Source organism: Burkholderia sp. Bp9090 (assembly GCF_003857985.1).
GTDB lineage: Bacteria > Pseudomonadota > Gammaproteobacteria > Burkholderiales > Burkholderiaceae > Burkholderia.
Window position 1 is genome coordinate 56,588 of the sequence record NZ_QTPV01000002.1, and the last position, 57,289, is coordinate 113,876.

The 57,289-nt window shown below is 67.5% G+C and carries 51 protein-coding genes (2 of these 51 cut by a window edge); 30 read left to right on the forward strand and 21 right to left on the reverse strand.

What is annotated here, in order from left to right; genetic code table 11:
* Positions 1–44, forward strand: the final stretch of a protein-coding gene (locus DIE16_RS01920; protein ID WP_124666872.1) for a hypothetical protein. The gene continues 187 nt to the left of window position 1, outside the view; 44 of the gene's 231 nt are visible here — the last part of the coding sequence; its start codon lies off the left edge, out of view; its stop codon occupies positions 42–44.
* Positions 45–271: 227 nt separating this feature from the next.
* On the opposite strand, the gene DIE16_RS01925 is transcribed toward DIE16_RS01920, so the two are convergent.
* From DIE16_RS01925 to DIE16_RS01955, 7 genes are all read right to left on the reverse strand, one after another.
* On the reverse strand, positions 272–1,279 hold the full coding sequence (locus tag DIE16_RS01925; RefSeq protein ID WP_124891661.1) for an aldo/keto reductase: 1,008 nt from the start codon (positions 1,277–1,279) through the stop codon (positions 272–274).
* Between the two features lie 74 nt (positions 1,280–1,353).
* On the reverse strand, positions 1,354–1,680 hold the full coding sequence (locus DIE16_RS01930) for a carboxymuconolactone decarboxylase family protein (RefSeq protein ID WP_059466882.1): 327 nt from the start codon (positions 1,678–1,680) through the stop codon (positions 1,354–1,356).
* 96 nt (positions 1,681–1,776) lie between these two features.
* A complete protein-coding gene (locus DIE16_RS01935; RefSeq protein ID WP_124891662.1) occupies positions 1,777–2,676 on the reverse strand; it encodes a LysR family transcriptional regulator in 900 nt (299 codons plus the stop codon).
* Between the two features lie 144 nt (positions 2,677–2,820).
* The gene (locus DIE16_RS01940; RefSeq protein WP_185500329.1) at positions 2,821–3,669 is read right to left on the reverse strand and encodes an alpha/beta hydrolase family protein; all 849 of its coding nucleotides are present in this window, start codon (positions 3,667–3,669) and stop codon (positions 2,821–2,823) included.
* Positions 3,670–3,815: 146 nt separating this feature from the next.
* Positions 3,816–4,547, reverse strand: a complete 732-nt coding sequence (locus DIE16_RS01945) for an alpha/beta fold hydrolase (RefSeq protein ID WP_124891663.1) — start codon at positions 4,545–4,547, stop codon at positions 3,816–3,818.
* The gene (locus tag DIE16_RS01950) at positions 4,544–5,350 is read right to left on the reverse strand and encodes a DinB family protein (protein ID WP_124891664.1); all 807 of its coding nucleotides are present in this window, start codon (positions 5,348–5,350) and stop codon (positions 4,544–4,546) included. The genes DIE16_RS01945 and DIE16_RS01950 overlap by 4 nt, the downstream gene beginning before the upstream one ends.
* Positions 5,351–5,442: 92 nt before the next feature.
* A complete protein-coding gene (locus DIE16_RS01955) occupies positions 5,443–6,213 on the reverse strand; it encodes an alpha/beta hydrolase (RefSeq protein ID WP_124521451.1) in 771 nt (256 codons plus the stop codon).
* 168 nt (positions 6,214–6,381) lie between these two features.
* Here DIE16_RS01955 and DIE16_RS01960 point away from each other — a divergent pair, with 168 nt between their 5' ends.
* Positions 6,382–6,990 carry a TetR/AcrR family transcriptional regulator gene (locus DIE16_RS01960; RefSeq protein ID WP_260434317.1) on the forward strand — a complete coding sequence of 203 codons (609 nt, stop codon included), beginning with the start codon at positions 6,382–6,384 and terminating at the stop codon, positions 6,988–6,990.
* A 68-nt stretch (positions 6,991–7,058) separates the two neighbouring features.
* Here the strand turns inward: DIE16_RS01960 and DIE16_RS01965 are convergent, their stop codons facing one another.
* Both DIE16_RS01965 and DIE16_RS01970 read right to left on the reverse strand, forming a co-directional pair.
* A complete protein-coding gene (locus DIE16_RS01965) occupies positions 7,059–7,490 on the reverse strand; it encodes a YciI family protein (protein ID WP_124891665.1) in 432 nt (143 codons plus the stop codon).
* A 240-nt stretch (positions 7,491–7,730) separates the two neighbouring features.
* Positions 7,731–8,177, reverse strand: coding sequence for a YciI family protein (locus DIE16_RS01970; protein ID WP_124485127.1), 447 nt, complete (start codon positions 8,175–8,177; stop codon positions 7,731–7,733).
* A gap of 255 nt (positions 8,178–8,432) precedes the next feature.
* On the opposite strand from DIE16_RS01970, the gene DIE16_RS01975 reads away from it, so the two are divergent.
* Positions 8,433–8,663 (forward strand): hypothetical protein, encoded by a 231-nt coding sequence (locus DIE16_RS01975; protein ID WP_044844388.1) that lies wholly within the window; start codon positions 8,433–8,435, stop codon positions 8,661–8,663.
* A 49-nt stretch (positions 8,664–8,712) separates the two neighbouring features.
* Here DIE16_RS01975 and DIE16_RS01980 read toward each other — a convergent pair whose 3' ends face one another.
* From DIE16_RS01980 to DIE16_RS01990, 3 genes are all read right to left on the reverse strand, one after another.
* Positions 8,713–9,414, reverse strand: coding sequence for an MBL fold metallo-hydrolase (locus DIE16_RS01980; protein ID WP_124891666.1), 702 nt, complete (start codon positions 9,412–9,414; stop codon positions 8,713–8,715).
* Between the two features lie 145 nt (positions 9,415–9,559).
* The gene (locus DIE16_RS01985) at positions 9,560–10,330 is read right to left on the reverse strand and encodes an ABC transporter permease (RefSeq protein ID WP_124485129.1); all 771 of its coding nucleotides are present in this window, start codon (positions 10,328–10,330) and stop codon (positions 9,560–9,562) included.
* A 5-nt stretch (positions 10,331–10,335) separates the two neighbouring features.
* Positions 10,336–11,280 (reverse strand): ABC transporter ATP-binding protein, encoded by a 945-nt coding sequence (locus tag DIE16_RS01990; protein WP_124485130.1) that lies wholly within the window; start codon positions 11,278–11,280, stop codon positions 10,336–10,338.
* 417 nt (positions 11,281–11,697) lie between these two features.
* Between DIE16_RS01990 and DIE16_RS02000 the strand changes: the two genes are divergently transcribed.
* The 6 genes from DIE16_RS02000 (at position 11,698) to DIE16_RS02025 (ending at position 18,419) form a co-directional block, all read left to right on the forward strand.
* A complete protein-coding gene (locus DIE16_RS02000; protein WP_044844384.1) occupies positions 11,698–11,994 on the forward strand; it encodes a cupin domain-containing protein in 297 nt (98 codons plus the stop codon).
* Between the two features lie 622 nt (positions 11,995–12,616).
* Entirely contained in the window at positions 12,617–14,230 is a 1,614-nt protein-coding gene (locus DIE16_RS02005) for a DUF2957 domain-containing protein (RefSeq protein WP_124891667.1), read from the forward strand.
* A gap of 72 nt (positions 14,231–14,302) precedes the next feature.
* A complete protein-coding gene (locus tag DIE16_RS02010) occupies positions 14,303–15,556 on the forward strand; it encodes a DUF2957 domain-containing protein (protein WP_124891668.1) in 1,254 nt (417 codons plus the stop codon).
* 72 nt (positions 15,557–15,628) lie between these two features.
* On the forward strand, positions 15,629–16,453 hold the full coding sequence (locus DIE16_RS02015) for an OmpW family protein (protein WP_124485133.1): 825 nt from the start codon (positions 15,629–15,631) through the stop codon (positions 16,451–16,453).
* Between the two features lie 123 nt (positions 16,454–16,576).
* Positions 16,577–17,080 (forward strand): hypothetical protein, encoded by a 504-nt coding sequence (locus DIE16_RS02020; protein ID WP_044844380.1) that lies wholly within the window; start codon positions 16,577–16,579, stop codon positions 17,078–17,080.
* Positions 17,081–17,303: 223 nt separating this feature from the next.
* Complete coding sequence (locus DIE16_RS02025) at positions 17,304–18,419, forward strand: hypothetical protein (RefSeq protein ID WP_124891669.1); 1,116 nt, start codon at positions 17,304–17,306, stop codon at positions 18,417–18,419.
* A gap of 79 nt (positions 18,420–18,498) precedes the next feature.
* Here the strand turns inward: DIE16_RS02025 and betA are convergent, their stop codons facing one another.
* The 3 genes from betA to betI are packed head-to-tail and all read right to left on the reverse strand — an operon-like array spanning position 18,499 to position 22,308.
* Positions 18,499–20,199 carry a choline dehydrogenase gene (gene betA / locus DIE16_RS02030; protein WP_044844378.1) on the reverse strand — a complete coding sequence of 567 codons (1,701 nt, stop codon included), beginning with the start codon at positions 20,197–20,199 and terminating at the stop codon, positions 18,499–18,501.
* Positions 20,200–20,221: 22 nt separating this feature from the next.
* On the reverse strand, positions 20,222–21,691 hold the full coding sequence (gene betB, locus DIE16_RS02035) for a betaine-aldehyde dehydrogenase (protein WP_044844377.1): 1,470 nt from the start codon (positions 21,689–21,691) through the stop codon (positions 20,222–20,224).
* A 32-nt stretch (positions 21,692–21,723) separates the two neighbouring features.
* On the reverse strand, positions 21,724–22,308 hold the full coding sequence (betI, locus tag DIE16_RS02040) for a transcriptional regulator BetI (protein ID WP_044844376.1): 585 nt from the start codon (positions 22,306–22,308) through the stop codon (positions 21,724–21,726).
* A gap of 719 nt (positions 22,309–23,027) precedes the next feature.
* Here betI and DIE16_RS02045 point away from each other — a divergent pair.
* The 8 genes from DIE16_RS02045 to fdhA all read left to right on the forward strand — a co-directional run bounded on the left by DIE16_RS02045 (position 23,028) and on the right by fdhA (position 33,100).
* Positions 23,028–23,930: an alpha/beta fold hydrolase gene (locus tag DIE16_RS02045; RefSeq protein ID WP_124485137.1), complete on the forward strand. Its 903-nt coding sequence runs from the start codon at positions 23,028–23,030 to the stop codon at positions 23,928–23,930.
* 67 nt (positions 23,931–23,997) lie between these two features.
* Entirely contained in the window at positions 23,998–24,567 is a 570-nt protein-coding gene (locus tag DIE16_RS02050; protein ID WP_124485138.1) for an isoprenylcysteine carboxylmethyltransferase family protein, read from the forward strand.
* A 17-nt stretch (positions 24,568–24,584) separates the two neighbouring features.
* A complete protein-coding gene (locus tag DIE16_RS02055) occupies positions 24,585–25,868 on the forward strand; it encodes a glycosyltransferase (RefSeq protein WP_124485139.1) in 1,284 nt (427 codons plus the stop codon).
* Positions 25,865–27,451 (forward strand): DHA2 family efflux MFS transporter permease subunit, encoded by a 1,587-nt coding sequence (locus DIE16_RS02060; protein ID WP_124891670.1) that lies wholly within the window; start codon positions 25,865–25,867, stop codon positions 27,449–27,451. The genes DIE16_RS02055 and DIE16_RS02060 overlap by 4 nt, the downstream gene beginning before the upstream one ends.
* Positions 27,452–27,461: 10 nt before the next feature.
* Positions 27,462–28,400, forward strand: coding sequence for a glycosyltransferase family 2 protein (locus DIE16_RS02065; RefSeq protein WP_124485141.1), 939 nt, complete (start codon positions 27,462–27,464; stop codon positions 28,398–28,400).
* A gap of 20 nt (positions 28,401–28,420) precedes the next feature.
* Complete coding sequence (locus DIE16_RS02070; protein WP_260434318.1) at positions 28,421–30,292, forward strand: efflux transporter outer membrane subunit; 1,872 nt, start codon at positions 28,421–28,423, stop codon at positions 30,290–30,292.
* Positions 30,292–31,482, forward strand: coding sequence for an HlyD family efflux transporter periplasmic adaptor subunit (locus tag DIE16_RS02075; protein ID WP_124891672.1), 1,191 nt, complete (start codon positions 30,292–30,294; stop codon positions 31,480–31,482). Before DIE16_RS02070 ends, DIE16_RS02075 begins: the two co-directional genes overlap by 1 nt.
* A gap of 421 nt (positions 31,483–31,903) precedes the next feature.
* Entirely contained in the window at positions 31,904–33,100 is a 1,197-nt protein-coding gene (gene fdhA / locus DIE16_RS02080) for a formaldehyde dehydrogenase, glutathione-independent (RefSeq protein ID WP_044844368.1), read from the forward strand.
* Between the two features lie 278 nt (positions 33,101–33,378).
* Here fdhA and DIE16_RS02090 read toward each other — a convergent pair whose 3' ends face one another.
* Both DIE16_RS02090 and DIE16_RS02095 read right to left on the reverse strand, forming a co-directional pair.
* Positions 33,379–34,215 (reverse strand): ATP-dependent serine protease, encoded by an 837-nt coding sequence (locus tag DIE16_RS02090; RefSeq protein ID WP_124485144.1) that lies wholly within the window; start codon positions 34,213–34,215, stop codon positions 33,379–33,381.
* 8 nt (positions 34,216–34,223) lie between these two features.
* Positions 34,224–35,645: a PLP-dependent aminotransferase family protein gene (locus tag DIE16_RS02095; protein WP_124891673.1), complete on the reverse strand. Its 1,422-nt coding sequence runs from the start codon at positions 35,643–35,645 to the stop codon at positions 34,224–34,226.
* Positions 35,646–35,928: 283 nt separating this feature from the next.
* Here DIE16_RS02095 and DIE16_RS02100 point away from each other — a divergent pair, with 283 nt between their 5' ends.
* Positions 35,929–37,341 carry a discoidin domain-containing protein gene (locus DIE16_RS02100; RefSeq protein ID WP_044844365.1) on the forward strand — a complete coding sequence of 471 codons (1,413 nt, stop codon included), beginning with the start codon at positions 35,929–35,931 and terminating at the stop codon, positions 37,339–37,341.
* A gap of 55 nt (positions 37,342–37,396) precedes the next feature.
* Here DIE16_RS02100 and DIE16_RS02105 read toward each other — a convergent pair whose 3' ends face one another.
* Both DIE16_RS02105 and DIE16_RS02110 read right to left on the reverse strand, forming a co-directional pair.
* On the reverse strand, positions 37,397–38,422 hold the full coding sequence (locus tag DIE16_RS02105) for a GlxA family transcriptional regulator (protein ID WP_124521481.1): 1,026 nt from the start codon (positions 38,420–38,422) through the stop codon (positions 37,397–37,399).
* Between the two features lie 224 nt (positions 38,423–38,646).
* Positions 38,647–38,871, reverse strand: a complete 225-nt coding sequence (locus tag DIE16_RS02110; protein WP_124891674.1) for a hypothetical protein — start codon at positions 38,869–38,871, stop codon at positions 38,647–38,649.
* A gap of 9 nt (positions 38,872–38,880) precedes the next feature.
* Here DIE16_RS02110 and DIE16_RS02115 point away from each other — a divergent pair, with 9 nt between their 5' ends.
* The 11 genes from DIE16_RS02115 to DIE16_RS02165 all read left to right on the forward strand — a co-directional run bounded on the left by DIE16_RS02115 (position 38,881) and on the right by DIE16_RS02165 (position 53,175).
* Entirely contained in the window at positions 38,881–40,155 is a 1,275-nt protein-coding gene (locus DIE16_RS02115) for a serine hydroxymethyltransferase (protein WP_044844363.1), read from the forward strand.
* A gap of 43 nt (positions 40,156–40,198) precedes the next feature.
* Positions 40,199–41,170, forward strand: coding sequence for a dipeptidase (locus DIE16_RS02120; RefSeq protein ID WP_044844362.1), 972 nt, complete (start codon positions 40,199–40,201; stop codon positions 41,168–41,170).
* Between the two features lie 139 nt (positions 41,171–41,309).
* Positions 41,310–41,843, forward strand: a complete 534-nt coding sequence (locus tag DIE16_RS02125; RefSeq protein WP_006488993.1) for a DUF5943 domain-containing protein — start codon at positions 41,310–41,312, stop codon at positions 41,841–41,843.
* 73 nt (positions 41,844–41,916) lie between these two features.
* A complete protein-coding gene (locus DIE16_RS02130; protein ID WP_044844361.1) occupies positions 41,917–43,980 on the forward strand; it encodes an NADH:flavin oxidoreductase in 2,064 nt (687 codons plus the stop codon).
* Positions 43,981–43,983: 3 nt separating this feature from the next.
* Positions 43,984–45,909 carry a (Fe-S)-binding protein gene (locus tag DIE16_RS02135; protein WP_124891675.1) on the forward strand — a complete coding sequence of 642 codons (1,926 nt, stop codon included), beginning with the start codon at positions 43,984–43,986 and terminating at the stop codon, positions 45,907–45,909.
* Between the two features lie 4 nt (positions 45,910–45,913).
* Positions 45,914–47,083, forward strand: a complete 1,170-nt coding sequence (locus DIE16_RS02140) for an electron transfer flavoprotein subunit alpha/FixB family protein (RefSeq protein ID WP_124521487.1) — start codon at positions 45,914–45,916, stop codon at positions 47,081–47,083.
* On the forward strand, positions 47,080–47,865 hold the full coding sequence (locus DIE16_RS02145) for an electron transfer flavoprotein subunit beta/FixA family protein (protein WP_044844358.1): 786 nt from the start codon (positions 47,080–47,082) through the stop codon (positions 47,863–47,865). The genes DIE16_RS02140 and DIE16_RS02145 overlap by 4 nt, the downstream gene beginning before the upstream one ends.
* Positions 47,866–47,917: 52 nt before the next feature.
* Positions 47,918–49,159: an aromatic ring-hydroxylating dioxygenase subunit alpha gene (locus DIE16_RS02150; protein ID WP_044844357.1), complete on the forward strand. Its 1,242-nt coding sequence runs from the start codon at positions 47,918–47,920 to the stop codon at positions 49,157–49,159.
* Between the two features lie 27 nt (positions 49,160–49,186).
* On the forward strand, positions 49,187–50,335 hold the full coding sequence (locus tag DIE16_RS02155) for a hybrid-cluster NAD(P)-dependent oxidoreductase (RefSeq protein WP_124521490.1): 1,149 nt from the start codon (positions 49,187–49,189) through the stop codon (positions 50,333–50,335).
* Positions 50,336–50,479: 144 nt separating this feature from the next.
* Complete coding sequence (locus DIE16_RS02160) at positions 50,480–51,343, forward strand: glycine betaine ABC transporter substrate-binding protein (protein WP_044844355.1); 864 nt, start codon at positions 50,480–50,482, stop codon at positions 51,341–51,343.
* 176 nt (positions 51,344–51,519) lie between these two features.
* Entirely contained in the window at positions 51,520–53,175 is a 1,656-nt protein-coding gene (locus DIE16_RS02165) for an APC family permease (RefSeq protein WP_124521492.1), read from the forward strand.
* Between the two features lie 150 nt (positions 53,176–53,325).
* Here DIE16_RS02165 and purU read toward each other — a convergent pair whose 3' ends face one another.
* Positions 53,326–54,213: a formyltetrahydrofolate deformylase gene (purU, locus tag DIE16_RS02170; RefSeq protein ID WP_124485154.1), complete on the reverse strand. Its 888-nt coding sequence runs from the start codon at positions 54,211–54,213 to the stop codon at positions 53,326–53,328.
* A 460-nt stretch (positions 54,214–54,673) separates the two neighbouring features.
* Positions 54,674–55,600, reverse strand: coding sequence for a choline sulfate utilization transcriptional regulator (locus DIE16_RS02175; RefSeq protein WP_124521494.1), 927 nt, complete (start codon positions 55,598–55,600; stop codon positions 54,674–54,676).
* 202 nt (positions 55,601–55,802) lie between these two features.
* On the opposite strand from DIE16_RS02175, the gene betC reads away from it, so the two are divergent.
* Positions 55,803–57,289, forward strand: the 5' portion of a protein-coding gene (betC, locus tag DIE16_RS02185) for a choline-sulfatase (protein WP_124485156.1). The gene runs 49 nt beyond the window's last position; only the first 1,487 of its 1,536 coding nucleotides appear in the window; it begins with the start codon at positions 55,803–55,805; the stop codon falls past the right edge of the window.

The following is a 57,289-nucleotide window of genomic DNA, read 5'->3' on the forward strand; positions in this document are numbered from 1 at the left end:
TCTTCGATCGCGTGGTGGGCGCCGACGCCGCGCACGGCAACTGAACAACTGAACTGAATTCGCGGCCTCTGCTTTTGCTTCGGCCGCGGTTGTCTGCCGTTTTTCGTTCTGATCGTTTCGCCGCGTCATGCGACGTTCGTCGGCGTGCCGACGTACCAGCATGCCGGACGACAACGTCCGGCATGTCAGTCGCTCATCCTCCGCCAACCGGCCATTACACCCGTCGCATCGTGCAGTCGGGCGGCGCGCACCCGGTTTCAGCAGACGAACATCAAACCTTCCGCCCTTCGACCGGATAACCGGGATCCGTGTACCCGTGTGTCGACGCATGTCCGGGCGGCACCAGCGAATCGACGAAGCGTTCGTCGTCGGGGCCGAGTTCGAGCGTCAACGCATCGATGTAGCTGTCCCAGTGCGCTTCGGTGCGCGGCCCGGCGATCGTCGAGCTGACGATCCGGTTCTTCATCACCCAGGCGAGCGCGAACGCAACCGACGTCGTGCCGCGCGCGGCCGCGTGCTCGGCCACCTGCCGCGCGATGTGCAGCGACTCGGGCCGCCATTCCGTCTGCTGGATGCGCCGGTCGCCACGGCCCGCGCGCGAATCGGCGGGCGGCTGCGCGCCGGGCGCGTATTTGCCGGTCAGCACGCCGCGCGCGAGCGGGCTGTACGGCACGACGCCGATGCCGTAATGCGCGGCCGCCGGCAACTGTTCGACCTCGGCCGTGCGATCGACGAGGTTGTACAACGGTTCGCTCGCCACCGGGCGATCGATGCCGAGCTGGTCGGCGAGGCGCACGATCTCGGCGATGCGCCAGCCCTTGAAGTTCGACAGCCCGACGTAGCGCACCTTGCCTTGCCGGATCAGGTCTGCCACCGCGCGCATCCCTTCTTCGAGCGGCGCATCGGTCAGCGCGCGGTGGAAATAGAGGATGTCGATGTAATCGGTGCCGAGCCGCTTCAGGCTCGCGTCGACCGATTCGTAGATCCATTTGCGCGACTGGCCTTGACGGTTCGGCCCCGCGTCCGGACCGGCCGGAAAGCCGAACTTCGTCGCGACGACCCAGCTGTCGCGATGCCGCGCGATCGCACGGCCGACGATTTGTTCCGAGCGTCCGGCGTGATAGACGTCGGCCGTGTCGATGAAGTTGATGCCCTGATCGAACGCCTTGTCGATGATGCGCGTCGACGTCGCTTCGTCGGTCTCGCCGCCGAACATCATCGCGCCGAGACACAGCGGCGACACTTTCAGCGCGCTGCGCCCGAGATAGCGGTAATCCATGGTGAGGCTCCATGCGGGCGAGCGCCCGCGTCGATTGAAGTCGGTTGAATGAGCGTGCGGTCCGGATGTGGCGCTCACACGCCTGCTTCGTCGAACACGCGCTTCGCGATCGGTAGCGCCGAACTGGCGGTCGGCCAGCCCGAATAGAACGCGAGATGCGTGATCGCCTCGATCAGCTCGTCGCGCGTGATGCCGTTGTCGAGCGCCTTCTTCAGATGGAACGGCAGTTCGTTCACGCGATACAGCGCGACGAGGCTCGCGACCGTGATCAGGCTGCGATCGCGCGGCGACAGGCCGGGGCGCTGCCACACGTCGCCGAACAGCACGTTGTCGGTGTAGTCGGCGAGAGCCGGCGCGATTGCGCCGAAGGCCTGGCGCGCGGCGGAAGTCGGTTCGGACATCGGGGGCTCCGGAGGACGTGGAAGACATCGACGATGGTAGCCACCGACGCGCCTATCGATAATCCCCAGGAATGCGCATGCACTTATCGAACCGGTTCATGAATGGCCGGGATGGCGCAGCGCGTCGACGATCAGCGCGAAAGCCCGCGACGATTGCCGCCGGCTCGCGTAGTACAGGTGGCGGCCGGGAAAGGTGGGACACCAGTCGTCGAGCACGCTGACGAGCCTGCCGGTACCGACGTGCGGCGCGGCGAGTTCGGCCGGCACGTACGCAAGGCCGTAGCCTGCGAGCGCCGCGTCGAGCATTTCATAGGTGCCGTTGAACGTGACCTGGCCGTCGACGCGCACCTGCAGCGTGTCGTCGCCGCGCGCGAGTTCCCACGCGTACAGCGCGCCGTGCGTCGGCAGTCGCAGGTTGATGCAGTCGTGCGCGACGAGATCCTGCGGCGTCGCGGGGTGCTCGCGTTGCGCGAAATACGCGGGCGCGCCGACGATCGCCATTTTCAGGTCGGGCGAGATGCGCACCGCGATCATGTCCTTCGCGACCTGGTCTCCCAGTCGCACGCCGATGTCGAAGCGTTCCGCGACGATATCGGACAGCCCGTAGTCGGTTACGAACTCGACCTTGAGGTCGCGGTAGTCGCGCAGGATCGGCGACAGCTTCGGCCACAGCAGCGTGCGGATCACGTAGTCGGTCGCGTTGATGCGCACGGTGCCGGCCGGTTTGTCGCGCAGTTCCGCGAGCGCCGACAGTTCGGCCTCGATTTCGTCGAAGCGCGGCGCGAGGTTGAGCAGCAGGCGCTCGCCGGCTTCGGTCGGCGCCACGCTGCGCGTCGTGCGCGTGAGCAGCCGCACACCGAGACGCGTCTCGAGCGAGCGGATCGTGTGGCTGAGTGCGGATTGCGACACGCCGAGCCGGGCGGCCGCGCGCGTGAAGCTGCGCTCGCGCGCGACGGCGATGAAGGCGAGCAGGTCCGCAAAGTTGTCGCGCGGCATGGAGGAAGTCGGGTGGTCGATGCCTGCGCATCCTACCATCGGGTCCGTCGCGCGCTGCGACGACCCACGGGCGCGGCAGCGCGATGCGCGTCAGGCTGCCCGCGTCACGCCGGCCGGATGGCGCGCGACGCGGGTGGGTGGATCCTACGCGTAGCCGCCGTGCTGGAACGACGTCGCGAAGAACTGCATCTGGTAGCGGATCGCGTGCGCCCAGTAGTCCCACGTGTGACCGCCCGGACGCTCTGCATAGTCGTGCGGCACGCCGAGTGCGACGAGTCGTTGATGCAGCGTGCGGTTCGAGCTGACGAACGAGTCGTCGCGACCGCAGTCGATCGTCAGGTCGAGATGCGCACGGACGAACGCGCGCGCGCTTTCGACGATCGCGTTGCGGTTCCAGAACGACGGATGGCGGACGGGATCGCCGAACACGTGGTCGATGCCGGGCTCGTCCTCGCAGCAGCGCGGATCGACCGCGCCGCTGATGCTGCCGACCGCGCCGAACGTGTCGGGCCGGTCGAGCGCGATGCGCAGCGCGCCGAAGCCGCCCATGCTGAGCCCGGTGATCGCACGTGCGCCCTTGGTCGCGATGGTTCTGAAGTGCATGTCGACATACGACACGACTTCGTCGCCGACGAAGGTTTCGTAGCGGCTGCCCGAGTCGAACGGGCTGTCGATGTACCAGCTTTCGTGTCCGCCGTCGGGCATCACGAGGATCACGTGATGGCGATCGGCCAGCGCGGCGATCCGCGTGTTCGCGGTCCAGTCGGTGTGGTCGCCGCCGGAGCCGTGCAGCAGGTAGACGACCGGAAAGCGCTCGACGGCGCGTTCAGGCCCGTGGCGCAGGCGCGCATAGTCGTCCGGCAGCACGACGGTCGCCTTCAGCGTCTCGTTCATCGCCGCGCTCGGGATCGCGACGACCCGCGTCTGAAAGGCGAGGGCCGGGCCCGCGACGGCGAGCAGCAGCAGTAGCCAGAACGTGCGGATCAGGTTCATGGAGCCTCGCATGTGTCGTTTCCGTTCGGCAGTCGGGCATCGGGAAAACCCTGTTTGGCGACTCTAGCAACCGTGCCTTTCAGCCAAATTTCGGCGAATCCTACGAGTTGTCAGGTGGCCGGCGCCCAGTCCGGCGGCCGCGCGCGTCAGCCGAGGCAGCGCGCCAGCGCCTCCCGGAACGCGGCGGGCCGCTCGGCCGGTATCAGGTGCCCGCAGCCGGCGATCGTCTCGAAGCCGGCGCAGCGCGCGAGCGCCCAGTCCGGCACGTGCCAGCCCGCGCGCGAGCGGTCGCCGGCGACGAGCCACACCGGATGGCGCTCGAAAACTTCGGCCAGCAGCTGCAGATAGCCGGGTTCGCCCGTCGTCGCGACCACCGAGCGTCCCATCGCGCGCAGCGTCGACGCCGGCTGATGCGCGAGCCAGCGGCGCGCGTCGTCGAGCTGGCGCGGCGACGGTTCGTCGATCGCGCCGCGCAGCCAGCCGGATGGATCGCTGCGCAGGCCGTCGAGCATCGCGTCGGCTTGCGCGGGCGACATGCGGCCAACCGACGCCGACCAGAATGCGTCGTCGAGCGTGAAGTTGCCTTCGACGTTGACGATCCGGCGCACGCGCGCCGGGTGGGCATGGGCGAACAGCATCGCGATCGCGCCGCCGATCGAGTGACCGACGAGATCGACCGGCTGCGCGCCGTAGTGCGTGTCGATGGCCTGCCGCAGATGCTCGACCTGCGCGGCGAGCGTGATCGCATCGAACGGCGTGTCGCGATGGACGCCGTAGCCGAGCAGGTCGGGGGCGAGATGCGGGCCGGGCCATGCGGGCACCTCCAACGTGCCGATGAAACCGTGGATGAAGACGACGGGCGGGGTGGGCAGGCTCATTGGACGGTCGACGACGGAAGGGGCGGCAATTCGAGTTCGGCGAGCAGTTCGTCGAGTTCGAGCACGTGGGTGCGATCGTGGTCGTGCAGTTCGCGCACGAGTTCGTCGAGCGACATCCGGCGGATGCCGTCGCGCAGCCCGCAGCGCGCCAGTTCCGACGGTTGCAGCGCGGCGGCCGTCGCGCACAGCGCGGCGCGCCCGGCGCGGAACGCGGCAAGCGCGTCGTCGAGCGGCTGCGCCAGGTAGTCGCGCTGCGCGGCGAGTGCCGTCCCGTCGACGGAGGCGATCACCGGCAGCTCGTGCGTGCGCACGACTTCGATGCGTTCGGCGAACACCGCGTCGAGGTCGCGCAGGTGGCATGCGTGCTCGACGAGCGAGAAGCCCGTGCCGGCCGGGCGGCGTGTGACGAGCACGGCGGGAAAGTGCGCGGCATACGCGGCGATCCGCGCGGGCATCGCGGCCAGTTCGGCGACGACGTCGGCGAACGGCAGCACCCGCGGAAATGCGCTGAATACCGCGCCGTAGCTGAACAGCGCGCCGCCGATCCGGCCGCGCGCCTGCACGACGTCATGCCCGTGGCGGCGCATCACGTCGGCGACCATCGCGCCGCAGAACTGCCGGGCCGTCGTATCGGCTTCGATTTCGGGGAATTTGTGCGCGATTTCGTGCTGGATCGCGCCGATCGCGGCGACGCCGACACGCGACAGCGCCGCGAATTCGACATAGCGCTCAGGCCGCGCGATCAGCGCTTCGAGTTGCGTGCCGAGCGGCGTCGCGCGAAAACGGTCGAAACGGGAATGCATGATGGAAAGCGTTTGCCGGTCCAGTAACGTGTCAAAACGATACGTTACTGGACCGGCGGCGTCAACCCGGGCGCTTCGGGCAACGCGCTGCATTACTCCTTGCCGGTGCCCCGGGCTGCCTGTTCGATCAGCTTCGCGACTTCAGCGGGATGCGAGATGTAGGCGACGTGGCTCGACTTGAGTTCGATCGTCTTGCTGCCGGCGCGTTGCGTCATGAAGCGTTCGAGCTCGGGGTTGATCGCGCGGTCAGCGGTGGCGACGACCGCCCAGCTCGGTTTCGTCCGCCATGCGGCGTGCGTGATCGGCACGCCGAACGACTGCGCGGCCGGCGTGACTTGCGAGATCGCCATGAATTTCGCTTGGGCGGCCGGCACGTCGGCCGCGAAGTCGGCATGGAACGACGCTTCGTCGAAATACAGATGGCCGTCTTCGGTGGCCTTGATCGCCTTTGTCGCGGGCGGCGTCTTCCTGGTCAGTTCGAGCGGGCTTTCGCCGGTGTCGGGCTGGAATGCTGCGACGTAGACGAGGCCCGCGACCTTGTCGTCGTTGCCGGCTTCGGTGATCACCGCGCCGCCGTAGCTATGGCCGACGAGGATGCTCGGGCCGTCCTGCGCGTCGACGACGCGCCGGGTTGCCTTCACGTCGTCGTCGAACGACGTTTCCGGCTGCTGCACGACGGAAACCTTGTAGCCGTCACGTGTCAGGATGTTCGAGACGGCTTGCCAGCCAGAGCCGTCGGCGAAGTAGCCATGAACCAGCACGACGTTCTTGACGGGGGCGGCGACGGCCGCATGCGAGCCGAGTGCGGCGGCGGTCAGGGCGAGTGCCGCGGCGATTTGGCGGACTTGGGAAAAGCGCTTCATTTTCATTCTCCAGAAGGAAGACAGGGTAGGAACCGTCGGATATCGACAGGCGTCTTGTTCCGTCGATGAAGTCATCCTACTAGTAGGTAGTATGATGTGCAAGAAGAAATCACGGCTGGAAAAGAGTATCTCAGGGAGGTAAAGTATCCGTGTTTTTCATCCGACTAGATGGTAGGCAAGATGACGATATCAGGGGACAGTACGGCGGGGCGCATACTCGAAGCCGGGCGGCAACTGATCATGCGGCGCGGCTACAGCGGGTTCAGTTATGCCGACATCGCCGACGCGATCGACATCAGGAAGGCGAGCATTCACCACCACTTTCCGACGAAGGCGGATCTGGCGGTCGCCGTGCTGCAGCAGTCGCAGGCGAAATTCGATGCCGACATGGCGTTGCTCGACGCGAGCGGTGCCGACGCGCTGGTGCAGATGCGCGCATACATCGGCTACTGGGAACGCTGCATCGCGGACGACAGCGCGCCGTTCTGCGTCGCCGGCATGCTCGGCGCGGAGTTGCCGGCGCTGCCCGACGAAGTCGCGCGGGCGGTGAAGGCGCATTTCGACGACCTTGCGGCGTGGCTGGTGCGCGTGCTCGACACCGGGGTGAAAGACGGCGTCGTGCAGCCGGGCGTGTCGGCGCAGACCGAGGCTGCGACGTTCGTGTCGCTGGTCTATGGCGCGATGCTTGCCGCGCGGGCGTACGGCAATGCCGGGATGTTCAGGGACGTGACCGCTGGGGCGGTCGAGCGGCTCGCGGTGCCGCGCAATCGCGCGTGATCCATGCACGCGTCGGCGGGTAGCGAAGGCGCCCGGCGGTCATGTGGAGTCGCCAGACGCCACACGGCTTACATGCGCTTCCCGGCCTCGGCTTGCGCGCTCAGTGTCGCTTTCAGCGCCTGCAGTTCGGCCGTGAATGCCGGGCTGAAGTCCTCGGCTTCGAACAGCGGGCGGATTTCGATGTCGGAGTCGCCGCGCATCGGATTCGGGCAGCGCTTCACCCATTCGACCGCTTCTTCCATCGATTTCACCTGCCACAGCCAGAAGCCGGCGACGAGCTCCTTCGTTTCGGCGAACGGGCCATCGATGACGGTGCGGTTCTTGCCGGCAAAGTGGACGCGCTTGCCGCGCATGCTCGGCTGCAAGCCGTCGGCGATCAGCAGGATGCCGGCCTTCGCCAGCTCCTCGTTGAAGCGGCCCATCGCAGCGAACATTTCAGGGTCGGGCATCCGGCCGGATTCGGAATCGGCGGTGGCCTTGACGATTACCAGGACGCGCATGGTCGTATCTCCTTGGGGTGGGTGGTCGAATGATCGTCCGCCGCAAGGCGAACGGGCTTACGACATCAGGACGGCCGGCAAGCAGGGAAATCGACAACGGAGGTGAAAAAAAAGCGCCGAAGGGCAGGCTGGAACGGCGGGTGGCGCGGTGCCGGGGCGCGATCGACCCGAGACTTTCCGGGCGGGCCGCCGCGCACGGCTGCGAGGCGGCCCGCCCGGCGGGCAGGTCAGTGCGCTCCGTCAGTTCCCGGCCGGCGGCGCCTTCGGGCCGTCGCCGAGTTGCGCGCGCAGCCGCGCTTCCTGCTCCTGCAGCTCGGGCGTGAATTCCGCGCCGAAATCCTCGGGCGAGAACACCTGGCGGATCTCGATGTCCGATTCGATCGGCATCGGGTTCGGACAGCGCTTGACCCATTCGACGGCTTCTTCCATCGAGTCGACCTGCCACAGCCAGTAGCCGGCGATCAGTTCCTTGGTTTCGGCGAACGGGCCGTCGATGACGGTCCGGTCCTTGCCGGAGAAGTGCACGCGCTTGCCGCGCGAACTCGGGTGCAGCCCTTCGCCGGCCAGCATCACGCCGGCCTTTACGAGTTCCTCGTTGTACTGGCCCATCGCGGCCAGCAGTTCGGTATCGGGCATCGCGCCCGATTCGGAAATGGCCGTTGCCTTGACGATTACCATGACGCGCATCGTTGTGACTCCTTGAACGGGAAAGGGAAGATCCGCGACCGGCCGGCCATGCGGACGGCAAATCGATCGGTTACGACACTACGACGCGCGACGATCGCGCGAATCGACATCGCGCGAAAAAAATCTCGATGCCCGATGACGCGGCGAGTCGCGCAAGCCGGTTGATTCCGGTACGGGGCGATCGTGCCGCGGCGCGCTGGAGCCGCCGGTCAAAACTGGTATGCTGGTCTGCATTACGTTCATGCGGAGGGCGCCATGGCAACGAAGGAAGTCTCGAAGAAAAAGTACCTGAAGATTCTGAACAAACGCCTGCGGGCAGAGCCGGATGCGCCGGCCGGCGCGTCGTTCGTGTTCTTTCCGCTCGGCGCGAAGGCCAAGCATGCGACGGGCGTCGTGGCCGGCGAGCCGCGCAGCAAGCGCGAACTCGCGGTGATGGCCGCGGTCCAGAGCAAGGCGTCCGCCGAATTCGTCGTGACCGGCGCCTGACCGGCGACGGGCGACGGGCTGCCGGCTGCCGCACGCGACAGCGCGTGCGCTATGCCGCGGCCGCGTCGCAATGCGCGATCACACCGGCGATCACGCGCGCAATGTCGTGCGTGATCGCCGGGCCGTGCATCGGCAGGATGATGTCGAGATCGAGCGCCTGGATGCGGCGCAGCGCGCTCGCCAGGTGCGCGAGCGACGGCAGGTAGTCCGAGCGCGTGATCGCGTCGAGGATCGCGGGCAGCGGATCGTCGGCATCCTCCCTGCCGAAGCGCATCAGGATGTCCGACGACAGCAGCGCCTTGTACGCCGGCAGGTACACGACGAGCGAATCCCACTGATGCACGTGTTTCGTGAAGACCGGCACGACGTCGATGCCCGACAGCGTCCTCGGTTCACCGTCCGTCAGCGGAACCGCATGCACGCCGAATACGTCGGCAAGCCCCCAGGTACACATCGGATGCCCGTACGCGACGAGCGCCGGGTTGGCCGCGAGGAAGTCGGGCAGCGCGCCCATTTCGTCGGCCTCGAAGTGCGGGACGATCACGCTGCTGACCATCGACGGCGCGATGCCGATGGTATTGAGTGCCGCGCTCAGTTGCGTGAAATTGGAACGGGTGCCTGTTTCGACGCACAGCACGTCGCCGTGCGGCGATCGTACGAAGAACTGGCTGAAGCTCAGGTTCAGCGTTTCGACGTAGGACGTGGCGCGAAACAGGCCGTCGCGGACGACGTCGATTCGGGAGGCGCTCATCGGGGATCCTCGCGCAGGGAAGGGAGCCGGGCCGTCCGCGCGTCGCGGGTTGCGGCGCGGCAGACGGCAGCAGTCGATCTTCCGATCCAGTCTAGCAGCGCGGCCCCGAATCCGCGAACCGCGGCGCCCCCTTGGCCGAGCCGCGTCAGTTCTTCAGCTTGTAGCCGGTGCGGAACATCCACGCGACGACTGCAAGCAGGATCGCGAGGAACAGCGAGGTCGCCGCGAGGCTGATCCCCACGTGCACGTCGGCCAGCCCGTAGAACGACCAGCGGAAGCCGCTGATCAGATAGACGATCGGGTTGAACAGCGTGACGATGCGCCACGCGGGCGGCAGCATGTCGACCGAATAGAAGCTGCCGCCGAGGAACGTGAGCGGCGTGATGATCAGGAGCGGCACGAGCTGCAGCTTCTCGAAGCTGTCGGCCCAGATGCCGATCACGAAGCCGAACAGGCTGAAGGTGATCGACGTCAGCACGAGGAACAGCACCATCCAGAACGGATGCAGGATGTGCAGCGGCACGAACAGGCCGGCCGTCGCGAGGATGATCAGCCCGAGCAGCAGCGACTTCGATGCGGCCGCACCCACATAGGCGATCACGATCTCCCAGTACGACACGGGCGCGGACAGGATCTCGTAGATCGTGCCCGTGAAGCGCGGGAAGTAGATGCCGAACGACGCGTTCGAGATGCTCTGCGACAGCAGCGACAGCATCACGAGGCCCGGCACGATGAACGACCCGTAGCCGATGCCGTTCACGTCGCTGATGCGCGAGCCGATCGCCGAGCCGAACACGACGAAGTACAGCGACGTCGAGATCACCGGCGCGATGATGCTCTGCATCAGCGTGCGGCGCGTGCGGGCCATTTCGGCGCGGTAGATCGCGCGGATGCCGTGGAAATTCCAGTTCGCCATGTGCGTTAGGCCCCTTGTGCGCCGTTGCGGCGGTTGTCGATCAGGCTGACGAAAATGTCCTCGAGCGAGCTCTGCGTCGTATGCAGGTCGCGAAAGCCGATGCCGGCCGAGCCGAGCGCGTTGATCAGCGTCGCGATGCTCGCGTCGTCGCGCTGCGAGTCGTAGGTGTAGACGAGCGCGTTGCCGTCGTCCGCGCGTTCGAGCCCGAACGCGGCGAGATCGGCCGGCACGGTCGCGAGCGGATGCTCGAGCTGCACGGTCAGCTGCTTCTTGCCGAGCTTGCGCATCAGCTCGCGCTTCTCTTCGACGAGCACGAGCTCGCCGCCGAGGATGATGCCGATCCGGTCGGCCATTTCCTCGGCCTCCTCGATGTAGTGCGTGGTCAGCAGGATCGTCACGCCGCTTTCGCGCAGCGAGTCGACCAGCTTCCACATGTCGCGGCGCAGCTCGACGTCGACGCCGGCCGTCGGCTCGTCGAGGAACAGGATGCGCGGCTCGTGCGACAGCGCCTTCGCGATCATCACGCGGCGCTTCATGCCGCCCGACAGCGTCATCAGCTTGTTGTCGCGCTTGTCCCACAGCGACAGCGCCTTCAGCGTCTTCTCGATGTACGCGGGATCGGGCGCCTTGCCGAACAGGCCGCGGCTGAACGATACCGTCGCCCAGACGGTTTCGAACGCGTCGGTGGTCAGCTCCTGCGGCACGAGGCCGATCATTTCGCGGGCGGCGCGGTACTGATCGCGGATGTCGTGACCGCCGACCGTCACGCGGCCTTCGGTCGGCGTGACGATGCCGCAGATCGAGCCGATCAGCGTGGTCTTGCCCGCGCCGTTCGGGCCCAGCAGCGCGAAGATCTCGCCGGGGCGGATGTCGAGGGTCACGTGCTTCAGCGCCTGGAAGCCGGACGCGTATGTCTTGGAGAGATCGGAGACGGAAAGGATCGGTTGCATGCTCACGGATGGCACGGCCGGTCGGTCCGACGCTGCGCGCCGCGCGTGCCCGGAGCCGCCGCGGCGAAGCGGCGGGGCGGGGGCGGCATGGCGAACGGGCGTCATGTCGAACGGCGTTGTGGTGCGGGATCGCAGGACCGCCATATTAGCAATCGGAAGATGGAAATGCATTTCAACGGCAAGGACATGCGATGCCGGTGCGGGATTTGCGTGAAATGCGCGCGTTTGATTCAATAAAGCGACGCTTTATTGGAATCGAGTGAACAATGCGCGCGGTTTTCGGGCAATTGGATGACGCTCGCGCGAGCGCGTGGCGGCCGGCACCACTGTGCTGCCCGGTCGACGCCGCGCCGTACCGGGACGGCGTGCGCCGCGCTCGCGATAATGCGTTCCTCTCACGTTCCAGGAGCGGTGCGCATGTCTTTGATCGATTTCAAGTCCGTCGCGGCGGCCCAGGCCGTCGCATGGCAATCCACGATCGTCGGCGAAGTCGGCCCGGCCCGGATCAAGGTGCTGCGCATGGACGCGCAGCCGTACGAAGCGGAAGTGCACGATTACAACGAGGGGCTGCTGGTGCTCGACGGCAGGCTGATGCTCGAGGTCGACGCGCAGACGGTCGTGGTCGAGGCCGGACAGATGTATCTCGCGGTCGCCGGCACGCGTCACGCGGTGCTGCCGGGCAGCCACGGCACGCTTGCGATCATCGACGTGTAAGCGTGCGCCGTCGTGCGTGCGGCCCGCCTGAGGTCCGCACGCCGGACTTCGCGTGGGTCGGGCGCCCTCGTTCGAACGCGCGTTGTACAGCCCCGGTATTTGTCTGAGCAAATAAAATGAAGGCCGTTTGAAAAATTGTCAAATGCCCTGCTCGCACTAGGCGCGCGCGGTTCGGCGCGTTTGGAACTCTGCATCCATTTACTTGTGCGTATCGTCCGATCATAGTCTCGACCAACGACGCATCACGATAACGAATCAAGCGTACGTATGGAGACCACACCATGAGACGCCTTTCCGAGGGGCCGGCCGGACGGCCGTTTTGCTGCATTTCGCCGGATGCGGGCGCGACGCGAGTCGCGTGCCTGCGTCATCACATCGCGTTGCCGCTGTAGCGACGCTCCACTTCCCGTTTCGATTGCTCCGACGGTGCCGTGCCGCATGACGGCGCCGCCGGAGAGCGCTTGCCTGCCGCGGCGGTCCTGATCACGTTTGCCCGACCGGCAACGCGGCGCGCATTGCGCGCATCGTCATGCGCCGCGCGCCGTCGCGGCGGCGCGATACCAACCGGCGGGCCACGCAGCCCGTCCGGACGAGACTTGTCGTACCTCAAAAGGAGGGGTTGATGCTTTGCATTCCTGAATGGCGGAAGGCGATCCTGTCGTGCGCCGTGCTGGCGCTGCCGTTCGTCGCCGGTTGCGGCGGCGGCGACGATCCGGGCCCGATCAACGTGCCGCAGTGCTCGGGCAGCGCATGCGGGCCGAGCGGCGCCGAGACGACGCCGCCCGTCGTGAAGAAGCTGTGTCCGGATTCGCTCGACTACACGACGACCTACACGGGCGGCGCCGGCAGCGGCGAATACGTGAAGGTGAAGTTCGACACGACGAAGCTGACCTACCAGATGCAGTTCATCGAGTCGTCGGTGCCGACGTCGGCGGGGCAGGTCAACGACACGCGTGCGGGCCTGACGATCAGCGGCGCGTTTCACCATCCGGCCAATCTGCCGACCGCCGAGCAGAACCGCTGCGCGTTCGTGCTCGACAGCGGCGCGACGAGCGACGGCGCGTATGCGGTGACGATCAATCGCGCGGACCCGCCGATGCTGTTCGTCGGCAACGGGGTGGTCGGCGGCGGGATTCCGGGCGCGACGATCGCGTTCGCCGGTCTCGAGCCGTTCCCGGGCGTCGTGCTCGGCACCGTGCCGTCGCGCACCTTCGATTTCTATCCGTTCATCGGCTTCACCGACACCGAAACTGACTTCTCGAGGGTCGCCGGCAACTACAACGAACTCGGCATCCACCTGTCGCCGGTCGGCGGCAGCGCGCAGAGCAGCACGGGCGCCGTCGGCTGGCAACCCGATGTCGTCAACTGGAACCAGACGTTCAATGCCGACGGCTCGTGCACCATCACGGCGGGCAGCGACTACTCCTGCCAGACCACCGGGACGCCGTGGGCGTTGCGCAAGAATACGGACGGTTCGTCCGACAACGTGTTCGTGAGCCACCCGGTGGCGAAGGCGGGCGGAAACCTCATCTATCCGTTCGCGGGGCAGGGCTCGGCAATCGTCATCGTCGCGCCGAGTCAGGCGAAGGGCATCATGATCGTCGGCAAGCTGAACGGCGTGCTGGTGCCGATCGTGATTCGCGTGGGCTACACGCATATCGACGCGAGCAACCTGCTGGCATCGGTGGCCGATGCCGAGGTGGGGATCTCGATGCTGTCGCGGACCACGGCCGTCGGCGCGAATTCGCTGAAAGGCGGGTTCATCGGCGCAACGAGCGCGTCCGCATGCGGCGTCGTGGCACCCAGCACCGCGACGTTCGCGATCGCGACGTCGGGGCCGAGCTTCAACAACAACGTCCCCCATCCGGATCTGCCCGGCACCTTCGACGGCACTTTCTTCCTGGCGCAGGCCGGCAACTGCAACGACGGCACCGCCGTGTCGACGATGGCCGCGAACTATACGTCGACGCTGTTCCAGGGCGCCACCGCGGCGTTCATCGATCCGCAGACGTCGTCGGTCACGTCGCAGTTCGCGCTCGACTACACGCAGGCGACGCCCGGCAAGATCAAGGTCGCGGCCTCGCAGGACTTCAACGCGAAGGGGGCGAACGGCAACGTGGCGATCTTCGGCAAGGGCGACACGGGCTGGCTCGTGACGGCCGGCAACGTGTACGCGATGGTCGTCAACAACAGCAAGGTCAATCCGTTCTTCACGGTCGGCGCGTTCGTCCAGTAACCGCGGACTGAACCCGGAACACCGGCGGCGCATTGCGTTGCCGCCGGCGAATCTAAATTCAAGAGGATTCCTATGAATGTGAAGCATTGGATGGCCGCGGCGTCGCTCGCGCCCGCGCTGGCCGCCTGCGGCGGTGATGGCGACCCGCCGCCCGCACCGGTGGTCCGGCTGTGCCCGCAGGCCATCGACTACGGCACGGTGTTCGTCGGCGGCTCCGGCTCGGGCGAACTCGTGAAGGTGCAGCTCGACACGACGAAGATGACGTACCGGATGACCTACCTCGCATCGCCGGTGCCGACCACCACCGGCACCGTGCAACCGACGCGCGACACCGCGCCGGCCAACGTCGTCGACGGCACGCTGGCCGACGAAACGGGCCTGCCGACCGTGAAGCTGAACCAGTGCACGTTCCGGATGCAGAACGCGAGCCTCGACCCGAGCCGTCCGGCGCGCCTGTTCCTCGGCGAAGGTGTGCTCGGCGGCGCGATTCCCGGCGCGACGATCCAGTTCGACGGCGTGATCGGTGTCGGCAGGATTCCGAAGACGACGTTCCCGTACTACCCGTTCATCAGCTTCTCGTCGCTCGAAACCGATCTGTCGAAGATCGCCGGCACGTACAACCAGCTCGGCTACCACCAGGTGCCGTCGCAGAACTTCCAGCCGGTGGCGCTCGACCAACAGGTGACGATCCACGCGGACGGCAGCTATGTCGAGACCGACAACTTCGGCAAGAAGAACGGCGGTCAGCCGCTCGCGTCGAGCGCGACCGTGAACCAGCCATTCACGCTGCGCGCGGACGCCCCGGCGTTCCAGTCGCTGAACTACCAGCCGCAGATTGCGCCGACGCTCGCCGCGCTCGATCCGGCGAAGGCCGGCAAGGGGATCCTGATCGTCGGCAAGCTGCGCAACCAGCTCGTGCCGGTTTTCATCCGCACGGGCGCCGCGAACGCGGACCTGACGCAGGGCCCGCCGAGCGCCGACGACGAGTCGGGCATCTCGTTCCTGAGCCCGCAGGCGGCGATCGCGCAGGGCTCGCAGAACGGCGAGTACACGGGCGTCGACAGCGCGTTCAACTATCGCGCGACCGCGCTCGTCGGTGCGCAGGCGACGCTGCTCGATCCGTTCAACGCATCGCAGGCCGCGCTCACGCGCGCGCTGAACCTCGATTACACGCAGAAGGTGCCGGGCGTCGTGACGACCGTGCACGCGGACGCGGCGTCGGGGCCGGCGACCGGCAAGTTCGTGTTCACCGGCGGCGTGTTCGGGTTCCTCGACATGGCCGATACGCGCAATCCGTACTTCACGGTCGGTGCGTTCGTGCAGTAACCGCGCATGGATGGAGACACGGCGGTGCCGCGCGCAACGGCGCGGTGCCCGGACGAAACGAGAGGAGACTTGATGAAGAAGCTGATTGTCGCGGGTGTCGTCGCAGGCGTGTCGACGCTCGCATCGGCCCAGCAGGCGGGCGACAACGTCGCGACGCTGGGCTGGTTGCACATCATGCCGCAGGATTCGACCAACGGGCTGACGACGAATCTCGCGAGCATGCCGATCAACGGGCCGCTGCGGCTGCCCGGTTCGTTCACGTCGCCGGGCACGAGCCTGACGGTCAACAACGCCGATACGGTCGGCCTCACGCTCACGCACTTCTTCACCGACCACATCGCGGTGACGTCGGTGCTCGGCGTGCCGCCCGAGTTCACGCTGACCGGGCACGGCGTGATCAGGCCGCCCGGTCCGGCCGGTTCGCTCGGCAACGTCGACATGGACAAGCCGGCGAACCAGCCGGCCGTGAAGAACGCGCGGCAATGGAGCCCGACGATCATTCTGCAGTACTACTTCAATGCACCGACCGCGAAGTTCCGCCCGTTCGTCGGGATCGGCGTGGCCTACAGCTGGTTCAGCAACATCGAACTGAACGGCAACTTCGCGAAGGACATCAACGAGAACCTCGGCAGCGTGCTCGCGGCCGGCGCCGGCAAGCCGGGGCCGACGTCGGTGGAGGGCAAGGCGTCGTCGTCGTTCACGCCGGTCTACAACGTCGGCGCGAGCTATGCGATCGACAAGCACTGGGGGCTCACGGCGACGTTGACCTACATGCCGCTGAAGACCTACTCGTCGCTCGTGATCAAGGCCGCCGACGGTTCGACGCTCGCGACCACGCGCACGCGGCTGAAGGCGGACCCGCTGATCACGTTCGTCGGTGTTTCCTACAGGTTCTGAGCCGTCCGGCGTGCATCGCGCACGCCGGCGGCTTCCTGCGACCGCGCGGCCGGGCGAATCCGGTCGGCGTGTCGCGTTCCTGGCGGCGTGCCGCCAATTGTGAAGAGAGAGGGGGCAGTTCAAATGAGCATTCGCAAACTCGTATCGCTTGTTGCTGCAGTGGCATTCACCGTGGTTTCGGCCGCGCCTGCTTTCGCCGTGACCGTTTCGCGCGTCGACGGGCACGCGATGAACCCGAACGGGGAACCGTTCTCCGCGACGGGCCTCACGGTCCTGGCCAAGGGGGCGATCAACGCGAGCTGCAACGCGACGTTCAACGGCACGATCAGCTCGACGGGCATCGTCAACATCACGTCGACGACGTTCGCGGGCGGCGCGACGTGCGGCCTGATCAGCGGCAGCGCGACCAGCGCGGCACCGTGGACGGGGCAGGCCGACAGCACGACGCAACTGACGATCAACAACGCGAAGGTGACCGTGACGCTGCTCGGTACTTGCGGGCCGAGCAAGATCGTGACGACGTGGAGCGATCCGAACTCGTCGCTGACATTCAACAACGCGGTGCTGACGCCGGACTGCACGGTCAGCGGCACGGTTGCCACGTCGCCGAAGTTCCACGTGCAGTAAGCGGCACCTGATCGAGGCCGGACGCCCGCCATGAATGAGGGCCGTGCAGGGATGTGCGGCGGGCGTTCCGGTTTCGCGATGCATCCGCGTCGTCGCGCGTAGCGGCGCGACGGCCGGCGGGCCGCCTGCCTCGCGATCCGAGGCGGGCGGCCGTGCAGGGGGCCGGTGCGGCGCATCGTGCCGCCTGCTTCGGCCGATACAAGACAACCATTCCGGACCCCCCATGCTTACTGACCCAGCGAAGTATGGCGATGCCCGCGGTGCGACGCTCGACCGGCTGCGCACGGCCGCGTGGCTGCAGTATCTGATCGAACACCTGGACGAAGCGGTTTGCGTGGCGACGGCCGACGCCGACGCACCGGATGTCCTGCCGGCGCGCGCGGCCCGCGGGCGAGCCGGCGTGAACCTGTCGCGCGAAGCGATCGCCGTCCTGCACGAACTCGCGCCGTGGATTGCAACGGACGGCGGCGGTTGCGCGTGCGACGCGAGCGATCCGCTCGGTGCCTGCCTGCACATTCCCGACACGGCACAGCTCGCGCATGCCGAGCGACGCTGCCGCGGATCGCGCGCGGTATTCGAGTCGGCGCACGGCTTCGTCGATGCATGGGCTTTCGACGATCCCGACGACGGCTGGGCCGCGCTCGAGCGGATTGCCGGCGGTGTCGAACCCGGCGGTGACGATGGCGGCGAGCACGAAGTACGGGAACCATCCGCGAACGGCGAAGCACCGCCCGCGAAGAACCTGAGAGAACGACGCGCGGCCGTCGCGGCAGCTTGCGTGGCGCCGTCGGCGCAGCCCGGGGCGATCATCGACGCGATCGTGCTGCGCGTCTGCGGGCCGCGCGACGATGCCGCGCGCGTCGACGAGATGGCCGCGCTCGCGATGTTCTGCGCGGAGCTTGCCGCCGGCAACGGGGTGTCCTTCGCTGCGTACGGCGGTCGGCACAACCTCGTTGCGCGCGCGATTCGCGAACGGCGCACCGATCTCGCGTCGATGGACGGTCTGCTCGCGGCGGTGTCCGTATGCCGGCTCGACCGGCTCGTCGGTGCGGGCAGCTTCTGGGCGTATTACCTGCTGGCGGGCATCGTGATCGCGGCGCCGGGCATCGTGCGCGAATTCGCGTGCCGCTTTCACGGCGACGCGTGGCAGACGTGGCTCGATGAAGCGCTCGCGTGGCCGGCGGTCGGCCGCTTCGGACCGACGGAGAATGTCGCGTTCGATCGCTTGCGCGGCGCGATGAGCCTGATGTCGCGAACGAATCCGATCGTGCGCGCGAAACGCGTGCGGCCGAGGGCGGCTGCGACCACGCGGTTCAATACGGGCGGCGAGCGCGCCTGATGAAATGAAAAACGGCTCGCGGCGAGAACGCCGCGAGCCGTGCAGGTTGCTGCTGCGCCCGGGGAGGGCGCTTGCGTGGTTACGCCGTTTCCGGCTGCCGCACCGCCTTCGCGACATTGCGCGCCATCGCGCCGTTCGCGACGAAGTAAGGCACGTCGACACGCGCGAGCGGCTTGCGTCCGCGGATCTTGTCGGCGATCTTCTCCGCGATCATGATCGTCGGCGCGTTCAGGTTGCCGGTCGTGATGATCGGCATGATCGACGCGTCGACCACGCGCAGCCCGTCGAGCCCGTGCACGCGGCCTTCCTCGTCGACCACGGCCATGTCGTCGTAACCCATCTTGCACGAGCACGACGGATGGAACGCGGTTTCAGCGCGGGCCCGCACGAACGCGTCGAGTTCCTTGTCGGTCTTGCAATCGGCGCCCGGGTTCAGCTCGCGGCCGCGATAGCGGTCGAGCGCGGGCTGCCGCATGATCTCGCGCGTCGCGCGGATCGCATCGCGGAACTCGCGCCAGTCGAGCGCTTCGGCCATGTAGTTGAACAGGATGCTCGGATGATCGTTCGGGTCGCGCGAGCGCAGCTTCACGCGGCCGCGGCTCGGCGAACGCATCGAACCGACGTGCGCCTGGAAACCGTGCATCTCGATCGCGTTCGAGCCGTTGTAGTTGATCGCGACGGGCAGGAAGTGATACTGGATGTTCGGCCACAGGTCGTCGTCGCGCGTGCGGATGAAGCCGCCCGCCTCGAAGTGGTTGGTCGCGCCGAGGCCGGTGCCGTTCAGCATCCATTCGAGGCCGATCTTCGGCTGGTTCCACCACTTGAGCGCCGGATACAGCGACACCGGCTCCTTGCACTCGTACTGGATGTACATCTCCAGGTGATCCTGCAGGTTCTGGCCGACGCCGGGCAGGTCGAGCACGACGGGGATGTCGAGTTCCTTCAGCCACGCGCCGGGGCCGACGCCCGAGCGCTGCAGCAGTTGCGGCGATGCGATCGCGCCGCTGCACACGAGCACTTCGCGGCGCGCATGCGCGGTCGCGCGCTCGCTGCCGCGCAGGTACGTGACGCCCGATGCGCGCTTGCCGTCGAACAGGATGCGGTCGGCGAGCGCGTGCGTGACGATCTCGAGGTTCGGCCGCGCGCGCGCCTGGTCGAGGTAGCCGCGCGCGGTGCTCGCGCGACGGCCTTTCGGCGTGACGGTGCGGTCCATCGGGCCGAACCCTTCCTGCTGATAACCGTTCAGGTCGTCGGTGCGCGGATAACCGGCCTGCACGCCCGCATCGACCATCGCCTCGAACAGCGGATTCACGCCCGGCTTGCTGGTCGTGACCGACACGGGGCCGTCGCCGCCGTGGTAATCGTTCGGGCCGACGTCGCGCGTCTCGGCCTTCTTGAAGTACGGCAGGCAGTCGAGATACGTCCAGTTCTCGAGCCCCTTGTGCGTCGACCAGTTGTCGTAGTCGAGCGCGTTGCCGCGGATGTAGCACATCCCGTTGATCAGCGACGAGCCGCCGAGCCCCTTGCCGCGGCCGCATTCCATCCGGCGGTTGTCCATGTGCGGCTCGGGGTCGGTCTCGTAGGCCCAGTTGTAGCGACGGCCCTGCAGCGGATAGGCGAGCGCCGCCGGCATCTGCGTACGGAAGTCGAAGCGGTAGTCGGGGCCGCCCGCTTCGAGCAGCAGCACCGTGACATTCGGATCTTCCGTCAGGCGCGTCGCGAGCACGTTGCCCGCGGAACCGGCGCCGCAGATGATGTAGTCGTATTCGCGTGTCGTCATGACGGGGAATCTCCTCTCGTTCTCAAAACACCGGGTTGTAACGGCCGAGCTCGACCTGTACCGACTTGATTCGAGTGTAGTGTTCGAGCGTCGTGATGCCGTTCTCGCGTCCGACACCGGATTGCTTGTATCCGCCAACCGGCATCTCGGCCGGCGATTCGCCCCACGTGTTGATCCAGCAGATGCCGGCTTCGAGGCGGTGGATCGTGCGGTGCGCGCGCGACAGGTTCTCGGTCACGACGCCGGCCGCGAGGCCGTAGTGCGTGTCGTTCGCGCGGGCGATCACTTCGTCTTCCGATGCGAATTCGAGGATGCTCATCACCGGCCCGAAAATCTCCTCGCGCACGATCTTCATGTCGTCGCGGCAGTCGCCGAACACGGTCGGCGCGACGTACTGGCCGTTGCCGAAGTGGCCGTCGGTCAGGCGCGTGCCGCCCGCAAGCAGCTTCGCGCCTTCGGCCTTGCCGCTCTCGATGAAGCCGAGCACCTTGTCGAGCTGCGCGGCCGACACGAGCGGGCCGAAGTTGGTGTCGGCATCGGTCGGCTTGCCGACGCGGATGCGCTTCACGCGTTCGAGCACCTTCTGCGTGAACGCGTCCTTCACCGAGCCGTGCACGAACACGCGCGTGCCGTTGGTGCAGACCTGGCCCGAGCTGAAGAAGTTGGCGGTGACCGCGATGTCGGCCGCGCGGTCGAGGTCGGCATCCTCGAACACGATCAGCGGCGACTTGCCGCCGAGCTCCATCGTCACTTCCTTCAGCGACGATGCGCCGGCCAGCGACATCACCTTCTTGCCGGTCTCGACGCCGCCGGTAAACGACACCTTCGCGATGTCCGGATGGCCGGTCAGCAGCGCGCCGACCGAACCGTCGCCCTGCACGACGTTGAACACGCCGGCCGGCACGCCGGCTTCCGTATAGATTTCCGCGAGCTTCAGCGCGGTGAGCGGCGTGACTTCGCTCGGCTTGAACACCATCGCGTTGCCGGCCGCGAGCGCGGGTGCGGTCTTCCAGCAGGCGATCTGGATCGGGTAGTTCCATGCGCCGATGCCCGCGCACACGCCGAGCGGCTCGCGGCGCGTATAGACGAACGACTCGGCGCGCAGCGGCACCTGCAGCCCCTCGATCGCGGTCGCGAGGCCCGCGTAGTACTCGATCACGTCCGCGCCGGTGACGATGTCGACCGCGAGCGTCTCGCCGATCGGCTTGCCGGTGTCGCGCGTCTCGATCGCCGCGAGTTCGTCGTTGCGTTCGCGCAGCAGGTCGACCGCGCGCCGGAGGATGCGCGAGCGCTGCATCGCGGTCATCGCGGCCCATTCGCGCTGGCCTTCCTGCGCCGATGCGACCGCGCGGTCGACGTCGGCCGCGCTCGCCTGCTGCACCTGCGCGAGCAGTTCGCCGGTGGCGGGATCGAAGGTGTCGAAAGTCTTGCCGCTGGTGGCGTCGACGTAACCGCCGCCGATGTAGAGGCGCTGCAAACCGTATACGGACATGAGGATCTCCTTGAGGGCGAGTGCGCGACGCGTCAGTCGGACGCGAGCAGCAGGTCGATGTAATCGTGGGTGAGCTTCAGTGCAGCCCGGGTGTCGATCGGGCCGCCGGCGAGCGCGCCGCGCAGCCACAGGCCGTCGATCAGCGCGGCGAGGCCGCTGGCGGCTTCCCGTGCTTTCGCGCGCGGCAGCGCCTTGGCGAATTCCGCGCACAGGTTCGAATGGAGGCGCCGCGTGTTCACGTGCTGCAGGCGCTTGAGCATCGCGTCGTGCATGCTCTGCGACCAGAACGCGAGCCAGGTCTTCATCACGGGCGTGCTGACCTGCGTGACGTCGAAGTTCGCGGCGGCGATCGCGCGCAGCCGGGAGCGCGGGTCCTTGCGGGCGGCGACGCGGCGGCGCGTGGTGGCCGCCCACAGATCGCGCAGCACGTGCCGCATCGTGGCTTCGAGCAGGCCGTCCTTGTCGCCGAAGTAGTGGCTGACGATCCCCGTCGAGATGTTCGCGCGCTGCGCGACCGAGGCGAGCGTCGTGCCGGGCAGGCCGGCTTCGTCGATCGAGCGCAGCGTCGCGTCGATCAACTGCGCGCGACGAATCTCCCGCATTCCGACTTTCGGCATCGCGACTCCCTCGCCCGGACGGGCCGTTCCTGGAAGTCGAGAGCTTAGCGGTTTTTTATTGACCGTTCAATCAATAAAAAATCGGGGTCCGACGGTAGATGGAAGGGTGGAGGAACCAAGCCGATGATGCCGCCGCGATTGTGCAGGTGCGGAAAAACCGATTGAAAGGTGGTTAAATAATTTGAAGTTTGTTTAAAACGGTTTCGGTAAAGACGGTGCAATGGCCGCGAATGTTTCCGTATTCGATTTATTACTGATCGAAAGAATGTCGAGCTATGTGAAATTCTCGTAAATCCGGGAATTCGAATGCCAGGCGCCGCTAACGGAAATTTCTGAAAACTCGCTTCAATCGATCGATTAAAATATTTTATCTATTTGAATTTAAAGGAAATGATTTGGTGGTGCCATTGATTGAAGGCTCGCTCGCAAACGATTGCCGCCACCTTCTGGTCGATTCCGCATACCATAAAAAATGCCAAAAATATTCGAATCTGGCGTATTTCCAGGTGGAGTAGAGGGGATCGTTGGAATGACTTGAGTAAGTAATATTGCCCGTATTAGTATGGCGCCGCACCACAAGGAATGAATCGGCGCCGCGGGTTATTCCCGCGGTGCGTCGGCAATGGGCGCGGCCAACGACCGTGACAGGGCCGGCGCCCGCCATTGCGCACCTGCAGCATGCCGCGACGCCGAGACGCCGCATCCACCGGAGAACGACGATGCCGACCGAAAAATACGTGGTCCCGCTACCGAATGGTCTGAAGGTCTACGTCGAACGGAACGTGTTCGATCCGTCGTTCGACACGGCGATGCTCGTCAACGGCGCACTCGCGACGACCGCCTCGTTCGGGCAGACCGTCCAGTATCTCGGCGAGCGGATGAACACGATCTGCTTCGACCTGCCGTACGCGGGGCAGTCGCGCCAGCACAACCCCGGCTGCTTCATCCTGACCAAGGACGACGAGGCCGCGATCCTCCAGCATCTGGTCGAGCGTTTCGCGCCCGCGTTCCTCGTGTCGGTATCATGGGGCGGCGTCGCGTCGCTGTTCGCGCTCGCGCGCGGCTGCCCGAGCGTGCGGCGCGCGGCGATCTGCTCGTTCTCGCCGTTCCTGAACGACGCGATGGTCGACTACGTGACGCGCGCCCGCGATCACATCGCGGCCGGCGAGAACCTGAAGGCCGCGCAGCTGCTGAACGATACGGTCGGCCGCTACCTGCCGCGCATCATGAAGCTGTACAACTACCGGTATCTGACGCGGCTGCCGCGCGACGAGCAGGACCAGGTCGCGTTCCACGTCGACCAGATCCTGTCGCTGCAGCCGGAACGCTACCTGAGCGAGTTCTCGAACATCGGCTGCGAGCTGCTGTTCCTGAACGGCGAGCGCGACGAATACACGACGCCGGCGGACGTTCGCCAGCTGGCCGCGCACGTGCCGCGCGCACGCTTCGCGACGATTCCCGACGCCGGCCATTTCCTCGACATCGAAGGCCGCGCGCAGCGCGAAGCCACGCGGGCGGCGCTGCTCGACTACTTCTGCGACGCGCCGCCCGTTGCCGCGGGCATCGCGCTCGGCGCCGCGCATGCGTGCGTGCCAGCGCCGATGCCGGCGCTGTCGTCGTGACGCAGCACGTCGCGCACCGGGCACGCCGGGTGCATCCGAATTCTCATCCACACGAGGCAGGCCAGCCGTGAATATCGTTCAGACCATCGCCATCGTCGCTCCGTGGGCCATCTGGCTCGCCTACTGGATCGCGACGTCGCAGGCCGTGAAGACGACCGTGCGCAAGGAGGCGTCGCGCTCGCGCACGCTGCAGTCGATTCCGCTGATCGTCGGCGGCGCGCTGATCATCCTGCCCGATCCGTCGTGGCAGGCGCTCGTGCCCGACTGGCAGCGCTTCGGCCTGCAGGCGCAATGCGGGCTCGCGGTGCTCGTCGCGGGGCTGCTGTTCTCCGTGTGGGCGCGGCTGCATCTCGGCACGAACTGGAGCGTGTCCGTCACGCTGAAGGAAAACCACGAACTCGTTCGCACCGGCCCGTACGGCCTCGTGCGTCATCCGATCTACACCGGCTGCCTGATCGCGCTGGCCGGCGCCGCGCTGATCGGCGGCGAGTGGCGCGGCGCGCTCGGCGTCGCGCTCGTGTTCGCGTCGCTCGCGTACAAGGTGCGTGTCGAGGAGAGCTGGCTGACCGGCCATTTCGGGCCGGCGTACACGCAGTATCGCCGCGAGGTCGCGGCGCTGATCCCCGGCTTCTACTGACTCCCGCGAGGCGCGCGATGGCGAAGGTGATCGTGACCGCGATCGGCTCGGCGGGCGACGTGCATCCGCTGCTCGGCGTCGCGCGCGCGCTCGCGACGCGCGGCCACGACGTCGTGTTCTGCACGCATCCGCCGTTCGAGGCGGCCGCGCGCCGCTGCGGCTTCACGTTCGTGCCGGTCGGCACCGCGGCCGAGTACGAGGCCGCGATGGCGAACCCGGCGCTGTGGGATCCGCGCACGTCGTTTCGCACGCTGTGGCAGGTGATCGCGCCCGTGCTGCGCCCGCACTACGACGCGCTGCGCGCGCTCACCGATCGCGATACCGTGCTGGTCGGCACGCTGTGGGCGTTTTCCGCGCGCTTCATGCAGGAGCTGCACGGCACGCCGTACGTGTCGGTGCAGGTGTCGCCGTCGACGTTGCTGTCCGCGCACGTTCCGCCGACGCATCCGCGCCTGACGATTCCCGCGCGCTGGCCGCTGCCGGTGAAGGCGGCGCTGATGACGCTGATCGAGCGGCAGGTGCTCGACCGCGTGTGCGGGCCGGCGCTCAACGCGGTGCGCCGCGATCTCGGGCTCGCGCCCGCGCGGCGCGTGCTCGGCCGCTGGCTGCATTCGACCGACGGCGTGCTGTGCCTGTTTCCCGACTGGTTCGCACCGGCGCAGCGCGACTGGCCGGCCGGTCATCTGCAAAGCGGTTTTCCGCTGTTCAACGACATCGCGACGCCCGACGACGATCGCGCGCTCGACGCGTTCCTCGCGGCCGGTGAGCCGCCCGTCGTGTTCACGGCCGGGTCGACACGGGTCGATCACGCCGCGTATGCGCGCGCGGTCGCGGACGCGCTGCATGCCACCGGCGCGCGCGGCATCCTGCTGAGCCCGCACGATGCGGCACCGGCCGGCGACCGGCTGCTGGTGCGCCGCTTCGTGCCGATGCGCGCGCTGCTGCCGCGTTGCCGCGCGCTCGTGCATCACGGCGGGATCGGCACCGCGGCGCTCGCGTTCGAAGCCGGGATCCCGCAGGTCGTGACGCCGTTCGCGCACGATCAGTTCGACAATGCGCAGCGCGTCGCGGCGAGCGGCGCCGGCGTGCGCATCGACGGCCCCGTCGACGGCGCGCGTCTCGGTGCGGCGCTCGCGCGCGTGCTGGATGAGCCGGAATTCGCGGTGCATGCGGAACGCACGCGTGCGCTGATCGATGCGGCGCCGGACGGCTGCGAGCGCGCCGCCGATTTCATCGAGCGCTTCGCGCCGAACCACGGACGCGCGCGGGTGCAGGCCTACCTCGCGACGGCGGGCGCATGAGCACCGCAGCGCCGCTTCAGGACGCGCCCGCCGCCGTCGATGCACGCGAACCCGCACCCGCCGCGCCGCCGGTGCGCGGCGCGCGGCTCGCGCTGCTGACGTTCGCGCTGTCGCTCGCCACCTTCATCGAAGTGCTCGACTCGACCGTGACGAACGTCGCGGTGCCGGCGATCTCCGGCAGTCTCGGCGTCTCGAACAGCCAGGGTACGTGGGTGATCAGCTCGTATTCGGTCGCGGCCGCGATCGCGGTGCCGCTGACCGGCTGGCTCGCGCGGCGCGTCGGCGAGCTGCGGCTGTTCGTCGGCGCGGTGCTGCTGTTCACGCTGACGTCGCTGCTGTGCGGGCTCGCACGCGACCTGCACGTGCTGGTGGTCTGCCGCGCGCTGCAGGGGCTGTGCTCGGGGCCGATGGTGCCGCTGTCGCAGACGATCCTGCTGCGCACGTTCCCGCCGGACAAGCGCACGGTCGCGCTCGCGCTGTGGGCGATGACGGTGCTGCTCGCGCCGATCTTCGGGCCGGTGGTCGGCGGCTGGATCGTCGACAGCTTCTCATGGCCGTGGATCTTCCTGATCAATTTGCCGATCGGGCTGTTCTCGTTCGCCGTCTGCACCGCGATGCTGCGCCCCGACGCGCAGCGCGGCGCGGCCGGCCCGATCGACGTGCCGGGCATCGTGCTGCTCGTGATCGGCGTCGGTTCGCTGCAGGCGATGCTCGATCTCGGTCACGACAAGGGCTGGTTCGATTCGCCGCTGATCGTCACGCTCGCGGTGGTCGCGGGGCTCGCGATCGTGTCGCTGCTGCTCTGGGAAGCAGGCGAGGCCCATCCGGTCGTCGACCTCAGCCTGTTTCGCGACCGCACGTTCTCGTTCTGCGTGCTGATCATCTCGCTCGGGATGATGAGCTTCTCGGTGGTGGGCGTCGTGTTCCCGCTGTGGATGCAGGCGGTGATGGGCTACAACGCGTTCCACGCGGGGCTCGCCACCGCGTCGCTCGGCGTGCTCGCGCTGGTGTTCTCGATTCTCGTCGGCCTGCACGCGCATCGCTTCGACGCGCGTGTGCTTGCGACGTTCGGATTCCTGATATTTGCGGCCGTACTCGCATGGGATGCGCATTTCACGCTGAAGATGACGTTCGTGCAGATCGCCGCGCCCGGGTTGATCCAGGGGATCGGGCTGCCGTGTTTCTTCATTCCGCTGACGGCCGCGACGCTGTCGCGCATCCCGGACGACCGGCTCGCGGCCGCGTCGAGCCTGTCGAACTTCCTGCGCACGCTGTCCGCCGCATTCGGCACCGCGATGAGCGTGACGCTGTGGGACAACCGCGCGACCTATCACTACGGCGTCGTGTCGCAATCGGTCACGCACGCGTCGGCGAACACGCAGCGCTTCGTGCACACGCTGAACGCGATGGGCGTGGACGGCGTGCGCGAGCTGTCCACGCTGCACCAGGTCGTGATGCAGCAGGCGTACATGATGGCGACGGGCGACATGTTCTGGATGGCGAGCATGACGTGCCTCATGCTCGCCGCGATGATGTGGCTCACGCGGCCGAAGCGCGGCGCGGCCGCTTCGTTCGGACATTGAGGAGAGCGGCATGACGACACTCGGCGCACTCGTGATCCTGTATCACCCGAGCGACGCGCAGCTCGCGGCGCTCGGCGCGTGGCGGCACGCGTGCGACGCGCTGCTGGTCGTCGACAACACGCCGCAGCCCGATGCGCGCGCTCGCGACGTGTGCGCGCGCGACGGCATCGCGCTGCTGCATCACGGCAATCGCGGCGGAATCGCGGGCGCCTACAACGCGGGGCTCGCGGCGCTGTTTCGCGACGACGTCGACGCGGTCGCGCTGTTCGATCAGGATTCGTCGGTGCCGGCCGGTTACTTCGCGACGATGCGCGACGCCTGCACGGGGCTCGCGGGGCGCGCGTTCCTGGCCGGCCCGCGCATCTTCGACGAGAACGCGCGCAGCTTCCTGCCCGAACTCGCGACCGACGGGATCGCGTTGCGCCGGCTGCATCTCGCGCCCGACGCGCCGCCGCAACGCTGCGCGTTCCTGATCTCGTCGGGCTGCGTCGTGTCGCGCGCCGCGTTCGACGTGCTCGGCCGCTTCGACGAGACGCTGTTCATCGATCACGTCGATACCGAGTACAGCTTCCGCGCGCTTGCGCGCAACGTGCCGCTCTACGTCGTGCCGTCGCTGGTGCTGCCGCACCGGATCGGCGCGAAGCAGCGGCACGCGTTCGGCCCTTTCGAAATGACGTCGATGAATCACTCGTGGCAACGGCGCTACTACAGCGCACGCAATGCGGTGCAGCTCGGGATGCAGTACGGGTTGCGCTTTCCGGTGGCGATCGTGCCGAACCTGCTGACCGTGTGGCAGGTCGTGCAGATCGCGCTCGTCGAGCGCGACAAGCGCGCCAAGCTCGCGGGCATCGCGTTCGGCATCGCCGACGGCCTGTTCGGGCGGCTCGGTCCGCTCGAGCGCACGCGGCCGCGTCTCGCCGCGCGCGCGCGGCGCGTCCAGCAGGGATGAGGGCGGCGATGGAACGCATCATGAAAGCGGCGCGAGCCGCTCGGCCGGCGCGGCGCGGGCAGGGCGGCTGGGCGATCGTCGCGGCCGCCGCGCTGCTGGCGCTGGGCGGCTGCGTGCCGTCGGGGTTCCTGCCGTCGCTGTCGCTGCGCGCACCGGCCGGCGACGCGCTCGCTCGCACCGCGGGGCCCGGCGCGGATGGCGCATGGCCCGCGCCCGACTGGGTGAAGCAGCTGCAGGATCCGCAGCTCGACGAACTGGTCGTGGAGGCGTCGCAGAACAATCCTGATCTGCAGGTCGCGCAGGCGCGGCTGCGGATCGCGCAGTCGCAGCTTCAGCAGTTCGATTCGCTGACGGGCCTGACCGGCACGGCCGGCGCGACGGTCAGCCGCGCGCGGATGCCGAAGCCGGGCGACATCGCCGACGTGACGGCGGGCGGTTATCGCGTGCCGGTCGAGATCTTCGGCGATCCGGTCGTGTCGCCGTCGTCGGTGTTCGTCGGGCTGAACTACCAGCTCGACCTGTGGGGCAAGAACCGCGCGGCGACGAAGAGCCTGATGTCGCTGCGCGACGCGGCCGGTGTCGAGGCCGAGCAGGTGCGGCTCACGCTCGCGGTCGCGATCGTCACCGTGTATTGCCAGCTCGATGAGGCGTACGCGGTGCGCGACCTGCTGCAGCAGAAGCTGAAGATCAGCCAGCGCGTGACGGCCGTGCTGCGCGAGCGCACCGCGCGCGGCCTCGACAATGCGTACGACGCGAGCGACGCGTCGATCAAGCGCAGCCGCCTGCTCGCACAGATCGCGCTGAACGACGAACAGATCAAGCTCGCGCAATTGCAGCTGGGCGTGCTGTCCGGCCGCGGGCCGGAGCGCGGGCTCGCGTTGCAGCGGCCGCGCGTCGGCGCATTCGCCGGCGGCGCGCTGCCCGCGCGGCTGCCGGCCGATCTGCTCGGCCGCCGGCCCGACATCGTCGCCGCGCGGCTGCGCGTCGAAGCCGCGTTCGCGAATGCCGATTCGACGCGCGCGCAGTTCTATCCGGACGTGAACCTCGTCGCGCTCGGCGGCGTGTTCGCGCTGACGCCCGCGTCGCTGTTCTCGCGCGATTCGCTCGCCGGCTCCGTCGGCCCGGCGATCTCGCTGCCGGTGTTCGATCGCGGCCGGCTGAAGGCGAAGCTCGGCGCGGACGTCGCGCAGGCCGACGTCGCGATCGGGCTGTACAACAAGACCGTCGACGACGCGCTCGGGCAGGTCGCGCAAATCGTCACGTCGCTGCAGACCGCGCAGACGCTCGTCGTGCAGCAGCAGGATGCCGTCGCCGCCGCGCAGAAGATCGTGCAGATCGCGGCTGATCGCCATCGGCGCGGCGTGTTGATGCAGAAGGATGTCGATGTCGCGGACCTCACGCTGATCGACGAACGCGCGCAGCTGATCGCGCTGCTCGGGCGGCAGCGGACGCTGCGCGTCGGGCTGGTCGGCGCGCTCGGCGGCGGGTTCGATGCGAGCGCAACGACTGCGGGTGCGGCGATGCCCGCGGCGCGTACCGCGCAAGGCGCGCGGACGAAACGCGGCGCGACGGTGAACGCCGCTGCCCGCGGTAGCTCGGCGGACACCAGCGCGCAAGTGCGGCGCGCGGCGGTGTCAGGTAGCGGCGCCGCGCCGCGTGCCGCGCGGATCGATCCGCCGGCGGTGTCGGTCGCGCCGCGTAGTCCGGCTGTCGATGCCGCGAATGTGAGTGTGAGTACCGGCGCGAGTACGAGCGCCAGCGCAAATACCAGCACGAGCACGAGCGTCGGCGTCGGCTCGCGCCGCGCGCCCCCCACCGTTGCCGCCGACACGCGCGCGTCCGCGCTCCCCCTGTTCCAGCATGACCGCCTGATCGTTACGCAAAGCGACTGATGCACCACGACAACCTTCACACCGCGGCGCAGCCGGCCACTCTGAACGACCCCGCACTCGACGCGCGCCGCGCGACGCGTCGCAAGCGCTTCATGCTGTTCTTCGCGATCGTGATGCTCGCCGCGCTCGTCTGGATCGCGTTCTGGCTGCTACGCGACCGCTATTACGAGGATACCGACGACGCGTACGTCGCCGGCAGCATCGTGCAGGTCGCTGCACAGATTCCGGGCGCCGTGACCGACGTGCTGGTCGCCGATACGCAGCCCGTGCGCGCCGGGCAGACGCTCGTGCGGCTCGACGATACGGAAGCGTCCGTCGCGTTCGCGCAGGCGAAGGCGCAGCTCGCGCAGGCCGTGCGGCAGGTCGCGAACGCGAAGATCTCGAACACGATGTACGTGGCAGCCGTGAGCGCGCGCCAGGACGACCTGTCGCTCGCGCAGCGCGCGCTTGCCGCGCGTTCGGGCGCGTCGGTCGAGATCGTCGCGCCGGAGGAGCTGGCGCGCGCCCGCGCGGCCGTCGCCGGCGCCCAGGCGAACCTCGCGGCCGCGCAGGCGCAGCTCGACGCCGCGCGGGCGCTCGGCAGCAAGCTGCCGGTGGACGAGAGCCCGGCCGTCGTGCAGGCCGCCGCGCAGTTCAAGCTCGCGTACCGGAACCTGAAGCGCACGACGATCGTCGCGCCGGTCGACGGCACGGTCGGCCAGCGTTCGGTGCAGGCGGGCCAGCAAGTCGGGCCCGGCGTGCCGCTGATGTCGATCGTGCAGTTGAACCGGCTGTGGATCGAGGCGAATTTCAAGGAAGGGCAGATCCGCCACATGCGCGTCGGCCAGCCGGTCGACGTGGTGTCGGACCTGTACGGGTCGCGCGTCGTCTATCGCGGCCGCGTGCAGGGCTTCTCGGCCGGCACCGGCAGCGCGTTCTCGATGCTGCCGTCGCAGAACGCGGCCGGCAACTGGATCAAGGTCGTGCAGCGCGTGCCGGTCGTGATCGCGCTCGATCCCCGCGATCTGGCCGCGCATCCGCTGCGGGTCGGGCTGTCGATGCGCGCGACGGTCGATACGCGCAACCGCGACGGCCATGCGCTCGACAGCGAACCGCCGACGCCGGCCGTCAGCACGCGCGTGCACGACGGTGTCGCAAGCGACGCAGAAGCGGCTGCTGCCGCGATCGTCCGCGAGAATCAGGGCGGGTGAGTTTCCGACGCCGACGCACGCAGAAAACGCACGAACCAATCCGGGTGACGGATGGCGGGGGCGGGCGACCGGTGCATCCGACCAACGCGCCCGAATAGGCCACCCGATCGGCGCCCCCGGATCAAGGCCCCGATCAAAGTACCAATCAACGCACCCGCCCAACGCACGGATTGGCGGGTCGTTCGCGCCGATCGGCGGCTCCGGCGGCCTCGCGGCCTGCATCTCCTGCAGCCCCCACCCCGCACCCCTTTTCCGGCCCGACTTTCGCATTTCCGCCACCGATGTCGGCACCGATCAAACGCGTGTCGCGTTTGAGACATCGACGCCCCCACCTCCGGGACTACTCTCGAACAGCACGTTGCGTAGCACCGCATCTGCCGGCGCACAGCAGCGCCATCCAACGAGACATGGAGACAATACGATGAGCAGCAATCGAGGTGTCGTCTATCTTGGGCCGGGCAAGGTCGAAGTTCAGAAGATCGATTATCCGAAGATGGTCGATCCGACCGGCCGCGCGATCGGCCACGGCGTGATCCTGAAAGTGGTCAGCACGAACATCTGCGGTTCCGACCAGCACATGGTGCGCGGCCGCACGACCGCGCCGATCGGCCTCGTGCTCGGTCACGAGATCACGGGCGAAGTGGTCGAGGTGGGCCGCGACGTCGAGACGCTGAAGATCGGCGATCTCGTGTCGGTGCCCTTCAACGTCGCGTGCGGCCGCTGCGCGATGTGCAAGGACACGCATACGGGCGTGTGTCTGAACGTGAACCCGTCGCGAGCCGGCGGCGCATACGGCTACGTCGACATGGGCGGCTGGATCGGCGGCCAGGCCGAGTACGTGCTCGTGCCGTACGCCGACTTCAACCTGCTGAAATTCCCGGACCGCGACCAGGCAATGGCGAAGATCCGCGACCTGACCTGCCTGTCCGACATTCTGCCGACCGGTTATCACGGTGCGGTGAGCGCGGGCGTGAAGCCGGGCTCGACGGTCTACATCGCGGGCGCGGGCCCGGTCGGGATGGCGGCGGCCGCATCGGCGCGCCTGCTCGGCGCGGCGGTCACGATCGTCGGCGACATGAACGCGGAACGCCTCGCGCACGCGCGGGCGATGGGCTTCGAGACGGTCGACCTGTCGAAGGACGCGTCGCTCGGCGAGCAGATCGAGCAGATCCTCGGCGTGCCGGAGATCGACTGCGCGGTCGACTGCGTCGGCTTCGAGGCGCACGGCCACGGTTCGTCGGGCCATTCCGAGGAAGCGCCCGCGACGGTGTTGAACTCGCTGATGGAAATCACGCGCCCGGCCGGCGCGATCGGCATTCCGGGCCTGTACGTGACGGACGATCCGGGCGCGAAGGACAAGGCCGCGCAGCACGGCAGCCTGAGCATCCGCTTCGGCCTCGGCTGGGCGAAGTCGCATTCGTTCTTCACGGGCCAGACGCCGGTGCTGAAGTACAACCGCAACCTGATGCAGGCCATCCTGTTCGACCGTCTGCCGATCGCGAAGATCGTCAACGTCGAGGTGATCTCGCTCGATCAGGCGCCGGAAGGCTACAAGAAGTTCGACGGCGGCGCGCCGCGCAAATTCGTGATCGATCCGCACGGCTTGCTGGCGGCCTGACGCACGAACGGGCGGAACATGAAACGGGCGGTACCGGAAACGGTGCCGCCCGTTTTTGCTGTGGGCGGGCGCTGCCGGCGCAGGCGAACCCCGATCGCCACGGCCCGCGATTGCTGCGATACGGCGTGCGGCACGAGACCGATCGCCGCGGCCAACCGGCCGCCGAACGCCGACACGAACGGCCGGACGCTCGCCGGCTTGCGCTTCGAGTCGTATGCGGCGATTCCGTACAACAGCATCGCGGCCGCGATCGCGCCGAATTCCGGCGCGCCCGGCGCTCAGTGCGCGCGATAGACCATGGCCACTTGGGTCGCGCTTGCCGTCGCGCGCCGACCGTGGCGCGTATGCAGGCTCACGCGGCGGATCGCGTGCGCGTGTCGCGTCGCGGTAGCGCCGCCTTTCCAGTTGACGACGCGAGTACCGCTGCGCGCGCGCACCACTGGTGCGTGCCGCGCGACCGTGGTTGCCGTGCGTCCGGTCATGTGCCGGCTCGTGCCGGCATAGCCTGCTCGATCGGTTGCGTCCAGCCGGTCGGCGGCGGCAAGCCGGTCGGGGTCGAGCGCCGGGTGGTCGGCCGGATGAAATGCATAGACGGGCGCGGGCACGACCGGCAACGTCTGCGCGTCGGCCGCATGCAGACTGGCGTCGTTTGCCGCTGGCGCCGGCGCGCCCTGGCCGCGGCAGACCGGGTCGGCCTTGCACGTCCGGTCGAACGTCACATAGCCGCCGACCAGCAGCACGAGGGTCAGGATGCTCAGCAGCGGCGCGCTCGACGCGCTCGGCCGCCGGATCGCCGCGCTGCGCACCGCGGCGCCGATGCGCGACGACCATGTCGGGACGGGGAGCGCGTCGTGCGGAGGAGCGGCCTGCGCCTCGTCGCTCTGGTTGCTCTGGTCGCTCGATTCCCTCGATTCCCTCGATTCGCTCGATTCGCTCAGCGGCGCGAACGGCCAGTCCCCGAGTCCGCAGACGGGGCATTGCTCGGTGGCGCGGAATGCCATGAAGCCGCATTGCCGGCAGCGCTGGCTGACGGCATCGCGCGGCTCGGCGCGCAGGTTCAGTGCGCCGCGCAACGTGTCGCGCGTGCGGACTTTCCGGATGGGCAGGACTTGCATGGTCGTTGCTACCTCGTCTGTCGTTGCCGCCCCGCGAGCGTCCCGAGGGTTTGCATCGCGTCCTCGACGGCAGGGGTCCACGGCCGGCCGTAGTTCAGCCGGACGTAGCGGTGAAAGGCGCCCGTCATGGAAAAAATCGGCCCGGGCGCGAGGCTGACGCCGTTTTTCATCGCGTCGCCGAACAACCGCATCGCATCCACGTGCGGCGGCAATTCGATCCACAGGAAATACCCGCCGCGCGGGGCATGCACCGCCGTGTCGGGCGGGAAGTACGCGCGGACGGCCGCCAGCATCTGTGCCTGGTGCGCCGCCAGGTTGCGGCGGAGCCTGCGCAGGAAGCGGTCGTACGCGCCGTTGAGCAGGTAGCGGGATACAGCCATCTGCGCGGGCACGTCGGCCGCCGGCGCGCTCGCGTTCTTCACCTGCCTGATCTGCTTCACGTAGCGTCCGGCCGCGACCCAGCCGATCCGGAAACCGGGGGCGAGGCACTTCGAGAACGAACCGCAATGCAGCACCAGCCCGCTTTCGTCGTACAGCTTCGCGGGCCGCGTGGGCGTCGGGCCGAAGTGCAGTTCGCCGAACACGTCGTCCTCGATCAGCGGCACGCGGTGCGACGCGAGCAGGTCGATCAGCGCGCGCTTGCGCTCGTCGGGCAGCGTCGCGCCGGTCGGGTTGTGGAACGAGGTCATGAACCAGCAGGCGCGCACCGGATGCGTGTCGAGCGCGTCGGCGAGCGCATCGAGATCGAGGCCGGTGCGCGGATCCACCGGGATTTCGATGGCCTTCAGATGCAGCCGCCGCACGGCCTGCAGTACCGCGTGGTAGGCCGGACGTTCGATCGCGACGATGTCGCCGGGGCGCGTGAGCGCCTGCAGGCTCAGCGTCAGCGCTTCGGCCGCGCCGGTCGTGATGACGATCTCTTCCATCGGCAATGACGCGCCCGCGTTCAGGTAGCGCAGTGCGATCTGGCGGCGCAGCGCTTCATGGCCGGGCGGCAGTCCGGCCAGCAGTTTCGCGCGGTCCATGTTGCGGGCCGCCGCCGCCGCATACCGCCACAGGCTGCTCATCGGAAACAGCGAATAGCTCGCGAATGCGGAACCCAGCGGCACGATGTCGTCGAATTTGAGCGAGTCGAGCAAGCGGAACAGCACATCGTTGTCGCCTGCCTGCGGCGCAGCCGGTTTGCGCGGGGTGTCGTGACCCGCGCGCACGCGCTTGTCATCCAGGTTCGCAACGAAATATCCGGAGCGCGCACGCGCGGTGATCAGGCCCTCGCTTTCGAGCTTGTAGTACGCGCGAAACACGGTGGATGGACTTACACGGTAAGCGCGGCACGCTGCGCGCACGGTCGGGATACGCGCGCCGGGCCCGAGGTCGCCACGCCGGATCGCGTCGCCAATCGTCTGAGCCAGCGCCGCATAACGCTTCATGCCTGCCCTCCGGCCGATCGCGGCCGTCGTGAAAAAAGAGTAGCACGGCCTCCGCCGCGTTCAATCCCGCCCTCAAACGCTGATGCGCCTGTCGCTGATCCGGTTGTTTTCGACTCACTTTGAGCCTTTTCTTCAGACGAGCGAGCAGGCATCCTGCGCAAGTTTCATTCCCGATGCGTGATCGATACCGAGTTCGCGCCCTCCGATGGCGGACCCGTGATCCCCGTGCACCGTGTGCGGGACCCGGGCCGCTCCGTCCCTACCTTTCCCGGAAGCAATCAGCGTGAAATCGAAGTTCCTCGCTGCGGGCCTCGTGGCCGGCATCGCTCTCAACCTGTCCAGTGGTGCCGCCGAAGCGGCCTGCATCAGCAATCCTCCGACTCAATCCAACGCGTCGTTTCCCGCGGCGCTGACCGGCAAGCTCGTCTATCACAGCTACGTCAACTACGGCGACGGCACGAGCCAGCTGTTCCTGTACGATTTTTCGGCCCATACGCTCACGCAGCTGAGCAAGAGCAGCTGGGGCATCACCGATCCGATGAACGGCGTGTTCAGCCCCGACGGCAAGTGGCTCGCGTTCATGGGCATCAGCAACGGCGCATGGAACGTGTTCATGCTGCAGCTCGGCGCCGGCACGCCGCCCGTCAACCTGACGAACAGCACCGGCGCGACGCGCAACGAAGATCCGAAATTCAGCGCCGACGGCAAGACGCTCGTGTTCAAGCAGAACGGCGACGTGAAGCAGGGCACGCTGTCGTACACGAGCGCGGGCCCGGTGTTCACGTCGGTCGTGAGCCTGACGAACGCACCGGCCGGCGCCGAATACTCGATGCCGTTCCTCGCGCCGGACGCGAGCGCCGTCTACTACGCGACGGGCACCGGCTCGAACATGGGGCTGATGAAGCGCACGATCGCGACCGGCGCGACCGCCACGTTCGATCATCCGGCCGGTCTGCAGACCTACTATCCGATCGTACGCGGCGACGGCATGGTGTTCTATGCACGCTGGAAGGATAGCGGCGGCGCGGACCAGATCTACACGAAGACCGCGGACCCGGCATCGACGCCGAACGCGCTGCCGATCAACGACTGCGTGAGCAACAACTCGGACCCGGCGCCGGTGACCGGCACGAACTACGTGTTCTTCTCGTCGACGACGGCGGGCGGCTACCAGCTCTACGTCGGCGACGTGACGACCGGCCAGCGCTGGAGCCTGTCGCAGTTCGGCGTGAACGCGGACACGACCAAGGCGAAGCTCGGCTCGAGCTACTACGGCGGCCCGGCCGCCGCGCAGCCGACGCTGCTGTCGCAAGGGCGGCCGGCTGCCGCGTCGGCGAGCTACAACACATCGCTGACGGCGGACAAGGCGTTCGACGGCAACACGACCAGCACGCGCTGGGATTCGCCGGAAGGCGCGGGCGTCGATCCGCAATGGATCTCCGTCGATCTCGGCGCGGTGAAGAAGATCAGCAGCGTCGATCTCTACTGGGACGCGGGCGCGCTCGTGTACCAGATCCAGACGTCGAACGACAACGCGAACTGGACGACGGTCTACTCGACGAACAACGGCGTGTCGTACGGTCACGTCACGTTGCCGAACCTGAATGCGCAGGGGCGCTACGTGCGGATGCTCGGTACGAAGCGGGCGACGCAGTGGGGGTATTCGCTCGACGAAATGCAGGTGTGGGGATCGTAAGCACCAGAAAAAAGCGGCCTTCGAGGCCGCTTTTTTTTATCGCGCAACTCGTGCGTCACGCATGAATCACATGCGCCGGAAATGCCGGCGCGGATGTCGCCGCGCCCTGCGCGAGCGGCGCGACCTGCTTGCGGCGTTCGCGCGTCGGCGCGACGCCGAACGCGTCGCGATAGCTCTTGCTGAAGTGGCATGCCGACTGGAAGCCGCACGCCATCGTGATGTGCATGATCGACATGTCGGTCTGCAGCAGCAGCTCGCGCGCGCGGCGCAGCCGCAGCGTCAGGTAATAGTGCGTGGGCGTCATCCCGAGGTGTTCGCGGAACAGGCGCTGCAACTGCCGCTGCGACATGTTCGCGAGCCGCGCGAGCTCCTCGCGCGACAGCGGTTCCTCGATGTTGTTCTCCATCAGCGAAATCACTTCGAACAGCGACTTGTTCGCCGAGCCGAGCCGCGCGACGAGCGGCATCCGCTGTTGCGCGCTCGTGTCGCGCACGTGTTCGACGATGAACTGCTCGGCGATCTGCGTGACGCGCGGCGTGCCTATCCGCGCGGCGATCAGGTTCAGCATCATGTCGAGCGGCGCGACGCCGCCCGTGCACGTGATGCGATCGCGGTCGACCACGAACAGTTCCTTCAGGAAGCGCGTGTCCGGAAACTCTTCCTTCAGCGCCGACATGTTTTCCCAGTGGATCGCGCACGCGTAGCCCGCGAGCAGCCCCGACTTCGCGAGCGCATAGGTGCCCGTGCACAGGCTGCCGAGCGGAATGCCCGAGCGCGCGAAGCGGCGCAGCGTCGACAGATGGGCGGGCGTGGTCGCGCGCTGCACGTCGACGCCGCCGCACACGAATACGATATCCGGCTGCCCGACGCACTCGGCCGGGCCCGTGTCGACCGTGAGGCCATTGCTCGCCGTGACCGGGCCGCCGTCCGGGCTGATGATCGACCAGCGGTAGAGCGGCTGGCCGCTCAGGTAGTTCGCCATCCGAAGCACCTCGATCGCATTGGTGAACGCGATCATCGTGAAGTTCGGTAAAGGCATGAACGCGAAGTGGGACAGCGACGCTGTGCGGTCGGGCGACATGGGGAGCGTTCCTTGAATCTCTAATAGCTTTTAGCCCGAGGCACGGATCGGGCTGCCGTATTGTGGGAGCGAGCGCAACAACCGTGCCATACGGCTAAACCCTAGCTCCATACGTTGTATGGGCGCGGGGCGGATGCTGCACTGCACCGTAAGCGGGCCGCGCTGCACCCGGGAAGCACAGCACAGGCACCGGCGAAGTGCCTGTCCATCGGTGAATCGCGAATTCACAGCACACGCCGGCTTGCCTCGTCATCCCGAAAAGCACGACCGGTCACTTGTACAAAACGGACGCGCATGGCGGAAAAGGTAAAGAACGCGTCTAAATTCATCAATCCGTCGAAAATCCGAACGACAAGAATAGAGCCGTCGGCAGCCTTGCACTGGATGCGCTGGAAACCCAGGTATGGCGGGCCTCGAGCTTCGGTTTCACGCCCTTTATTCTTCGTCACGGACGCACTATGTCGAACACCCAGCCTTTCTTCTCGCAGCCCCTCGCCGAGCGCGACGCGCCGGTGCGCAGCGCCATCCTGAAGGAACTCGAGCGCCAGCAGTCGCAGGTCGAGCTGATCGCGTCGGAAAACATCGTGTCGCGCGCGGTGCTGGAGGCCCAGGGTTCGGTGCTGACCAACAAGTATGCGGAAGGCTATCCGGGCAAGCGTTACTACGGCGGCTGCGAATTCGCGGACGAGGTGGAGGCGCTGGCGATCGAGCGCGTGAAGCAGATCTTCAACGCCGGCTATGCGAACGTGCAGCCGCACTCGGGCGCGCAGGCGAACGGTTCGGTGATGCTCGCGCTCGCGAAGCCGGGCGACACGGTGCTCGGCATGTCGCTGGACGCCGGCGGCCACCTGACGCACGGCGCGAAGCCGGCGCTGTCGGGCAAGTGGTTCAACGCCGTGCAGTACGGCGTGAACCGCGACACGATGCGGATCGACTACGACCAGGTCGAGGCACTCGCGCACGAGCACAAGCCTAGCCTGATCATCGCCGGCTTCTCGGCATACCCGCGCGCGCTGGACTTCGCCCGCTTCCGTGCGATCGCCGACAGCGTCGGCGCGAAGCTGATGGTCGACATGGCGCACATCGCGGGCGTGATCGCCGCCGGCCGCCATGCGAATCCGGTCGAGCACGCGCACGTCGTCACGTCGACCACGCACAAGACGCTGCGCGGCCCGCGCGGCGGCTTCGTGCTGACCAACGACGAAGAGATCGCGAAGAAGATCAACTCGGCCGTGTTCCCCGGCCTGCAGGGCGGCCCGCTGATGCACGTGATCGCCGGCAAGGCCGTCGCGTTCGGCGAAGTGCTGCATGCGGACTTCAAGACCTACATCGACAACGTGCTCGCGAACGCGCAGGCCCTCGGCGAAGTGCTGAAGGCGGGCGGCGTCGACCTCGTCACCGGCGGCACCGACAACCACCTGCTGCTGGTCGACCTGCGCCCGAAGGGCCTGAAGGGCGCGCCGGTCGAGCAGGCGCTCGAACGCGCGGGCATCACCTGCAACAAGAACGGCATTCCGTTCGACACCGAGAAGCCGACCGTCACGTCGGGCATCCGCCTTGGCACGCCGGCCGGCACGACGCGCGGCTTCGGCGTCGCGGAGTTCCGCGAAGTCGGCCGCCTGATTCTCGAGGTGTTCGACGCGCTGCGCGCGAACCCCGAAGGCGACCACGCGACCGAACAGCGCGTGCGCCGCGAGATTTTCGCGCTTTGCGAGCGCTTCCCGATTTACTGATCGACGACCCCACATACAGCAGAGACTGGAGCGAGAGGCAGATATGAGCACGCTGCATCAGGACAGCATCATCATCGACGGACTGAACATCTCGAAGTTCGAGAAGCCGGTGTTCGAGGACATGCGCAAGGGCGGCATCACGGCCGCGAACTGCACGGTATCGGTGTGGGAGAACTTCACCAAGACCGTCGACAACATCGGCGTGATGAAGCAGAAGATCCGCGAGAACGGCGAACTGCTGACGCTGGTGCGCACGACCGACGACATCTTCCGCGCGAAGAAGGAAGGCAAGACGGGGATCATCCTCGGCTTCCAGAACGCGCACGCGTTCGAGGACAACCTCGGCTACATCGAGGCGTTCGCCGACATGGGCGTGCGCGTCGTGCAGCTCTGCTACAACACGCAGAACCTGGTCGGCACCGGCTGCTACGAGCGCGACGGCGGCCTGTCGGACTTCGGCCGCGAAGTGATCACCGAGATGAACCGCGTCGGCATCATGGTCGACCTGTCGCATGTGGGCGGCAACACGTCGTCGGAAGCGATCGCGTTCTCGAAGAAACCGGTGTGCTACTCGCACTGCCTGCCGTCGGGCCTGAAGGAACATCCGCGCAACAAGAGCGACGCGCAGCTGAAGGAAATCGCCGACGCCGGCGGCTTCGTCGGCGTGACGATGTTCGCGCCGTTCCTGAAGCGCGGCATCGAGGCGAACATCGACGACTACATCGAGGCGATCGACTACGTCGTGAACCTGATCGGCGAAGACGCGGTCGGCATCGGCACGGACTTCACGCAGGATTTCGCGAAGGAATTCTTCGACATGCTGACGCATGACAAGGGCCGCTATCGCCAGCTGACGAACTTCGGCAAGGTGATCAACCCGGACGGCATCCGCACGATCGGCGAATTCCCGAACCTGACCGCGGCGATGGAACGCCACGGCTGGAAGGAGTCGCGCATCCGCAAGATCATGGGCGAGAACTGGGTGCGCGTGTTCAAGGACGTGTGGGGCGCGTAAGCGCCCGCCGAGCCGAACCGCCACCCGCGATTCAACACTAGAACAATCGGGACGTGCCGGCGCCTGTCGCGCGGGCACGCGGACGATGTCGTGCCTGCGCCTGAGCCGCGCGGCCAATTTTCCTCACGGAGTCACCACGATGCAACCGCAACTGCCGATCAACGTCGATCCCGATACCGGCGTCTGGACCACCGACGCGCTGCCGATGCTGTACGTGCCGCGCCACTTCTTCACGAACAACCACGTCGCCGTCGAGGAAGCGCTCGGCGTCGAGGCGTATGCCGAGATCCTCTACAAGGCCGGCTACAAGTCCGCGTACCACTGGTGCGACAAGGAAGCGAAGCTGCACGGCCTCACCGGCATGGCGGTGTTCGAGCACTACCTGAAGCGCCTGTCGCAACGCGGCTGGGGCCTGTTCTCGATCATCGAGGCCGATCCGGCCAGCGCACGCGCGAAGATCGAGCTGCGCCACTCGTCGTTCGTGCTCCAGCAGCCGGGCAAGGAAGGCAAGCTCTGCTACATGTTCGCGGGCTGGTTCGCCGGCGCGATGGACTGGGTCAACGACACGACGCCGGAAGGCAAGGGCGCGCCGCGCGCGCAGTCGAAGGAAGTGCAGTGTGCGGCCGAGCACCACGATCACTGCGTCTTCGAAGTGTCGCCGATCGCGCACTGACGCGCCGACCCGACGACACAGCAACAAACAACACCCGCAACACGAGACATTCGAACGCCAGAGGTCGCCTGCGATGCGTTATCCCCACCTGTTCAAACCCATGCAGCTGAACCAGCTGACGCTGCGCAACCGGATCGTCAGCACCGCGCACGCGGAGGTGTATGCCGAGCCGGGCGGCCTGCCGGGCGACCGCTACATCCGCTATTACGAAGAGAAGGCGAAGGGTGGCGTCGGCCTCGCGATCTGCGGCGGCTCGAGCCCCGTGTCGATCGACAGCCCGCAGGGCTGGTGGAAGTCGGTGAACCTGTCGAACGACAAGATCATCGACCCGCTCACGCGTCTCGCCGACACGATGCACAAGCACGGCGCGAAGATCATGATCCAGGCGACGCACATGGGCCGCCGCTCGTCGTTCCACGGCGAGCACTGGCCGCACCTGATGTCGCCGTCGGGCGTGCGCGAGCCGGTGCACCGCGGTAACGCGAAGATCATCGAGATCGAGGAAATCCGCCGCATCATCGGCGACTTCGCGGCCGCCGCGAAGCGCGTGAAGGCAGCCGGCATGGACGGCATCGAAATCTCCGCCGCGCACCAGCACCTGATCGACCAGTTCTGGAGCAAGCGTTCGAACCACCGCACCGACGAATGGGGCGGCAGCCTCGAGAACCGTCTGCGCTTCGGCATCGAAGTGCTGACGGCCGTGCGCGAAGCGGTCGGCAAGGACTTCTGCGTCGGCCTGCGCATGTGCGGCGACGAATTCCACGAGGACGGTCTCGATCACGAAGCGCTGAAGGAAATTGCGCAGGCGATGTCGGAGACGGGCCTGATCGACTACCTGAGCGTGGTCGGCTCGGGCGGCGACACGCACAACACGATCGCGAACTGCATGCCGCCGATGGCGCTGCCGCCGGAGCCGTTCGTGCACCTCGCGGCCGGCATCAAGTCGGTGGTGAAGATTCCCGTGATGCATGCACAGAGCATCCGCGACGCGGGCCAGGCCGAACGCCTGCTCGCGAACGGCATGATCGACCTGGTCGGCATGACGCGCGCGCAGATCGCCGATCCGCACATGGTGATCAAGATCCGCGACGGCCGCGAGGACGAAATCAAGCAGTGCGTCGGCGCGAACTACTGCATCGACCGCCAGTACAACGGCCTCGACGTGCTGTGCATCCAGAACGCCGCGACGTCGCGCGAAGCGACGATGCCGCACATCATCGAGAAGTCGCGCGGCCCGAAGCGCAAGGTGGTGGTGGTCGGCGCGGGCCCCGCGGGGCTCGAGGCCGCACGCGTCGCGAAGCTGCGCGGCCACGACGTGGTGCTGTTCGAGAAGAACGCCGAAGTCGGCGGCCAGGTGATGATCGCCGCGAAGGCGCCGCAGCGCGAACAGATGTCGGGGATCATCCGCTGGTTCGACATGGAAACCAAGCGTCTCGGCGTCGACCGGCGCCTCGGCGTCGCCGCCGACGAGAAGATGATCATGGCCGAGAAGCCGGACATCGTCGTGCTCGCGACCGGCGGTTCGAGCTTCACGTGGCAGGTGCCGGCGTGGGGCGTGGCCGAAGGTCTCGCCGTCAGCTCGTGGGACATCCTGACCGGCAAGGTCGAGCCGAAGCAGAACGTGCTGCTGTTCGACGGCGTGAGCACGCATGCGGGCGCCGGCGTGGCCGACTTCATGGCGAGCCGCGGCTCGAAGGTCGAGGTGGTGACGCCCGACGTGAAGGTGGCCGACGATTGCGGCGGCACGACGTTCCCGATCTTCTATCGCCGCCTGTACGCGCTCGGCGTGATCCCGACGCCGAACACGATGCTCGATCGCGTGTATGAGGAAGACGGCAAGATCATCGCCGTGCTGCGCAACGAATACACCGAGGAGCTGGAAGAGCGCGCGGTCGACCAGGTCGTGATCGAGAACGGTTCGTCTCCGAACGACGAGCTGTACTGGAAGCTCAAGCCGGAGTCGGTGAACCGCGGCCAGATCGATCCTCACACGCTGTTCGCGGCCGAGCCGCAGCCGTGCCTGTCGGAAGAACTGGGCAACGGCCGCTTCCTGCTGTTCCGTGTCGGCGACTGCATCTCGATGCACAACGTCCACGGTGCGATCTACGACTCGCTGCGTCTCGTCAAGGATTTCTAAAAAATGAATCCGGCTTTCCTCATTACCGCACTGCTGTGGCTGTCGGTGGCGGGGCTCGCGTTCGCGGTCGCGAAGCGCTCGTCCTACTGGCGTCTCGGGCGCGCGACGGCGCCCGGCTCGTTCGGCATCGCGAACCTGTTCGCGATCCCGAAGCGCTACTTCGTCGACCTGCATCATGTGGTCGCCCGCGATCCGTACATCGCGAAGACCCACGTCGCGACCGCCGGCGGCGCGATCGCGGCGCTCGCGCTGGTGTTCGTCAACTACGGCCTCGCGATCTACTCGCCGTGGCTCGACAAGCTGATCTTCCTCGCGGCGCTCGCGATGCTCGTCGGCGTGGTGTTCGTCTGGCGCCGCCGCGCGGCGAAGGACGTGCCGGCGCGCCTGTCGCGCGGCCCGTGGAACGCGCTGCCCTGGCTGCTCGGCTCGTTCGCGCTCGGCCTCGTGCTGTTCATGGTCGTGCCGACCGGCGCGATGTCGGGTGCGTTCGCGGTGCTCTGCGCGCTGCTGATCGGCGCCGGCGCCTTCACGATGACCGTCGGCGCCGCGAAGGGCGGCCCGATGAAGCACGCGATCGCCGGCCTGCTGCACCTTGCGTTCCACCCGCGCCAGGAGCGTTTCGCGGCCACCCGTGAATCGTTCACGGGCAATGGCACGGCCACGCCGCCGACCGCGCTGAAGCTGCCCGACATCGAGCACGAGGAGTATGGCGTCGCGAAGCCGGTCGAATTCCGCTGGAACCAGCTGCTGAGCTTCGACGCGTGTGTGCAGTGCGGCAAGTGCGAAGCCGCGTGCCCCGCGTTCGCATCGGGCCAGCCGCTGAACCCGAAGAAACTGATCCAGGATCTCGTCGTCGGGATGGCGGGCGGCACCGATGCCGCGTACGCCGGCAGCCCGACGCCGGGCCTCGCGGTCGGCCAGCATCGCGGCGAGCCGAACGGCCCGATCGTGTCGGGCCTGATCGAGGAGCAGACGCTGTGGTCGTGCACCACCTGCCGCGCATGCGTGCAGGAGTGCCCGATGCTGATCGAGCACGTCGACGCGATCGTCGACATGCGCCGCAACCGCACGCTGGTGCACGGCACGGTGCCGGGCAAGGGCCAGGAAGTGCTCGCGAACCTGCGCGAGACGGGCACGATGGGTGGCTACGACACGGCTGCGCGCTACGACTGGTCGGTCGACCTGAACGCGCCGGTCGCGCAACCGGGCAAGCCGGTCGACGTGCTGTTCGTCGCGGGTGAAGGCGCATTCGACATGCGTTACCAGCGCACGCTGCGCGCGTTCGTCAAGGTGCTGAACAAGGCGGGCGTCGACTACGCGGTGCTCGGCGGGACCGAGACCGACACCGGCGACGTCGCACGCCGCCTCGGCGACGAAGCGACGTTCCAGCAGATGGCGAAGCGCCTGATCGGCACGCTCGGCTCGCTGTCGTACAAGCAGATCGTGACGGCCGACCCGCACGTGATGCACAGCCTGCGCAACGAATACCGCGCGCTCGGGCTGCGCGTGACGGTCAAGCATCACACGACCTACCTCGCGGAGCTGGCCGACAGCGGCAGGATCGCGCCGAAGGCGGTCGAGTCGCTGCGCGAGAAGCGCACCACGTATCACGACCCGTGCTACCTCGGCCGCTACAACGGCGAGACGGAATCGCCGCGCAAGCTGCTGAAGACGATCGGCATCCAGGTCGTCGAGATGGAGCGCAACGGCATGCGCGGGCGCTGCTGCGGCGGTGGCGGCGGTGCGCCGCTGACCGACATCCCGGGCAAGCAGCGTATTCCCGACATCCGCATCGCCGACGCGCGCGCGATCGGCGCGGACGTGGTCGCGGTCGGTTGCCCGAACTGCACGGCGATGCTCGAAGGCGTCGTGGGCCCGCGCCCCGACGTGCTCGACGTGGCCGAACTCGTTGCCGCCTCGCTGGAGTGAATCGATGAACACGATCAAACGAATCGATCCGCGCCGGCCGTTCATCATCACGGCCGCGGGCCTGAAGCGCATCACGCTCGGCGAGGAAGGCAGCGCCGACGCGAGCGCCGCGCAGTGGTCCGCGCACGGCCACGGCGCCGCGGCCGCGAAGCCGCGCCGCGCGGTGCAGGACCCGAAGCACGTGATGCTGGTGGTGGCGCACGCCGAGCGCGGCGCGCTCGACGACCATGCGCGGCAGGCGATCGCCGCCGCCGCGGTGCTCGCCGACGCGCAGACCGAAGTCGCGCTGCTGGCATTCGGCGAACTGAAGGATGACGCCGCCGAACTCGGCGTCGACAAGCTGATCGAGCTGGCCGACTTCGACCGTCGCGCCTTCGCGCCCGAAAGCGAATTGCAAGCCTTGCAGGCATGCGCCGCGGCGCTCGCGCCGAAGCACGTGTTCGTGCCCGACAACGCGACCGGCGACGGCGATCTCGGCCGGCGGTACGCGGCGGCCGCCGGCGCGAGCGTCGCGACCCACGTGGTCGAGATCGACGCGAAGCATGTCGGCGCGTATGCGCAGGCCGGCCGCGCGTTCGCGACGCGCGGGCTGCCCGACGTGATCCTGCTCGCGCAGAACGCGGTCGAGGCGAAACTGCCGTTCGTCGGCGCCGGCGAGCGCCTGGCCGCCGACTTCATCCGCCCGGCCGGAGACGCGGCGCAGCCATACCGCGATCTCGGCCTCGAGGAAATCGACGCGGCGCAGGTCGCGCTGGAGGAAGCCGACTTCATCGTGTCGGCCGGCAACGGCGTGTCCGACATCGGCGCGTTCGAGCAACTGGCCGGCGCGTTCGGCGCGGCGATCGGCGCGAGCCGCGTCGCGGTCGACAACGGTCACTTCACGCGCGACAAGCAGGTGGGCGCGACCGGCAAGACGGTCGAGGCGAGCGTGTACATCGCGTTCGGCATCTCGGGCGCGGTGCAGCACTTGCAGGGGATCAAGGACTGCCGTCACGTGATCGCGGTGAACCTCGACGGCAGCGCGCCGATCGCGAAGCGCGCGAACCTGACGGTGGTGGGCGACGCGCAGGCGACGATCGCCGCGCTGATCGAACAGGTGCAGGCCGCGCGCGCGTCGCGCGGACAATCGCCGGCCGCGGTCGGCTCGCGTGAAACCGAAGGAGTCGCAGCATGAACGCCCCCCGCCAGTTGCAACGCATCGCGGTGCTCGTGTCCGTCGGCCGGCACCCCGTCAGCGGCACCGCGCGCTACAGCCGCAACGACGCGGCCGCGCTCGAGGTCGGCCGCCAGCTCGCGGAGCGGCATCGCGCGCAGCTCGACGTGATCCATGCGGGCGATCCCGCGAATGAAGCGCTTGCTGAATATCTCGCGCTCGGCGCGCGGCAGGTCGAGGTGCTGGCCTGCCACGACGGCGACGATGCCGCGCATGCGCTCGCCGCGCGCGTCGAAGGCTACGACCTCGTGCTGACCGGCACGCGCGCCGAGGGCGCGTACGACACCGGGATGCTGCCGTATCGCGTCGCCGCGGCGCTCGGCTATCCGCTCGTCGGCTCGGCCGTCGACGTGACGGTCGACGGCGGCCGCGCGGCGGTCCGGCAATTCTTGCCGAAAGGGCTGCGGCGGCGCGTCGACGCGGCGCTGCCGGCCGTCGTCGCGGTCCATCCGCTCGCCAACGTGGCGCCGCGCTACGCGTATGCGCGGCTGCGGGCCGGCGCGATCCGCCCGGCACTCACGTCGACCGGCGCGGACGCCGATGCGGCGGCCTGGAAGGTCGGCCCGATCGAGCGTAAACCCGTAAAGCTGGTCGCCGCCGAGAAGCGCTCGGGGCATGCCCGGATGCTGTCCGCGACCACGACCGAAAGCCGCGGCGGCAACGTCGTAAATGAAGGGAGTTCAGTCGAAAAAGCACAAGTGATCCTCGCGTATTTGCGCGAGCATCAGCTCATCGACTACTGATTTTGATGCCTGTCGGCAACCACACTGGGACGCAAGGAATCCGGAGCAAACGATGAAAGTATCGGCAGACATTCGTGCACTGATCGAGCGACGCAAGGAAGGTTACAGCCTCGAGGCGCCGTTCTACACGAGCGAGGACATCTTCGCCCTCGACATGGAGGCGATTTTCCGCCAGCACTGGATCCAGGTCGCGGTCGAACCGGACATTCCCGAGCCGGGCGACTACGTGACCGTGGAACTGGGCAGCGACTCGATCCTGATCGTGCGCGACGACGACATGGAAATCCGCGCGTTCCACAACGTGTGCCGCCACCGCGGCGCGCGCCTGTGCAACGAGGATAAGGGCTCGGTCGGCAACATCGTGTGCCCGTACCACAGCTGGACCTACAACCTGACCGGCCAGCTGATGTTCGCCGAGCACATGGGCGAGAAGTTCGACCGCTGCAAGCACAGCCTGAAGTCGGTGCACGTGCAGAACCTCGCGGGCCTGATCTTCATCTGCCTCGCCGAGGAGCCGCCGGTCGATTTCGCGCAGCTGCGCGCCCAGATGGAGCCGTATCTGCTGCCGCACGATCTGCCGAACACGAAGATCGCCGCGCAGATCGACATCATCGAGGAAGGCAACTGGAAGCTCACGATGGAGAACAACCGCGAGTGCTATCACTGCGTCGCGAACCATCCCGAGCTGACGATCTCGCTGTACGAATACGGCTTCGGCTACCAGCGCTCCGACGCGAACGCCGAAGGCATGGACGCGTTCGCTGAAACCTGCGTGCGCCGCGGCAAGGAGTGGGCCGAGATGGGCCTGCCGTCCGCCGAAATCGAAAAGCTGCTCGACGTGACGGGCTTCCGCACGCAGCGCCTGCCGCTCGACCGCCACGGCGAATCGCAGACGCTCGACGCGAAGGTCGCATCGAAGAAGCTGCTCGGCCAGTTCGACCAGGCCGACCTCGGTGGCCTGTCGTTCTGGACGCAGCCGAACTCGTGGCATCACTTCATGAGCGATCACATCGTGACGTTCTCGGTGATTCCGCTGTCGGCCGGCAAGACGCTCGTGCGCACCAAGTGGCTCGTCCACAAGGATGCGAAGGAAGGCATCGACTACGACGTGAAGAACCTGACGGCCGTGTGGAACGCGACCAACGACCAGGATCGCGCGCTCGTCGAATTCTCGCAGCGTGGCGCGACCAGCAGCGCATACGAGCCGGGCCCGTATTCGCCGTACACGGAAGGTCTCGTCGAAAAATTCTCGGCCTGGTACATCGGCCGGCTCGCCGAAAAAATCGGCGCGTAGTACAGCAGACAGCAAGTGGAGCTACACATGATGCGAGATTCGGCCAATTTCGAGCCGGTGGACAGCCGGGTGACGCACCCGGCGTTCTGGAGCGCGCTGCCCGAGCGCTGGACGAGCGACGTCGAGGAAACGCTGGTGTGCTGCCACGTGCGTCAGGAAACCCACGACGTGAAGAGCTTCTTCTTCCGTTCGCCGCAAGGCCGTGCGTTTTCCTTCGAGCCGGGGCAGTTCATCACGCTCGAACTCGACATCGACGGCGAGACGATCAACCGGTGCTACACGATCTCGTCGTCGCCCGCGCGGCCGCACACGATCTCGATCACGGTGAAGCGCGTGCCGGGCGGCAAGGTGTCGAACTGGCTGCACGACAACCTGCAGCCGGGCGCGTCGGTTCGCGTGCTCGGCCCGGCCGGCGAATTCACGTGCGCGCGGCATCCGGCGCGCAAGTACCTGTTCCTGTCGGCCGGTTCGGGCGTCACGCCGCTGATGTCGATGAGCCGCGCGCACCATGATCTCGCCGAGGATCGCGACATCCTGTTCGTGCACAGCGCACGTACGCCGGACGACATCATCTTCGCGCGCGAGCTCGACCTGATTGCGTCGAACCATACGAATTTCCGCACGTCGTTCGTCGTCGAGCGCGTCGGTGCACGCACCAACTGGCCGGGCGTCACGGGCTTCCTGACGCTGCCGCTGCTGAAGCTGATCGCACCGGACTTCATGGAGCGCGAGATCTTCACGTGCGGCCCCGCGCCGTACATGAAGGCCGTGCGCGACCTGCTCGACGAAGCCGGCTTCGACCGCAAGCAGTATCACGAGGAAAGCTTCTCGTTCGAGACGCTCGCGCAGACCGCGAGCGACGAGGTGATCGCCGAACTCGCGCCGGCGGCCAACGACGGCGACGTCGCGACGAAGCAGTACACGGTCAGCTTCGCGAAGAGCAATCGCGAGATTTCGTGCGGCTCCGAGCAGCACGTGCTCGACGCGGCGCGCCAGTCCGGCGTGCGGCTGCCGGCGTCGTGCACGCAGGGCATGTGCGGCACCTGCAAGGTGAAGCTCGTGTCGGGGCAGGTCGAGATGAAGCACAACGGCGGCATCCGCCAGCGCGAGATCGATCAGGGGATGGTGCTGCTGTGCTGCAGCAAGCCGCTGTCGGATCTCGTGATCGACAAGTAGTCGTATCGAGCCATCGCCGGTCCGGGCGCGTCGCGTTGCGTCGCCTCCGGACAAGCATCCGTCGGAAAACAACGATACCGCGGATTTGTGGTTGAAGAACCTAGAGAGACAACGCGCACGGTGCGCATTTCAAGGAGATCGACCATGAAGTTGTTCGGAAAACTGCTGTGGACCGGCGCACTGTCGGCGATGGTGGCATTGAGCGCGTCGGCGCTCGCGGATACGAAGCCCACGCTGAAGATCGGTTACGTCGAAGGCTGGGACGACAGTGTGGCGACGTCGAACGTCGCGGCACGCGTGATCGAGAAGAAGCTCGGTTACCAGGTCCAGCTCGTGCCGGTGGCTGCCGGGATCATGTGGCAGGGCGTGGCGCGCGGCGACCTCGATGCGACGCTGTCCGCATGGCTGCCCGTCACGCACGGCTCCTACTGGGGCGAATACAAGTCGAAGGTCGTCGATCTCGGCGCGAACTTCCCTGACGCGAAGATCGGCCTGATCGTCCCCGACTACGTGAAGGCGAAGAGCATCGAAGATCTGAATGCCGAGAAAAGCAGCTTCGGCGGCCGGATCGTCGGCATCGATGCGGGTGCGGGCGTGATGCGCAAGACCGACGAAGCGATCAAGAGCTACGGCCTCAGCTACACGCTGATGCCGAGTTCGGGCAGCGCGATGACGGCCGAGCTGTCGCGCTCCGTCGGCGCGAACAAGCCGGTGATCGTGACCGGCTGGGCGCCGCACTGGATGTTCGCGAAGTGGAAGCTGCGCTTCCTCGAGGATCCGAAGAAGGTGTTCGGCGGCGCGGAGCACGTCGACAGCGTCGCGAACCCGCAGCTCGAAACGAAGGCCAAGCCGGTCGTCGCGTTCCTGAAGAAATTCCAGTGGAAGCCGGGCGAGATCGACAGCGTGATGCTCGCGATCCAGAACGGTTCGAAGCCGGAAGCGGCCGCCGATGCATGGATTGCCGCGCATGCGGACCGCGTGAATTCGTGGACTGAAGGCGCCCAGTAAGACCGCGGCGATTTGTCGCGCGAATCATAAAAAAATAGACCGGGAATGTTTGCAGGAATCCGAAGTAATAGGAATTTCATGCAAGCATATCCCGGTTTTCTTTTACTGATTCTGCAAAAAAGCGCGTAACTTGTTACACTAGCGCCCTTGTGCGGAGTCATCACAGGAGGAATTGGATGAGTCAGGCAGGACTGCGTGCTAATCGCACCAGTGACGTTGAGGCAACCATCTCACATGATTCGACGGGCCACACGCTGCATCGTGGCCTGACTTGGAAAGACGCATTCTGGGTGACGAGCGGCGTGCCGGCAGGCGTGCTGTTCACGATCGGCGGCGTATGCGCGACGATCGGCCAGCCCGCGTGGGCGATCTGGATCGCCGCGATCACGATGGGGCTGATTCAAAGCGCGACTTATGCGGAAATATCGGGACTATTTCCCCATAAATCGGGCGGCGCGTCGGTATACGGCGCGATCGGCTGGGTCCGTTACAGCAAGCTGATTGCCCCGGTTTCCGTGTGGTGCAACTGGCTCGCGTGGTCGCCGATGCTTGCGCTCGGCTGCGGCCTCGCGGCGAGCTATGCGCTCACGAGTCTCTTTCCCGCCGACGCGGCGGTGCTGCACTGGCAGTTCAAGGTTGCGGATCTCGGGTTCATCAAGCCGGGTCTTTCCCTGCGGATCAACGCGACGTTCATCATCGCGACGATTCTGCTTCTCATCACGTTCAAGCTTCAGCACAGCGGTGCATCGAAGGCCGCGCGCACGCAGCGCATTCTCGGCATCGCGTCGCTCACGCCGCTGCTGATCGTCGGCATCGTGCCGTTCGTCACCGGCGACGTGCCGATGTCGAACCTGCTTCCGCTGCTGCCGCTCGGTCATGACGCTCAAGGCAACCTCACGACCGCGACCTTCGGTTCGTGGAACGGGCAGGGCGTGACGATGGCGCTCGGCGCGATGTTCATGGCCGGCTGGGCGTCGTACGGCTTCGAAACGGCGGTCTGCTACACGCGGGAATTCCGCGATCCGCGTCGCGACACCGCGAAGGCGATCTTCTGGTCGGGCGCGCTGTGCCTCGTCGTGATGACGCTCGTGCCGATGGCGTTCCAGGGCGCGCTCGGCACGCAGGCGATGCTCGACCCGGCGATCGGCGACGGCACCGGCGTCGCGGCCGCGATGGCGAAGATCGTCGGTGGCGGTGCGTGGGTCGCGAACGCGGTCGTCGTGATGCTGATGCTGTCGATCCTGCTGATCGTGATGACGTCGATGATGGGCTCGTCGCGCACGCTGTACCAGGCATCGGTCGACGGCTGGCTGCCGAAGTACCTGTCGCACGTGAACGAGCACGGCTCGCCCACGCGCGCGATGTGGACCGACCTCGGCTTCAACCTCGTGTTGCTGATGATGTCGGACTACATGACGGTGCTGGCGATCTCGAACGTCTGCTACATGCTGTTCGTATTCCTGAATCTCCAGTCGGGCTGGATCCACCGGATGGACCGCGGCAACTGGGATCGGCCGTTCCGCTGCCCGACCTGGCTGCTCGTCGCCGGCTCGGTCTGCGGCTACGCGAACCTCGTCTATGTCGGCGCGGGCGCGAACCTGCAGGGCGAAGGCACGCTGCGCAACGGGCTGATCGCGATGCTGCTGATCGTGCCGGTGTTTCTCTATCGTCACTACTGGCAGGATCGCGGCCGTTTCCCCGCGCAGATGCAGCGCGACATGGAACTCGAAGTGCCGAAGCGCGCGATGTGGCTGAATCTGATGCCGTATGCGGCGCTGGTCGGTGCTGCGCTGACGATCTGGCTGTCGTACTACTTCGCGTGGGTGAAGTAAGCATCTGAACGCGGCACGCGCGTCGCGCGACGAACCCGGACACCGCACCCGGGGCCGTTGCGCGACGCGTCGAACGCAACGCGATAAAAAACCCGACCGGCAGATGCTGCCGGTCGGGTTTTTTGTTGGCTGCGCGCCGAACGGATGCGCTTACGGAAACACCACCGTCCGGTCGCCGTTCAGGAACACTCGCCGCTCGATGAACGCCTTCACCGCGCGCGCGAGCGTGATGCACTCGACGTCGCGGCCCACCGCGAGCAATTGCTCCGGACGCAGCGCATGATCGACGCGTTCGACCACCTGCTCGATGATCGGGCCTTCGTCGAGATCGTCGGTCACGAAGTGCGCGGTCGCGCCGATCAGCTTCACGCCGCGGGCATGCGCCTGGTGATACGGCTTCGCGCCCTTGAAGCCGGGCAGGAACGAGTGATGGATGTTGATTGCGCGGTTCGCGAGCTTCGCGCTGGTTTCCTGCGACAGCACCTGCATGTAGCGCGCGAGGATCACGAGTTCGGCGCCGCTCGACTCGAAGAAGTCGAGCCACTGCGCTTCCTGCTGCGCCTTGGTGTCGGCCGTGATCGGGAAGTGGCGGAACGGCAGCCCGTGCTGCGTGGCGAGCGGTTCGAAGTCCGGATGGTTCGACACGATGCCGACGATGTCCATCTTCAGTTCGCCCATCCGCCAGCGGAACAACAGGTCCGCGAGGCAGTGCTCGAGTTTCGACACCATGATCAGCACCTTCGGGCGCGCGTTCACGTCGTGGATCGCCCATTGCGTGTCGCCGTCACCGCCGCCGCCGAGCGCGGTCGCGATCGGACCGAACTCCTGGCGCAGCGCGTCGATCTGCAGCGTTTCATCCGTCGGATGAAACACGCAGCGCACGAAGAAGTGGTTGCTGAGATCGTCGTCGAACACGTTCAGCGCATCGACGTAGCAGCGATGGCGCTCGAGAAAGCCGACGACGGCGGCGACCTGGCCGGCCGCGCTCGGGCACGACAGCGTCAGGACGAATTGATCGGGGCGTGAGTCGGCGGTCATGAGATTCCTCGGATGTCAGGGAACGCAACGCGCGCGGCGGCGCGACGGGGCGCCACGCTACGCGGGTAGCGGGAGGCTCAAGTAAATCAGGACGATTCGGGCGCGGATAGAACCAACCCGCCGTGTGGCTGGTATCGGCGCGCCAGCGCCGCGGGGCGGTGGCGAGGCTTGAGGCGGGGGTTTTGGGGACGCTGGGCGGGGCGGGCGCGGCTGGTCCAGCGAGCGTCAGGCGGTGCAGCCGTAGCCGGTCCAGCGAGCGTCAGGCGGTGCAGCCGCAGCCGGTCCGGCGAGCGTCGGGCGGCGCAGTCGTACCGGCTCCAGCGGGCGTCAGGCGGTGCAGGCACAGCCGCTCCATCGGACGTCAGGTGGGGCAGGCGCAGCCAGTCCAGCGCGCGTCGGATGGGACAGCCGCAGCCGCTCCAGCAAGCGTCAGGCAGCGCTCCGCCGGCCAGCCGCCCGCTCAAGCCGGCGCGCACGCGTCCAGCAGCCAGCGCCGGAACACATGTGTCGCGTCCGGCTCGGGCCGCTGCGGCGGCCGCACGAGGAAGTAGCCGCGCGACGTGACGACGGGCGCGTCGACGAGCTTCACGAGCTGCCCGGTCGCGACGAGCTCGTCGACGAGCGGCGACCAGCCGAGCGCGACGCCGTCGCCGAGCAGCGCCGCGTGGATCACCAGCGCATAGCTGTTGAAGGTCACGCCGCGCGCGGCGGCCGGCGCCTCGAGGCCGTGCGCGTCGAACCAGCCGGCCCACGACAGCCAGCGTTCGGGGCGCGTCGCCTGCACGTGCAGCAGCGGCAGCGCCTGCAGGTGCTCGGGCCGCGCGACGTGCGCGTGCGCGGCGCGGAACGCCGGCGAGCAGACGGGCGTGACCGATTCGGGAAAGAGCCGCGCGGCCGTGCACGACGGCCAGTGGCCGTCGCCGAACAGAACCGCGATGTCGGCGTGGTCGCGCTGCGCGTCGTAATCCTGCGAGGTGACGACCCGCACGTCGACGTCCGGCATCACGCGCTTCAGGCCGGAGAGGCGCGGCATCAGCCAGTAGGTCGCGAAACCGAAATCCGTGACGATCGTGAGCGCGCCGTGCTCGCGGCGCGCGCGCAGCGTCGCGGTGGCGCCGCGCAGCGTGTCGAGGCTCAGCCGCACGGCTTCGTACAGGCACTGGCCGTCGCTCGTCAGCGTGACGCCGCGCGGGCTGCGCTCGAACAGCGGCACGCCGAGTTCCGCTTCGAGCTGGAACACCTGCTGGCTCACGGCCGGTTGCGTCGAGCCGAGCTCGCGCGCGGCGGCCGTGAAGCTCTGGAGACGGGCGGCCGATTCGAACGCGCGCAGCGCCTGCATCGACGGTAACGGTTCGGATTTCGACATAAGTCTCTCTAATGGCCTCATAAGGGCCGGACGCCTTCCCGCGCGAATTCGGGCGGGGGATAGTGCTTCGGACGGCACGGCGCCGCGCCAGGCCTTCCGCGATTCTAGCCAGTCGCGGCCGGTGCGCGCGGCACTTTCTTCAGGCTGCGTCCGTCATGCCGGCCGTGTCGCCGCCCGAGCGTCGCGCCGCTCCATTCGAACACCGATTTCCCCAAGACCGCCGATGACGAACCCGACTCCCAACATCCTGATCCTGATGGCCGACCAGCTGACGCCGTTCGCGTTGCCGGCCTACGGCAACCGCGTCGCGCGCACGCCGACGCTCGACCGGCTCGCGGCGCAAGGCGTGGTGTTCGACGCCGCGTATTGCGCGAGCCCGCTGTGCGCGCCGTCGCGCTTCTCGCTGCTGACCGGCAAGCTGCCGTCGGGTATCGGCGCCTACGATAACGCCGCCGAATTGCCGGCGCAAACGCTGACTTTCGCGCACTACCTGCGCGCGGGCGGCTACCGGACGATGCTGTCCGGCAAGATGCATTTCTGCGGACCCGACCAGCTGCACGGCTTCGAGGAACGGCTCACGACCGACATCTATCCGGCCGACTTCGGCTGGGTGCCAGACTGGGACCGCCCGACCGAGCGGCCGAGCTGGTATCACAACATGAGTTCGGTGCTCGAGGCCGGCCCGTGCGTGCGCACGAACCAGCTCGATTTCGACGACGAAGTCACGTTCGCGGCGAAGCAGAAGCTGTACGACGTCGCGCGCGAGCGCGCGGCCGGTCATGACGCGCGGCCGTTCTGCATGGTCGTGTCGCTCACGCATCCGCACGATCCGTACGCGATCACGCGCGAATACTGGGATCTGTACCGCGACGACGAGATCGACATGCCGGCCGTGCGGCTCGATGCGCAGCAGAGCGATCCGCATTCGCAGCGGCTGCGCTTCGTCTGCGAAAACGACCGCACGCCGCCGACCGACGCGCAGATCCGCGCCGCGCGCCGCGCGTACTACGGCGCGACGTCCTATGTCGACGCGCAGTTCGGCAGCGTGCTGGCCGCGCTCGAGCAATGCGGCTTCGCCGACGACACGATCGTGATCGTCACGTCCGACCATGGCGACATGCTCGGCGAGCGCGGACTCTGGTACAAGATGACGTTCTTCGAAGGCGGCTGCCGCGTGCCGCTGATCGTCCACGCGCCGGGCCGCTTCGGTGCCGCCCGCGTGCGCGGGCCGGTGTCGCACGTCGATTTGCTGCCGACGCTCGTCGACCTCGCCGGCGCGGCGCCGGCCGGCGGCTGGCCGGACCCGGTCGACGGCGCGAGCCTCGTGCCGCATCTGCAAGGCGCGCCCGCGCACGACGTCGCGCTGGGCGAATACCTTGCGGAAGGGGCGGTTGCGCCGGTCGTGATGATCCGCCGCGGCGACTGGAAATACGTACATTGCCCGGCCGATCCCGACCAGCTCTACAACCTCGCCGACGATCCGCGCGAGCGCACGAACCTGGCCGGCCTGCCGGAAGCCGCCGGCGTGCTCGCCGCATTCCGCGAGGAGGCCGCGCGCCGCTGGAACCTGCCGGAACTCGACGCGCAGGTGCGCGCGAGCCAGCGGCGGCGCCGCTTCCATTACGCGGCGACGACGCAGGGCCGCATCCAGGCGTGGGACTGGCAGCCGTTCACCGACGCGAGCCAGCGCTACATGCGCAATCACATCGA

Bases quoted from the DNA above. Each gene is read 5' to 3' on its own strand.
- DIE16_RS01925 (WP_124891661.1), bottom strand. From the start codon at position 1,279: ATGGATTACCGCTATCTCGGGCGCAGCGCGCTGAAAGTGTCGCCGCTG.
- DIE16_RS01930 (WP_059466882.1), bottom strand. From the start codon at position 1,680: ATGTCCGAACCGACTTCCGCCGCGCGCCAGGCCTTCGGCGCAATCGCG.
- DIE16_RS01935 (WP_124891662.1), bottom strand. From the start codon at position 2,676: ATGCCGCGCGACAACTTTGCGGACCTGCTCGCCTTCATCGCCGTCGCG.
- DIE16_RS01940 (WP_185500329.1), bottom strand. From the start codon at position 3,669: ATGAACCTGATCCGCACGTTCTGGCTACTGCTGCTGCTCGCCGTCGCG.
- DIE16_RS01945 (WP_124891663.1), bottom strand. From the start codon at position 4,547: ATGAGCCTGCCCACCCCGCCCGTCGTCTTCATCCACGGTTTCATCGGC.
- DIE16_RS01950 (WP_124891664.1), bottom strand. From the start codon at position 5,350: ATGCATTCCCGTTTCGACCGTTTTCGCGCGACGCCGCTCGGCACGCAA.
- DIE16_RS01955 (WP_124521451.1), bottom strand. From the start codon at position 6,213: ATGAAGCGCTTTTCCCAAGTCCGCCAAATCGCCGCGGCACTCGCCCTG.
- DIE16_RS01960 (WP_260434317.1), top strand. From the start codon at position 6,382: ATGGTAGGCAAGATGACGATATCAGGGGACAGTACGGCGGGGCGCATA.
- DIE16_RS01965 (WP_124891665.1), bottom strand. From the start codon at position 7,490: ATGCGCGTCCTGGTAATCGTCAAGGCCACCGCCGATTCCGAATCCGGC.
- DIE16_RS01970 (WP_124485127.1), bottom strand. From the start codon at position 8,177: ATGCGCGTCATGGTAATCGTCAAGGCAACGGCCATTTCCGAATCGGGC.
- DIE16_RS01975 (WP_044844388.1), top strand. From the start codon at position 8,433: ATGGCAACGAAGGAAGTCTCGAAGAAAAAGTACCTGAAGATTCTGAAC.
- DIE16_RS01980 (WP_124891666.1), bottom strand. From the start codon at position 9,414: ATGAGCGCCTCCCGAATCGACGTCGTCCGCGACGGCCTGTTTCGCGCC.
- DIE16_RS01985 (WP_124485129.1), bottom strand. From the start codon at position 10,330: ATGGCGAACTGGAATTTCCACGGCATCCGCGCGATCTACCGCGCCGAA.
- DIE16_RS01990 (WP_124485130.1), bottom strand. From the start codon at position 11,280: ATGCAACCGATCCTTTCCGTCTCCGATCTCTCCAAGACATACGCGTCC.
- DIE16_RS02000 (WP_044844384.1), top strand. From the start codon at position 11,698: ATGTCTTTGATCGATTTCAAGTCCGTCGCGGCGGCCCAGGCCGTCGCA.
- DIE16_RS02005 (WP_124891667.1), top strand. From the start codon at position 12,617: ATGCTTTGCATTCCTGAATGGCGGAAGGCGATCCTGTCGTGCGCCGTG.
- DIE16_RS02010 (WP_124891668.1), top strand. From the start codon at position 14,303: ATGAATGTGAAGCATTGGATGGCCGCGGCGTCGCTCGCGCCCGCGCTG.
- DIE16_RS02015 (WP_124485133.1), top strand. From the start codon at position 15,629: ATGAAGAAGCTGATTGTCGCGGGTGTCGTCGCAGGCGTGTCGACGCTC.
- DIE16_RS02020 (WP_044844380.1), top strand. From the start codon at position 16,577: ATGAGCATTCGCAAACTCGTATCGCTTGTTGCTGCAGTGGCATTCACC.
- DIE16_RS02025 (WP_124891669.1), top strand. From the start codon at position 17,304: ATGCTTACTGACCCAGCGAAGTATGGCGATGCCCGCGGTGCGACGCTC.
- betA (WP_044844378.1), bottom strand. From the start codon at position 20,199: ATGACGACACGCGAATACGACTACATCATCTGCGGCGCCGGTTCCGCG.
- betB (WP_044844377.1), bottom strand. From the start codon at position 21,691: ATGTCCGTATACGGTTTGCAGCGCCTCTACATCGGCGGCGGTTACGTC.
- betI (WP_044844376.1), bottom strand. From the start codon at position 22,308: ATGCCGAAAGTCGGAATGCGGGAGATTCGTCGCGCGCAGTTGATCGAC.
- DIE16_RS02045 (WP_124485137.1), top strand. From the start codon at position 23,028: ATGCCGACCGAAAAATACGTGGTCCCGCTACCGAATGGTCTGAAGGTC.
- DIE16_RS02055 (WP_124485139.1), top strand. From the start codon at position 24,585: ATGGCGAAGGTGATCGTGACCGCGATCGGCTCGGCGGGCGACGTGCAT.
- DIE16_RS02060 (WP_124891670.1), top strand. From the start codon at position 25,865: ATGAGCACCGCAGCGCCGCTTCAGGACGCGCCCGCCGCCGTCGATGCA.
- DIE16_RS02065 (WP_124485141.1), top strand. From the start codon at position 27,462: ATGACGACACTCGGCGCACTCGTGATCCTGTATCACCCGAGCGACGCG.
- DIE16_RS02070 (WP_260434318.1), top strand. From the start codon at position 28,421: ATGAAAGCGGCGCGAGCCGCTCGGCCGGCGCGGCGCGGGCAGGGCGGC.
- DIE16_RS02075 (WP_124891672.1), top strand. From the start codon at position 30,292: ATGCACCACGACAACCTTCACACCGCGGCGCAGCCGGCCACTCTGAAC.
- fdhA (WP_044844368.1), top strand. From the start codon at position 31,904: ATGAGCAGCAATCGAGGTGTCGTCTATCTTGGGCCGGGCAAGGTCGAA.
- DIE16_RS02090 (WP_124485144.1), bottom strand. From the start codon at position 34,215: ATGCAAGTCCTGCCCATCCGGAAAGTCCGCACGCGCGACACGTTGCGC.
- DIE16_RS02095 (WP_124891673.1), bottom strand. From the start codon at position 35,645: ATGAAGCGTTATGCGGCGCTGGCTCAGACGATTGGCGACGCGATCCGG.
- DIE16_RS02105 (WP_124521481.1), bottom strand. From the start codon at position 38,422: ATGTCGCCCGACCGCACAGCGTCGCTGTCCCACTTCGCGTTCATGCCT.
- DIE16_RS02115 (WP_044844363.1), top strand. From the start codon at position 38,881: ATGTCGAACACCCAGCCTTTCTTCTCGCAGCCCCTCGCCGAGCGCGAC.
- DIE16_RS02120 (WP_044844362.1), top strand. From the start codon at position 40,199: ATGAGCACGCTGCATCAGGACAGCATCATCATCGACGGACTGAACATC.
- DIE16_RS02125 (WP_006488993.1), top strand. From the start codon at position 41,310: ATGCAACCGCAACTGCCGATCAACGTCGATCCCGATACCGGCGTCTGG.
- DIE16_RS02130 (WP_044844361.1), top strand. From the start codon at position 41,917: ATGCGTTATCCCCACCTGTTCAAACCCATGCAGCTGAACCAGCTGACG.
- DIE16_RS02135 (WP_124891675.1), top strand. From the start codon at position 43,984: ATGAATCCGGCTTTCCTCATTACCGCACTGCTGTGGCTGTCGGTGGCG.
- DIE16_RS02140 (WP_124521487.1), top strand. From the start codon at position 45,914: ATGAACACGATCAAACGAATCGATCCGCGCCGGCCGTTCATCATCACG.
- DIE16_RS02145 (WP_044844358.1), top strand. From the start codon at position 47,080: ATGAACGCCCCCCGCCAGTTGCAACGCATCGCGGTGCTCGTGTCCGTC.
- DIE16_RS02150 (WP_044844357.1), top strand. From the start codon at position 47,918: ATGAAAGTATCGGCAGACATTCGTGCACTGATCGAGCGACGCAAGGAA.
- DIE16_RS02155 (WP_124521490.1), top strand. From the start codon at position 49,187: ATGATGCGAGATTCGGCCAATTTCGAGCCGGTGGACAGCCGGGTGACG.
- DIE16_RS02160 (WP_044844355.1), top strand. From the start codon at position 50,480: ATGAAGTTGTTCGGAAAACTGCTGTGGACCGGCGCACTGTCGGCGATG.
- DIE16_RS02165 (WP_124521492.1), top strand. From the start codon at position 51,520: ATGAGTCAGGCAGGACTGCGTGCTAATCGCACCAGTGACGTTGAGGCA.
- purU (WP_124485154.1), bottom strand. From the start codon at position 54,213: ATGACCGCCGACTCACGCCCCGATCAATTCGTCCTGACGCTGTCGTGC.
- DIE16_RS02175 (WP_124521494.1), bottom strand. From the start codon at position 55,600: ATGAGGCCATTAGAGAGACTTATGTCGAAATCCGAACCGTTACCGTCG.